Source organism: Azospirillum sp. Marseille-Q6669 (assembly GCF_965111635.1).
In genome coordinates this window covers 1,429,465-1,484,189 of record NZ_CBCOOP010000001.1, presented here as the reverse complement: position 1 = coordinate 1,484,189, position 54,725 = coordinate 1,429,465, and the positions used below count along the sequence as shown (strand labels likewise).

General features: G+C 68.3%; 54 protein-coding genes (2 of these 54 only partly in view). 31 read left to right on the top strand and 23 right to left on the bottom strand.

Annotation, left to right across the window (positions count from 1 at the left end; translation table 11 throughout):
• Window positions 1-822, top strand: partial view of a ParA family protein gene (locus ACWPXE_RS06490; protein ID WP_454017146.1) — the 3' portion only. Its footprint begins 258 nt before the window's first position; only the last 822 of its 1,080 coding nucleotides appear in the window; its start codon lies off the left edge, out of view; its stop codon occupies window positions 820-822.
• Between the two features lie 204 nt (window positions 823-1,026).
• Here ACWPXE_RS06490 and ACWPXE_RS06485 read toward each other — a convergent pair whose 3' ends face one another.
• Entirely contained in the window at window positions 1,027-1,455 is a 429-nt protein-coding gene (locus ACWPXE_RS06485) for an Lrp/AsnC family transcriptional regulator (RefSeq protein WP_454017145.1), read from the bottom strand.
• 130 nt (window positions 1,456-1,585) lie between these two features.
• Between ACWPXE_RS06485 and rocF the strand changes: the two genes are divergently transcribed.
• The 8 genes from rocF (at window position 1,586) to ACWPXE_RS06445 (ending at window position 9,415) form a co-directional block, all read left to right on the top strand.
• Entirely contained in the window at window positions 1,586-2,551 is a 966-nt protein-coding gene (gene rocF, locus ACWPXE_RS06480; protein WP_454017144.1) for an arginase, read from the top strand.
• 26 nt (window positions 2,552-2,577) lie between these two features.
• Window positions 2,578-3,795 (top strand): ornithine--oxo-acid transaminase, encoded by a 1,218-nt coding sequence (gene rocD / locus ACWPXE_RS06475; RefSeq protein WP_454017143.1) that lies wholly within the window; start codon window positions 2,578-2,580, stop codon window positions 3,793-3,795.
• Between the two features lie 89 nt (window positions 3,796-3,884).
• Window positions 3,885-5,000, top strand: a complete 1,116-nt coding sequence (locus ACWPXE_RS06470; RefSeq protein ID WP_454017142.1) for a M14 family metallopeptidase — start codon at window positions 3,885-3,887, stop codon at window positions 4,998-5,000.
• A gap of 277 nt (window positions 5,001-5,277) precedes the next feature.
• Window positions 5,278-7,305 (top strand): ATP-binding protein, encoded by a 2,028-nt coding sequence (locus ACWPXE_RS06465; protein WP_454017141.1) that lies wholly within the window; start codon window positions 5,278-5,280, stop codon window positions 7,303-7,305.
• Between the two features lie 132 nt (window positions 7,306-7,437).
• Entirely contained in the window at window positions 7,438-8,088 is a 651-nt protein-coding gene (locus tag ACWPXE_RS06460; RefSeq protein ID WP_454017140.1) for a TetR/AcrR family transcriptional regulator, read from the top strand.
• Window positions 8,075-8,539, top strand: coding sequence for an SRPBCC family protein (locus tag ACWPXE_RS06455; RefSeq protein ID WP_454017139.1), 465 nt, complete (start codon window positions 8,075-8,077; stop codon window positions 8,537-8,539). The genes ACWPXE_RS06460 and ACWPXE_RS06455 overlap by 14 nt, the downstream gene beginning before the upstream one ends.
• 34 nt (window positions 8,540-8,573) lie before the next feature.
• Window positions 8,574-9,008 carry a VOC family protein gene (locus tag ACWPXE_RS06450; protein WP_454017138.1) on the top strand — a complete coding sequence of 145 codons (435 nt, stop codon included), beginning with the start codon at window positions 8,574-8,576 and terminating at the stop codon, window positions 9,006-9,008.
• A gap of 41 nt (window positions 9,009-9,049) precedes the next feature.
• On the top strand, window positions 9,050-9,415 hold the full coding sequence (locus ACWPXE_RS06445) for a DUF1428 domain-containing protein (RefSeq protein ID WP_454017137.1): 366 nt from the start codon (window positions 9,050-9,052) through the stop codon (window positions 9,413-9,415).
• A 9-nt stretch (window positions 9,416-9,424) separates the two neighbouring features.
• On the opposite strand, the gene ACWPXE_RS06440 is transcribed toward ACWPXE_RS06445, so the two are convergent.
• The 3 genes from ACWPXE_RS06440 to gabD all read right to left on the bottom strand — a co-directional run bounded on the left by ACWPXE_RS06440 (window position 9,425) and on the right by gabD (window position 13,230).
• Entirely contained in the window at window positions 9,425-10,309 is an 885-nt protein-coding gene (locus ACWPXE_RS06440; RefSeq protein ID WP_454017136.1) for a hypothetical protein, read from the bottom strand.
• 145 nt (window positions 10,310-10,454) lie between these two features.
• Complete coding sequence (gabT, locus tag ACWPXE_RS06435) at window positions 10,455-11,741, bottom strand: 4-aminobutyrate--2-oxoglutarate transaminase (protein WP_454017135.1); 1,287 nt, start codon at window positions 11,739-11,741, stop codon at window positions 10,455-10,457.
• A 28-nt stretch (window positions 11,742-11,769) separates the two neighbouring features.
• Window positions 11,770-13,230, bottom strand: a complete 1,461-nt coding sequence (gabD, locus tag ACWPXE_RS06430; RefSeq protein ID WP_454017134.1) for an NADP-dependent succinate-semialdehyde dehydrogenase — start codon at window positions 13,228-13,230, stop codon at window positions 11,770-11,772.
• 140 nt (window positions 13,231-13,370) lie between these two features.
• On the opposite strand from gabD, the gene ACWPXE_RS06425 reads away from it, so the two are divergent.
• Window positions 13,371-13,955, top strand: a complete 585-nt coding sequence (locus tag ACWPXE_RS06425; RefSeq protein ID WP_183180380.1) for a cupin domain-containing protein — start codon at window positions 13,371-13,373, stop codon at window positions 13,953-13,955.
• A gap of 158 nt (window positions 13,956-14,113) precedes the next feature.
• Here ACWPXE_RS06425 and ACWPXE_RS06420 read toward each other — a convergent pair whose 3' ends face one another.
• The 5 genes from ACWPXE_RS06420 to ACWPXE_RS06400 form a co-directional block, all read right to left on the bottom strand.
• The gene (locus tag ACWPXE_RS06420; protein WP_186453036.1) at window positions 14,114-14,944 is read right to left on the bottom strand and encodes an ABC transporter permease; all 831 of its coding nucleotides are present in this window, start codon (window positions 14,942-14,944) and stop codon (window positions 14,114-14,116) included.
• On the bottom strand, window positions 14,941-16,203 hold the full coding sequence (locus tag ACWPXE_RS06415; protein ID WP_237905277.1) for an ABC transporter permease: 1,263 nt from the start codon (window positions 16,201-16,203) through the stop codon (window positions 14,941-14,943). Before ACWPXE_RS06415 ends, ACWPXE_RS06420 begins: the two co-directional genes overlap by 4 nt.
• A 149-nt stretch (window positions 16,204-16,352) precedes the next feature.
• Window positions 16,353-17,399 carry an ABC transporter substrate-binding protein gene (locus tag ACWPXE_RS06410; protein ID WP_237905276.1) on the bottom strand — a complete coding sequence of 349 codons (1,047 nt, stop codon included), beginning with the start codon at window positions 17,397-17,399 and terminating at the stop codon, window positions 16,353-16,355.
• A 95-nt stretch (window positions 17,400-17,494) separates the two neighbouring features.
• Window positions 17,495-18,592: an ABC transporter ATP-binding protein gene (locus ACWPXE_RS06405; RefSeq protein ID WP_454017133.1), complete on the bottom strand. Its 1,098-nt coding sequence runs from the start codon at window positions 18,590-18,592 to the stop codon at window positions 17,495-17,497.
• A 301-nt stretch (window positions 18,593-18,893) separates the two neighbouring features.
• Entirely contained in the window at window positions 18,894-19,811 is a 918-nt protein-coding gene (locus tag ACWPXE_RS06400; RefSeq protein WP_454017132.1) for a LysR substrate-binding domain-containing protein, read from the bottom strand.
• Between the two features lie 108 nt (window positions 19,812-19,919).
• Between ACWPXE_RS06400 and ACWPXE_RS06395 the strand changes: the two genes are divergently transcribed.
• The 3 genes from ACWPXE_RS06395 (at window position 19,920) to ACWPXE_RS06385 (ending at window position 23,562) form a co-directional block, all read left to right on the top strand.
• Window positions 19,920-21,122 carry an acyl-CoA dehydrogenase gene (locus tag ACWPXE_RS06395; RefSeq protein ID WP_454017131.1) on the top strand — a complete coding sequence of 401 codons (1,203 nt, stop codon included), beginning with the start codon at window positions 19,920-19,922 and terminating at the stop codon, window positions 21,120-21,122.
• A 225-nt stretch (window positions 21,123-21,347) separates the two neighbouring features.
• On the top strand, window positions 21,348-22,550 hold the full coding sequence (locus ACWPXE_RS06390; protein ID WP_454017130.1) for a CaiB/BaiF CoA transferase family protein: 1,203 nt from the start codon (window positions 21,348-21,350) through the stop codon (window positions 22,548-22,550).
• A gap of 85 nt (window positions 22,551-22,635) precedes the next feature.
• The gene (locus ACWPXE_RS06385; protein WP_454017129.1) at window positions 22,636-23,562 is read left to right on the top strand and encodes a DMT family transporter; all 927 of its coding nucleotides are present in this window, start codon (window positions 22,636-22,638) and stop codon (window positions 23,560-23,562) included.
• Between the two features lie 10 nt (window positions 23,563-23,572).
• Here the strand turns inward: ACWPXE_RS06385 and ACWPXE_RS06380 are convergent, their stop codons facing one another.
• Genes ACWPXE_RS06380 through ACWPXE_RS06370 form a run of 3 tightly spaced genes read right to left on the bottom strand, consistent with a single transcriptional unit; the run spans window position 23,573 to window position 26,388 of the window.
• Window positions 23,573-23,953 carry a hypothetical protein gene (locus ACWPXE_RS06380; RefSeq protein WP_454017128.1) on the bottom strand — a complete coding sequence of 127 codons (381 nt, stop codon included), beginning with the start codon at window positions 23,951-23,953 and terminating at the stop codon, window positions 23,573-23,575.
• Between the two features lie 18 nt (window positions 23,954-23,971).
• The gene (locus tag ACWPXE_RS06375; RefSeq protein WP_454017127.1) at window positions 23,972-25,282 is read right to left on the bottom strand and encodes a hypothetical protein; all 1,311 of its coding nucleotides are present in this window, start codon (window positions 25,280-25,282) and stop codon (window positions 23,972-23,974) included.
• Between the two features lie 2 nt (window positions 25,283-25,284).
• Window positions 25,285-26,388: a hypothetical protein gene (locus tag ACWPXE_RS06370; RefSeq protein WP_454017126.1), complete on the bottom strand. Its 1,104-nt coding sequence runs from the start codon at window positions 26,386-26,388 to the stop codon at window positions 25,285-25,287.
• Window positions 26,389-26,578: 190 nt separating this feature from the next.
• Between ACWPXE_RS06370 and ACWPXE_RS06365 the strand changes: the two genes are divergently transcribed.
• Entirely contained in the window at window positions 26,579-28,597 is a 2,019-nt protein-coding gene (locus ACWPXE_RS06365) for an AsmA family protein (RefSeq protein WP_454017125.1), read from the top strand.
• Between the two features lie 33 nt (window positions 28,598-28,630).
• Entirely contained in the window at window positions 28,631-30,412 is a 1,782-nt protein-coding gene (locus tag ACWPXE_RS06360; RefSeq protein WP_454017124.1) for an SLC13 family permease, read from the top strand.
• Window positions 30,413-30,421: 9 nt separating this feature from the next.
• Here ACWPXE_RS06360 and ACWPXE_RS06355 read toward each other — a convergent pair whose 3' ends face one another.
• Window positions 30,422-31,246 (bottom strand): aldo/keto reductase, encoded by an 825-nt coding sequence (locus ACWPXE_RS06355; RefSeq protein WP_454017123.1) that lies wholly within the window; start codon window positions 31,244-31,246, stop codon window positions 30,422-30,424.
• Between the two features lie 55 nt (window positions 31,247-31,301).
• Window positions 31,302-32,495, bottom strand: coding sequence for an MFS transporter (locus tag ACWPXE_RS06350; RefSeq protein ID WP_454017122.1), 1,194 nt, complete (start codon window positions 32,493-32,495; stop codon window positions 31,302-31,304).
• 129 nt (window positions 32,496-32,624) lie between these two features.
• On the opposite strand from ACWPXE_RS06350, the gene ACWPXE_RS06345 reads away from it, so the two are divergent.
• The 6 genes from ACWPXE_RS06345 to ACWPXE_RS06320 all read left to right on the top strand — a co-directional run bounded on the left by ACWPXE_RS06345 (window position 32,625) and on the right by ACWPXE_RS06320 (window position 37,841).
• Entirely contained in the window at window positions 32,625-33,524 is a 900-nt protein-coding gene (locus ACWPXE_RS06345) for a LysR family transcriptional regulator (RefSeq protein WP_454017121.1), read from the top strand.
• Between the two features lie 57 nt (window positions 33,525-33,581).
• The gene (locus ACWPXE_RS06340; RefSeq protein ID WP_454017120.1) at window positions 33,582-34,046 is read left to right on the top strand and encodes a MarR family winged helix-turn-helix transcriptional regulator; all 465 of its coding nucleotides are present in this window, start codon (window positions 33,582-33,584) and stop codon (window positions 34,044-34,046) included.
• Window positions 34,047-34,136: 90 nt separating this feature from the next.
• Complete coding sequence (locus ACWPXE_RS06335; RefSeq protein ID WP_454017119.1) at window positions 34,137-35,042, top strand: efflux RND transporter periplasmic adaptor subunit; 906 nt, start codon at window positions 34,137-34,139, stop codon at window positions 35,040-35,042.
• Complete coding sequence (locus ACWPXE_RS06330) at window positions 35,039-37,111, top strand: FUSC family protein (protein WP_454017118.1); 2,073 nt, start codon at window positions 35,039-35,041, stop codon at window positions 37,109-37,111. Before ACWPXE_RS06335 ends, ACWPXE_RS06330 begins: the two co-directional genes overlap by 4 nt.
• Entirely contained in the window at window positions 37,108-37,314 is a 207-nt protein-coding gene (locus tag ACWPXE_RS06325) for a DUF1656 domain-containing protein (protein WP_014198238.1), read from the top strand. The genes ACWPXE_RS06330 and ACWPXE_RS06325 overlap by 4 nt, the downstream gene beginning before the upstream one ends.
• A 293-nt stretch (window positions 37,315-37,607) precedes the next feature.
• Window positions 37,608-37,841 carry a hypothetical protein gene (locus tag ACWPXE_RS06320; RefSeq protein WP_035678364.1) on the top strand — a complete coding sequence of 78 codons (234 nt, stop codon included), beginning with the start codon at window positions 37,608-37,610 and terminating at the stop codon, window positions 37,839-37,841.
• Here ACWPXE_RS06320 and ACWPXE_RS06315 read toward each other — a convergent pair.
• On the bottom strand, window positions 37,832-38,596 hold the full coding sequence (locus ACWPXE_RS06315; protein WP_454017117.1) for a glycosyltransferase family 2 protein: 765 nt from the start codon (window positions 38,594-38,596) through the stop codon (window positions 37,832-37,834). The two genes, ACWPXE_RS06320 and ACWPXE_RS06315, sit on opposite strands and share 10 nt — an antisense overlap.
• Window positions 38,597-38,677: 81 nt before the next feature.
• Here ACWPXE_RS06315 and ACWPXE_RS06310 point away from each other — a divergent pair, with 81 nt between their 5' ends.
• Complete coding sequence (locus ACWPXE_RS06310; protein ID WP_454017116.1) at window positions 38,678-40,351, top strand: tetratricopeptide repeat protein; 1,674 nt, start codon at window positions 38,678-38,680, stop codon at window positions 40,349-40,351.
• Between the two features lies 1 nt (window position 40,352).
• Here ACWPXE_RS06310 and ACWPXE_RS06305 read toward each other — a convergent pair whose 3' ends face one another.
• The 3 genes from ACWPXE_RS06305 to ACWPXE_RS06295 form a co-directional block, all read right to left on the bottom strand.
• A complete protein-coding gene (locus tag ACWPXE_RS06305) occupies window positions 40,353-40,598 on the bottom strand; it encodes a hypothetical protein (RefSeq protein WP_035678382.1) in 246 nt (81 codons plus the stop codon).
• Window positions 40,599-40,712: 114 nt separating this feature from the next.
• Window positions 40,713-42,875: an O-linked N-acetylglucosamine transferase, SPINDLY family protein gene (locus ACWPXE_RS06300; RefSeq protein WP_454017115.1), complete on the bottom strand. Its 2,163-nt coding sequence runs from the start codon at window positions 42,873-42,875 to the stop codon at window positions 40,713-40,715.
• A gap of 45 nt (window positions 42,876-42,920) precedes the next feature.
• Window positions 42,921-43,478, bottom strand: coding sequence for an RT0821/Lpp0805 family surface protein (locus ACWPXE_RS06295; RefSeq protein ID WP_454017114.1), 558 nt, complete (start codon window positions 43,476-43,478; stop codon window positions 42,921-42,923).
• Window positions 43,479-43,615: 137 nt separating this feature from the next.
• On the opposite strand from ACWPXE_RS06295, the gene ACWPXE_RS06290 reads away from it, so the two are divergent.
• The 5 genes from ACWPXE_RS06290 to ACWPXE_RS06270 all read left to right on the top strand — a co-directional run bounded on the left by ACWPXE_RS06290 (window position 43,616) and on the right by ACWPXE_RS06270 (window position 47,764).
• On the top strand, window positions 43,616-45,232 hold the full coding sequence (locus ACWPXE_RS06290; protein WP_454017113.1) for an acyl-CoA synthetase: 1,617 nt from the start codon (window positions 43,616-43,618) through the stop codon (window positions 45,230-45,232).
• 119 nt (window positions 45,233-45,351) lie between these two features.
• Window positions 45,352-46,095 (top strand): sulfite exporter TauE/SafE family protein, encoded by a 744-nt coding sequence (locus ACWPXE_RS06285; RefSeq protein ID WP_454017112.1) that lies wholly within the window; start codon window positions 45,352-45,354, stop codon window positions 46,093-46,095.
• Between the two features lie 76 nt (window positions 46,096-46,171).
• Entirely contained in the window at window positions 46,172-46,876 is a 705-nt protein-coding gene (locus ACWPXE_RS06280; RefSeq protein WP_174439638.1) for an ABC transporter ATP-binding protein, read from the top strand.
• A gap of 86 nt (window positions 46,877-46,962) precedes the next feature.
• Window positions 46,963-47,385, top strand: a complete 423-nt coding sequence (locus ACWPXE_RS06275) for a MerR family transcriptional regulator (protein ID WP_454017111.1) — start codon at window positions 46,963-46,965, stop codon at window positions 47,383-47,385.
• The gene (locus ACWPXE_RS06270) at window positions 47,333-47,764 is read left to right on the top strand and encodes a carboxymuconolactone decarboxylase family protein (protein WP_454017110.1); all 432 of its coding nucleotides are present in this window, start codon (window positions 47,333-47,335) and stop codon (window positions 47,762-47,764) included. The genes ACWPXE_RS06275 and ACWPXE_RS06270 overlap by 53 nt, the downstream gene beginning before the upstream one ends.
• A gap of 3 nt (window positions 47,765-47,767) precedes the next feature.
• On the opposite strand, the gene ACWPXE_RS06265 is transcribed toward ACWPXE_RS06270, so the two are convergent.
• Window positions 47,768-48,046 (bottom strand): GNAT family N-acetyltransferase, encoded by a 279-nt coding sequence (locus ACWPXE_RS06265; protein ID WP_035678432.1) that lies wholly within the window; start codon window positions 48,044-48,046, stop codon window positions 47,768-47,770.
• Window positions 48,047-48,089: 43 nt separating this feature from the next.
• Window positions 48,090-48,722, bottom strand: coding sequence for a trimeric intracellular cation channel family protein (locus tag ACWPXE_RS06260; protein ID WP_454017109.1), 633 nt, complete (start codon window positions 48,720-48,722; stop codon window positions 48,090-48,092).
• Window positions 48,723-48,891: 169 nt separating this feature from the next.
• Here ACWPXE_RS06260 and ACWPXE_RS06255 point away from each other — a divergent pair, with 169 nt between their 5' ends.
• On the top strand, window positions 48,892-49,590 hold the full coding sequence (locus ACWPXE_RS06255; protein WP_454017108.1) for a pirin family protein: 699 nt from the start codon (window positions 48,892-48,894) through the stop codon (window positions 49,588-49,590).
• 45 nt (window positions 49,591-49,635) lie between these two features.
• Here the strand turns inward: ACWPXE_RS06255 and ACWPXE_RS06250 are convergent, their stop codons facing one another.
• Genes ACWPXE_RS06250 through ACWPXE_RS06240 form a run of 3 tightly spaced genes read right to left on the bottom strand, consistent with a single transcriptional unit; the run spans window position 49,636 to window position 51,535 of the window.
• On the bottom strand, window positions 49,636-50,196 hold the full coding sequence (locus tag ACWPXE_RS06250) for a hypothetical protein (RefSeq protein ID WP_040134496.1): 561 nt from the start codon (window positions 50,194-50,196) through the stop codon (window positions 49,636-49,638).
• Between the two features lie 59 nt (window positions 50,197-50,255).
• On the bottom strand, window positions 50,256-50,681 hold the full coding sequence (locus tag ACWPXE_RS06245) for a hypothetical protein (protein ID WP_454017107.1): 426 nt from the start codon (window positions 50,679-50,681) through the stop codon (window positions 50,256-50,258).
• Between the two features lie 14 nt (window positions 50,682-50,695).
• Window positions 50,696-51,535 carry a TIGR02587 family membrane protein gene (locus tag ACWPXE_RS06240; RefSeq protein ID WP_454017106.1) on the bottom strand — a complete coding sequence of 280 codons (840 nt, stop codon included), beginning with the start codon at window positions 51,533-51,535 and terminating at the stop codon, window positions 50,696-50,698.
• 174 nt (window positions 51,536-51,709) lie between these two features.
• Here ACWPXE_RS06240 and ACWPXE_RS06235 point away from each other — a divergent pair, with 174 nt between their 5' ends.
• The 3 genes from ACWPXE_RS06235 to cueR all read left to right on the top strand — a co-directional run.
• Complete coding sequence (locus tag ACWPXE_RS06235; protein ID WP_454017105.1) at window positions 51,710-51,916, top strand: heavy-metal-associated domain-containing protein; 207 nt, start codon at window positions 51,710-51,712, stop codon at window positions 51,914-51,916.
• Between the two features lie 79 nt (window positions 51,917-51,995).
• On the top strand, window positions 51,996-54,392 hold the full coding sequence (locus ACWPXE_RS06230) for a heavy metal translocating P-type ATPase (protein WP_454017104.1): 2,397 nt from the start codon (window positions 51,996-51,998) through the stop codon (window positions 54,390-54,392).
• On the top strand, window positions 54,389-54,725 hold the 5' portion of the coding sequence (gene cueR / locus ACWPXE_RS06225; RefSeq protein WP_454017103.1) for a Cu(I)-responsive transcriptional regulator. It continues 101 nt past the right edge of the window; 337 of the gene's 438 nt are visible here — the first part of the coding sequence; it begins with the start codon at window positions 54,389-54,391; its stop codon lies off the right edge, out of view. The genes ACWPXE_RS06230 and cueR overlap by 4 nt, the downstream gene beginning before the upstream one ends.

Genomic DNA, 54,725 nt, shown 5'->3' with positions numbered 1-54,725 from the left:
ATCACCCCGACCAGCTTCGACGGTCTGTCCATGATCGTCGGGGCGCGGAAGCTCTATTCGCTGGAACACGCGCTGGACGCCCGCGGCGGCTCGCAGCGCGGCCTGCGCAAGGCGCTGCACTTCTCGCGCAACCCGCCGGATTACGTGGTGATCGATTGCCCGCCGGCGCTCGGCCATCTGGCCGCGGGCGCGCTGGCGGCGTCGGACCGGCTGGTGCTTCCGGTCTTTCCGGGGCGCTACGCGCTGGACGGGCTGAAGCGCACACTGTCGGTGGTCGAGCACATCCAGAAGGGCATGAACCCCAACCTGTCGGTGGCCGGCATCCTGATGCTGTCGATCACCAACGACGAGGTCGGGCGCGAATCGCTGACCCTGCTGCGCTCCGAATTCCCGGAGCTGATGTTCCGCACGGCGATCCCCTACGACGTGGACGTGGTGAAGGCGACCTACCGCCGGATGCCCGCCGCGATCTTCAGCCCGGAGGGGCGGACGACCACGCGCTTCCTGGCGCTGGGCTGGGAAATCGTCCACGGTCGCGGCTCCTCCCCAACGGACGAGCAGCTGAAGCCGGCGCAGGACCGCATCCGCGCGTGGCACGCCGACACCGACTCCTCCTACAGCGCCCGCCGCGCGGCGGCGCCGGACGAGGGCGACGAGTCCACGGGCGGCGGCAACGGGCGCGGTGCGGGAGCGGAGGCGCCCAAGGGCGGTGGCGGCCGGGCGCTGCTCGCGGCGGCGGTCGGACTGATCGTCGGCTTCGCGCTGGGCGCGCTGTTCGGCCAGCCGCTTCTGGGCGGCGTGCTGGCGGGGCTCGGCGGCTGACCAAGTTCATCGTCTGAACGCGACGCGCAGGACAAGCGGGCAATATTCGACACGGATTTCACGGATTCAGACACGGATTGCGCGGATTTTTTCAATCCGAGCGCACGTCTGCCCTAACTGCGCCGCGCCGAAGGACTCCGTGAAATCCGGTTCAATCCGTGAAATCCGTGTCGGGTCTTGTCGACCAACGGGGCGACACGAAGCCTACAGCACCGCCTTGCGGGCGGAGAGCAGGATGCTGGTCTCGGTGGAGGCGATGCCGGCGATCTGCCGGACGCGGCGCAGCGTGTCGTCGAAGGCCTCCAGCGACTCCGTTTCGATTTCAGCGACGACGTCCCAGCGTCCGTTGGTCGTGTAGACCGTCCGCACCTCCGGAAAGCCATGCAGGCGGGCGATGACCGCCTCGGCGGCGCGGCCCTCCACCTCGATCATCGTGATGGCCCGGACCATGGCGGGCCGCAGATCCTTGCGCAGCAGCACCGTGAAGCCGGCGATGACCCCGCTCTCGACCAGACGGTCAATGCGGGCGCGCACGGTGGCGCGCGACACCTTCAGCGCGGCGGCGAGGCCGGCAACGGGCTGGCGCGCGTCGGCGCGCAGCAGGCCCAGCAGGCGGTGGTCCAGGTCGTCCATGCCAAAATGATAAGCCGGGCTTGGCAAACTGTCAAAAATGCCGCCGTTCGTTGGCACTTTTCCGTCTTTCTGCCGCCTGCTCCGCCCCCGATAGTCATGGGAGGCACGATCGCACAGGGAGAGGGGCGGCATGGCGTCGGGGGATTGGGACGATCAGCGCTTCGTGGAGATCATCGGCGTTCCCATCGAGGCGGGGGCCGGCCATCCCGGCGCCCTGATGGGGCCGGCGGCGCTGCGCACGGCGGGGCTGGTCCGCGCCCTGCGCGAGCTGGGGCACGAGGTGCGCGACCTGGGTGACCTCACCCCCGACCCCTGGAGCGATGGCGACGCCGCCACGGCCCGTATGGCGGAGATCACCGCCTGGTCGCGGGCGCTGGCCGACCGCTCCTACGCCATGATGCGGGCGGGCGGCGTGCCGGTCTTCCTGGGCGGCGACCACAGCCTGTCCATGGGCTCGGTCACCGGGGTGGCCCGCCATTGCCGGGAGGCCGGCACGCCGCTGTTCGTTCTGTGGCTGGACGCGCACGGCGACTTCAACACGCCCCACACCTCGCCGTCCGGCAACATGCACGGGATGCCGGTGGCCCTGCTGTGCGGGGAGGACGGCTTCGACGACGTGTTTCCGCCGGAGCAGCGGGCCACCGTGAACCCGGCGCACGTCCATCTGTTCGGCATCCGCTCCCTCGACTCCGGCGAACGGCGCCTGCTGCGCGCCCGCGGGGTGGACGTGGTGGACATGCGGCTGATCGACGAGCACGGGGTCGGTGTCCACATGCGCCGCATCATCGAGCGGGTGCGGCAGGCCGGCGGCCATCTGCATGTCAGCCTGGACGTGGATTTCCTCGACCCCGCCATCGCGCCGGCGGTGGGCACGGCGGTGCTGGGCGGCGCGACCTACCGCGAGGCGCACCTCATCATGGAGATGCTGCACGACGCGGGCGTCGTCGGCTCGCTGGACGTGGTGGAGCTGAACCCCTTCCTCGACGAGCGGGGCAAGAGCGCCTTGCTGCTGGTCGATCTGGTGGCGAGCCTGTTCGGGCGCCGCATCATCGACCCCGCCGTCACCCAATCGCAGATCGGCGGCCAAGCCGTTTAAAAAACACCCAGACCGGAGAGAACGCCATGCTTCAGCACGCCGCCGACCTGATCGGGACCGAACACCGCCTGGGCGCCCACAATTACAAGCCGCTCGACGTCGTGCTGGCGCGCGGCGAGGGCGTGTATGTCTGGGACACCGACGGCAACCGCTATCTCGACTGCCTGTCGGCCTACTCCGCCGTCAACCAGGGCCATTGCCACCCGAAAATCCTGGAAGCGATGGTGCAACAGGCGTCGAAGCTGACCCTGACCTCCCGCGCCTTCCGCAACGACCAACTGGCGCTGTTCTACGAGGAACTGGCGGCGCTGACCGGCTCGCACAAGATCCTGCCGATGAACAGCGGGGCGGAGGCGGTGGAAACGGCGATCAAGACGGTGCGCAAGTGGGGCTACGAGGTGCGCGGCGTGCCGGAGAACCAGGCGGAGATCATCGTCTGCTCGGATAATTTTCACGGCCGCACCATCACCATCGTCAGCTTCAGCACCGACCCGGACGCCCGCGGCGGCTTCGGCCCCTTCACGCCGGGCTTCCGCACCGTGCCCTTCGGCGACGCGGCGGCGCTGGAGGCGGCGATGACCCCCAACACGGTGGCCGTTCTGCTGGAGCCGATCCAGGGCGAGGCCGGGGTGGTCATCCCGCCCGCCGGCTATCTGCGCCGGGTGCGCGACCTGTGCACGGAGCGCAACGTCGTGATGATCCTGGACGAGATCCAGACCGGGCTGGGCCGCACCGGCAAGCTGCTGGCCGAGGAGCATGAGGGGGTGGAGGCCGACGTCACCCTGATCGGCAAGGCGCTGTCCGGCGGCTTCTACCCGGTGTCGGCGGTGCTGTCGAACTCCGAGGTGCTGGGCGTGCTGAAGCCCGGCCAGCACGGCAGCACCTTCGGCGGCAACCCGCTGGCCTGCGCCGTCGCCCGCGCCGCCATGCGGGTGCTGGTGGAGGAGGGCATGATCGACAACGCCGCCGCCCAGGGCGCCTATTTCCTGGAGCAGCTCGGCGCCATCCGCAGCAACGTGATCCGCGCGGTACGCGGGCGCGGCCTGATGCTGGCGGTGGAGCTTCACCCGGAGGCGGGCGGGGCGCGCCGCTATTGCGAGGATCTCCGGGCGCGCGGCGTCCTGGCGAAGGACACCCACGACCACACCATCCGCATCGCCCCGCCGCTGGTCATCACCCGCGAGCAGGTCAATTGGGCGCTGGAGCAATTCGACGCCGTGCTGACGGGCACCGCCCTTTCGTAAAAGCAGCTTGGCGCAAAAGGCGCTTGCGGCCCGCCCCGGCCTTCGCCACGGTGGGGGCGGGCTTATCATTTATCCGGCAGCGATCCGCCATGCACAGCGCCATCATCGACCTCCCGTCCGCCACCCCCGGCACCCGGCGGACCCTGACCGTTCAGCGCTTCGGCACGGCGGGCGCGCGGCCCTGCGCCTACATCCAGGCGTCGCTGCACGCCGACGAGATCCCGGCGATGCTGGTGGCCGACAAGCTGCGCCGCATCCTGACCGCGCTGGAGGCCGAGGGGCGGATCGCCGGCGAGGTCATCCTCGTCCCGGTCGCCAACCCGGTGGGGCTGGGCCAGTCGCTGATGGACCATCATCTGGGCCGCTTCGACCAGGACGACGGCAAGAACTTCAACCGCGACTACCCCCACCTGACCGAGGCGGTGGCCGAGCGCGTGGCCGACCGCCTGACCGACGACGGCGAGGCCAACAAGGCCGCCATCCGCGCCGCCCTGGCCGACGCCCTGGCCGAGCGCACCCCGCGCACCGAGACGGAGCATATGAAGCACCGTCTTCTGGGCCTCGCGCTCCAGGCCGATTGGGTGCTGGACCTGCATTGCGACCTGGAAGCGGTGATGCACCTCTACACCCTGACGCCCTCGGCGGAGGCCTTCGCCCCGTTGCAGCGGCTTCTCGGCGCGCAGGCCGTCTTCCTGGCCGAGGAATCCGGCGGCGACCCCTTCGACGAGGCGGTCAGCCGCCCCTGGAACGAGCTTGCCAAGCGCTGGCCCGACCGCCCGATCCCCTTCGGCTGCCATTCCGTGACCGTGGAGCTGCGCGGCCAGGCCGACGTGGAGCACGCCCAGGGCGAAGCGGACGCCCAGGCCATCGCCGGCTTCCTCACCCATGCCGGCGTCCTGTCCGGCGAACCGCCGGCCCTGCCGGAGCCGCTGTGCGCCCCGACCCCGCTGGAATCCTCCGAACCGCTGACCGCCCCGGTGGGCGGCGTGGTGGTCTTCCACCACAAAGCGGGCGACCGAGTGGAGGCCGGCGCCGTGGTCGCCGACATCCTCGACCCGCTGACCGGCGAGGTGACCCCGGTGCGCTGCGAGTCGGCGGGCGTGCTCTACGCCCACAGCGCGACCCGCTTCACCCTGGCGGGCAAGCGGATCGCCAAGGTGGCGGGAACGACGCTGCGGCGGACAGGGCCGTTGTTGAGTGCATAATAATCTATTTCAGCTCCCAAGGGGACTTCAGAGACTTGTCGGCTTTAGCATACTGAACAGTCGCATTTCATTTTACATTGAACGGATGTGTACGAATTATTGAGGATTATTCATGGATTTTGACTCCATTTTGGAGAGGATGAAATCTGGTGATCATTAGGAGAAAGTGGTTGGCCAGAATTCTGCGATATATACAAGCCAATGGATGTGTTTTGTAACGTTGCCCATTGGCTGAGGCGTGTAAGGGCGTAACATTCATGCGCTAAAGTGTAGCGCAATGGTCGATAAGCTCTCGTTTTCAGAATTTTCCCATAGAGTCTTCAACCGCAATAAGGTATTTAAAGAGCGGCTGGAGCGTAGCCTTAAGGGGTCAACTCCCAGGCCATGGTTGCCAATGGGGGAAAATATGCGGCTCCGTCAGCTTGCAATCACCAATTTCCGTGGCTATAGCACTCGGACTGAATTAGAGATTGGCGATTTCACGTCAATCATCGGTCGGAATGATGTTGGCAAGAGCACCTTGCTCGAAGCTCTTGAGATATTTTTCAATAACTCAACGGTTAAAGTTGATTCTTCAGACGTTTGTGTAAAAAATACAAACAAAGTTATTGAAATAGAGTGTGCATTTGATGATCTTCCTGAGGAAATTATTATCGATTCTAAATCGAAAACAACGGTGGCGGATGAGCACCTTCTTGGTCAAGGTGGGCTTTTGCGCATCGTCAAGCAAATCGATTGCACGCCTAGAACGCCAAAAGTGAGTGTGTTTGCCTCCGCTTTATTTCCTGCGGCTGATGGAGTTCGAGACCTCCTCAGCTTAAAGCAAGCTGATCTAAAGAAAAGAGCTGAAAGCCTTGGTGCCGACCTGCAAGCGGTTGATAAGCGCTCAAATGTTGAACTCCGGAGAGCTATATACACGCATGTTAAAGAACTCTTTCCGGAGCCTCAATTGGTGCCGATGGATGCGGAAGAAGGAAAGAAAGTTTGGGAACAGTTGCAGAAATTTTTGCCTTCGTTCGCTTTATTTCAAGCTGACCGACCCAACAAAGTTGACGATAGTGAAGTTCAAGATCCCATGAAGCTGGCAGTGCAAGAGGCAATCAAGTCAGTTGAAGAGGAGTTAGAAAGTATCCGTGAGAAGGTACGCGCGCAAGCGACTGAAGTGGCTGAGCGAACACTAGAAAAGCTCAAGGATATGGCTCCAGAGCTTGCGGCTGAACTCCAGCCAAATTTCAAGGCAGAGCCGAAATGGGATGGCTTTAAGCTAACATTAGCTGACGATAACGGAATCCCAATCGATAAGCGTGGAAGCGGTGTCCGTCGGTTGATCCTGCTGAATTTTTTCCGAGCTGAGGCTGAGCGCCGTCAAGAGAGCAGTGGGTCGCCAAATATTATTTACGCTGTGGAAGAGCCAGAAAACTCTCAACACCCTTCTAATCAAGTTATGTTGATCAAAGCTCTGCGAAATTTAGTAGATCAAGGTGATGCTCAGGTCATTGTAACAACCCATGTTCCGGCTATCGCCAGACTGTTGCCGATTGAAGCTATACGATATATTTCGCGGTCTAAAAATAGTTTGGTGCCTACGGTTCGGCATGGGAGCGATGAGGTGCTTGCGGAGGTGGCGAAGACATTGGGTGTTTTGCCTGATGGACGAGTGCGCGTCCTTTTGTGTGTGGAAGGGCCAACTGATGTTGATTTTCTTTCAAACATTGCCGACGTGCTGAGGCCAAATTTTCCTATTATTCCGCATATTGAAGATGATCCTCGAATCGGTATCATTATGTTGAGTGGTGGAAATCTAAAGCATTGGGTGGATCGCCGTTACCTCGAGAGGCTCTCTACTCCACAAATGCATATTTATGACCGCGATGATAATCAGCCGCCTCAGTATGAAGCTCATATTCAAAAAGTTATTAATGATGGACATTGGGGTTGTTTAACTAAGAAGCGTGAGATCGAAAATTATCTTCACCCACAAGCAATTCGAGATGCAATGAATGTCGAAGTTGAATTCGGTGACTTAGACGACGTTCCTGCCTTGGTGGCCGAGCAGGTGCACGCCGCTTCCGAATCGACAAAAGCCTGGGTGGATGTGAGCGAACATGATAAAAAGCAAAAAGTCAGTAAAGTGAAAAGGAGACTGAATAGCGAAGCGGCGAAAAAAATGACGCCTGAACTTCTTGATATTCGCGATCCCGATGGGGAAATTCTAGGATGGTTTGCGGATCTTGTAGACCGTTTGGCCGACGTGGCTGAGCAGTTTCCCGACACGTCGGCGCTGCGACGTGTCGGGAATAAATAAACTGTTGACTTCAAGTTAAGTGAACGAACGTGGAGAGTTGGAAATTCTCCACGTTCGAATGCCATGCCGGATGTCGTGGCGGCGACTGTTCACCCTTGACGTACATACCAACCGTTCGGTATGCTTCCGCCCATGCCGAGACCAGCCAAACATCACCCCGAACGCGGCGATGCCCGCACCCGGCTTCTCGAAGCGGCGCGGGACGTCATCCGCGCCAAGGGATTCGCGGCGACCTCCGTCGATGATCTCTGCAAGGCGGCGGGGGTAACCAAGGGCGCGTTCTTCCATCACTTCGAGACCAAGGAAGCGCTCGGCGTCGCCGCTGCCGCCTATTGGACGGAAACCACCTCGGCCTTCTTCGCGAACGCGCCGTACCACCGGCTCGAAGACCCGCTCGACCGCCTGTTCGGCTATGTCGACTTCCGCAAGGCGATCATCGACGGCGATCCCGCCGAATTCACCTGCCTCGTCGGGACCATGACGCAGGAAGTCTACGGGTCGCATCCGGCGATCCGCGATGCCTGCGCGGCCAGCATCTTCGGCCACGCGGCGACGCTCGAACCGGACATCGCGGCGGCCATGGCGGCGCACGGTATCGAGGCCGACTGGACCCCGGCGAGCCTCGCGCGGCACACACAGGCCGTGCTCCAGGGCGCCTTCATCCTCGCCAAGGCGATGGGCGGGCGCGAGGAGGCGCTGGACAGCGTCGACCACCTGAAACGCTACCTCATGTTGCTCTTTTCACAGCCCCGTTCGAAAGGGACTCCCCATGACGGATGTTGAGCGCGACCTCGTTCTGACCCGCAGCCTCGACGCGCCGCGCGGCGCGCTGTGGCGCTGCTGGACCGAACCCGAGCTGCTGAAGCAGTGGTTCTGCCCCAAGCCCTGGTGGGTGTCCAAGGCGCGGATCGACTTGCGGGCGGGCGGCGAGTTCTTCACGCTGATGAACGGCCCGGACGGCGAGTCCTTCGGTGAACCCGGCGTCTTCCTCGACGTGGAGGAGGGTCGGCGTCTGGTCTTCACCGACGCGTTCCGCCCCGGCTGGCGGCCGTCGGGCCGGGCCTTCATGACCGCCGAGGTTCGGTTCGAGGACGCGGGCGCCGGCAATACCCTCTACATCGCGCGCGCCATGCATTGGAGCGCCGAGGCGCGCGACGAGCACGAGAAGATGGGCTTCCACGAAGGCTGGGGCAAAGCGACCGACCAGCTCGAAGCCCTGGCTAAAACGCTCTGACCCAAGAACAGCCTGACCGGGAGGAAACGACACCATGGAACCGACGATCTACCTGTTCTTCAACGGGACCTGCCTGGAGGCGATGACCCACTACGCCGAGACCCTCGGCGGCGAGGTCGTCTATGTGTTCCGCAACGGCGATGCCCCGGACGCGGACAGCCGGATGCCCGGTGGCGATCACCTCGTGATGAACATGATGGTGAAGCTGGGGGCGACCACGATGATGGCGTCCGACTCGCCGGACAGCATGTACAGCAAGCCACAGGGATTCCGGGTGCAGATCGCCCCGCCGTCGCTCGCCGAGTTCGACCGTATTTTCGCGGTGCTGGCGAAGGACGCCCGGTCCGTGGAGATGCCGCCGGGCGAGACCTTCTGGGCCGAGCGCTTCGCCATGGTCACCGACCGCTTCGGCACGCCCTGGATGCTGAACCACACCGGCGCGAAATGCCCGGACGCGGCGGCGTCCTGACGGACGGGGGCGAAGCTTCAAACAAACAAGGGAGGAAAGACATGGCGTACATCGACGGGTTCGTCATCGCGGTTCCGACCGCCAACAAGCAGGCTTTCATCGACCACGCGAACAAGGCCGACAGCGTGTTCAAGGAGCTTGGCGCGACGCGCGTCCTCGAATGCTGGGGCGACGATGTGCCCAACGGCAAGCTCACCGATTTCCGTCGGGCGGTGCAGGCGACGGACGACGAGACGGTCGTCTTCTCCTGGATCGAATGGCCGGACAAGGCGACGCGGGACGCCGCCATGAAGCGGATGGAAGAGCTGATGAAGACCGACGAGCGGTTCAGCGCGGAGAAAAATCCGATGCCCTTCGATGGGAAGCGGCTGATCTTCGGCGGGTTCGCTCCGGTCGTCGAGCTGTGAGCGGGCGCTTCAGGAGCCGGTGAGCGCGCCGGCCTCGCCGTGTGAAAGACCGAGGTCCGCGGCGGCGCCGCGCATCAGCGCCACCGCGTCCCGGTCCCTCATGCGCCGGTACCCCGCCTCGGCCAGCGCCGCCCGCCGCGCACCGTCGGCGACCAGCGCGCAGGCGGCCTCGACCAGCCCGTCGTAGGGGGCAAAGGCCATGGCGTCCAGCAGGTCGGGGTCGATCTCGGTGTCGGGGTGGCGCTCGGCCAGCACCGCCTTGCGGTTCGACAGCAGGTGCGAGACGCGGACGATCTCGAAGATGCCCGCCTCGTAGTGATGCAGGTTCAGCACCAGCTTCGCGTCGGCGACGAAGCGGTCGCGCAGCGCCCCGTAATAATGCTGGAGGCTGACCACGGTCAGCCCGCGCTCGCCCAGCGCGTCGAGGACGGCGCGGCGGCGCGGGTTCACGGCGCCGTAGAACAGCACGTCGATGCCGGGGGAGGGGCTGTTCGGGATGCGGGTCATCTCGTCGACATGCCCGATGGGGACGAGGCGCGCCCGGATGCCCTGGCCGGCCAGATCGGCGATGTTGCGCGGGCTGTAGTCCCACACCCGGCAGCGGCGCAGCAGGTCCAGGTAATGGGCGTTGCGCGGGTGCAGCGTGGCGATCTGCTCCAGATTGTACAGGATGGTGCCGCTGGGCAGCCGGTCGCCTTCCTCCGCCGTCAGGTCGTGCCCGCCCAGGACGATGGCGCGGCGTCGCCGGCCGACGCGGTTCCACACGATGTCCGCGTCGAAGCCCAGGCGGCGCAGCGCGAAGCACAGGGTTTCCGCGACCTCGGCGAAGACGCTGGCCCCGGCGTCGCCCAGCCCGTTCTTCTTGATGATGACGATGTCGATCCCGCCGGCCATGAGCCCGTCCCCTCGATCCGCGCCCTCATCCTAAAGCGTGGGCGGGCGGGCGCACAAAAAGAAACCCTCCTTCCCTTGCGGGAAGGAGGGCGTGCAGTCTGGGGACTTCACTGAAAAATCGGGACTGACGGATCAGGTCGCGGCTTCAGGCCGAAACCAGCTCCTCCAGGGAGCGCTCGATGATGTCCAGGCCCTCGTCCACCAGCGCGTCCGACGCGGTCAGCGGAACCAGGATGCGGATCACGTTGCCGTAGGTGCCGCAGGACAGCAGAACGAGGCCCTTCTCCGCCGCCTTGGCGACCAGCGCCTTGGTCAGCTCCGGCGCCGGTTCCTTGGTGCCGCGGTCCTTCACCAGCTCCATGGCGATCATGCCGCCCAGGTTGCGCACGTCGCCGATCACCGACAGCGTGTTGCGCTGGGCCATGGTGCGGAAGCGGCCGGCGATGCGCTCGCCCAGGTCGTTGGAGCGCTGGATCAGCTTCTCCTCCTCGATGACGTCCAGCACGGCCAGCGCCGCGGTGGTCGCCAGCGGGCTGCCAGCGTAGGTGCCGCCGATGCCGCCGGGGATCGGGGCGTCCATGATCTCCGCCTTGCCGGTGACCGCCGACAGCGGGAAACCGCCGGCCAGGCTCTTCGCCATGGTCATCAGGTCGGGCTCGACGCCGGAATGCTCGATGGCGAACATCTTGCCGGTGCGAGCGAAGCCGGTCTGGATCTCGTCGATGATCAGCAGGATGCCGTTGTCGTCGCAGATCTTGCGCAGGGCCTGCAGGAACTCCGTCGGGGCGATGTTGAAGCCGCCCTCACCCTGCACCGGCTCCACGATGATCGCGGCGACGCGGGTGGCGTCCACGTCCGACTTGAACAGCTGCTCCAGCGCTTTCAGGCTGTCCTGGACGCTGACCCCGCGGTAGGCGTTGGGGAAGGGCGCGTGGTAGACCTCGGCCGGGAAGGGACCGAAGCCGACCTTGTAAGGCACGACCTTGCCGGTCAGCGCCATCGCCAGCAGCGTGCGGCCGTGGAAGGCGCCGCTGAAGGCGATCACGCCCGGACGGCCCGTGTGGGCACGGGCGATCTTCACCGCGTTCTCGACGGCTTCGGCACCCGTGGTGAAGAAGGCGGTCTTCTTCGGCGTGGAACCCGGAACCAGCGCGTTCAGCCGCTCCGCCAGGGTCACGAAGGACTCGTAGGGCGTGACCATCGCGCAGGTGTGGGTGAAGCGGTCGAGCTGGGCCTTCACCGCCTCGATGATCTTCGGATGGCGGTGGCCGGTGTTCAGCACCGCGATGCCACCGGCGAAGTCGATGAAGCGGTTGCCCTCGACGTCCCACAGCTCGGCGTTCTCGGCGCGGTCGACATAGACCGGCATGGCGTTGGCGAGGCCGCGCGGAACGGCGGCGTTGCGACGATCCTGGAAGGACTGGTTGCTCATCTCAAACCCCCGATTGGAAAGGATGGCGTCAGGCGCCCAGGCCGACGCACAGGTACTTGATCTCCAGGAAGTCCTCCACACCGTACTTGGAGCCTTCCCGCCCGATGCCCGACTGCTTGATGCCGCCGAACGGCGCGACCTCGGTCGACAGGATGCCTTCGTTGATGCCGACCATCCCATATTCGAGCCGCTCGGCCACGCGCCACACCCGGCCGATGTCCCGGCTGTAGAAATAGGCGGCCAGTCCGAACTCGGTATCGTTGGCCATGCGGATGGCGTCGGCCTCCGTCTCGAACTTGAACAGCGGGGCCACCGGACCGAAGATCTCCTCGCGGGCCACGCGCATCTCGGTGGTGACGCCGGTCAGGATCGTCGGCTCGAAGAAGGTGCCGCCCAGGCCGTGGCGCTTGCCGCCGAGCGCGACCTTGGCGCCCTTGGCCAGAGCGTCGCCCATCAACTCCTCGACCTTCTCGACGGCTTGGCCGTTGATCATCGGGCCCTGGGTGACGCCGGCCTCCATGCCGTTGCCGACGCGGATCTGCTTCACCGCCTCGGCCAGCTTGGCGGCGAAGGCGTCGTAGACGCCGGCCTGGACCAGCAGGCGGTTCGCGCAGACGCAGGTCTGGCCGGAGTTGCGGTACTTGGACGCGAGCGCGCCCTTGACCGCCTCGTCCAGGTCGGCGTCGTCGAACACGATGAAGGGCGCGTTGCCGCCCAACTCCAGCGACACCTTCTTCACCGTGTCGGCGGACTGCCGCATCAGGATCTTGCCGACTTCGGTCGAGCCGGTGAAGGACAGCTTGCGCACGATCGGGCTGGCGGTCAGCTCGCCGCCGATGGCGACGGGGTCGGACCCGGTGACGATGTTAAACACCCCGGCCGGAACGCCCGCGCGCTCGGCCAGTTCGGCCAGCGCCAGGGCGGACAGCGGGGTGTCCTCCGCCGGCTTGACGACGATGGTGCAGCCGGCGGCCAGCGCCGGGCCGACCTTGCGGGTGATCATCGCGTTGGGGAAATTCCACGGGGTGATCGCGGCGACGACGCCGATCGGCTCCTTCAGGACGACGATGCGCTTGTTGCCGGCGAAGCTGGGGATCACGTCGCCGTAGACCCGCTTGCCCTCCTCGGCGAACCACTCGATGAAGCTGGCGCCGTAGGCGACCTCGCCGCGGGCCTCGGCCAGCGGCTTGCCCTGCTCCAGGGTCATCAGAACGGCCAGATCCTCCTGCGCCGCCATGATCAGCTCGAACCAGCGGCGCAGGATGGCCGCGCGCTCCTTCGCGGTCTTGGCGCGCCACGCCGGCAGGGCGGCGTCGGCGGCGTTGATGGCCTGCCGCGTCTCTTCCGCGCCGACGTCGGCGACCTGGGCCAGCTCCTCGCCCGTCGCCGGGTTGGTGACCGCGAAGGTCTTGCCGGAGAAGGCGTCGCGCCACGCGCCGTTCACATAGGCTTGTGTCCGAAGAAGGCTCTGGTCGTTCAGCGACAGCATGGGAATCAGCCTCGATTTGCGATGTGAAGGGAGCGTACCCATGTTTAATAAATTAAACAACCCTAATCGGGTGTTGAGTTTTTGATGACGCACACACGCGAATCCGGTATGCCTTCCGGTCAGGAGCGAGGAACCGATCCATGGATGTGGACGCTGTCGATTTCAACGTGGGCGCGCGCCTGAAGCAGGTTCGCGAAGCGCACGCCCTGTCCCAGCGCCAGTTGGCGCAACGGGCGGGCGTGACCAACGGCACCATCTCGCTGATCGAGCAGAACCGGTGCAGCCCCTCCGTCTCCTCGCTGCGCAAGGTGCTCCAGGGCATTCCGATGACCCTGGCGGAGTTCTTCTCCTCCGACGACCTGCCGCCGCGCGAGCAGATCTTCTTCAAGGGCAGCGATCTGGTCGAACTGACCGGATTGGTGAAGAGCCGGGTCGGCTTCATGTCCTTCCGGCAGGTCGGCGACCTGCACGGCCGCAACCTCCAGGTCTTGCACGAGCGATACGCCCCCGGCGCCGACACCGGCGGGCGTACCATGCTCCAGCATGAATCGGAGGAGGGCGGCGTCGTCATCAAGGGCCGGATCGAGCTGACCGTCGGCGACCGCAAGGAGATCCTCGGTCCCGGCGACGCCTATCTGTTCGACAGCCGCATTCCGCACCGCTTCCGCAACGTCGGCGACGAGGAATGCGAAATCATCAGCGCCTGCACCCCGCCGTACCTGTAATTCCCTCTTCATAGTCCGTCCCCTCTCCCCTCTGGGGAGAGGGGTAGGGTGAGGGGGGTGCGCGTGGCGGTGTGTCCGGCACAAGCGCAACCCCCTCACCGGCCCTTCGGGCCACCCTCTCCCCAGAGGGGAGAGGGTTGAATTCCTCAGAATGAGGCTCAGCGCAGGTTGCCCTTCAGCCGCTCGTTGCGGCGGCGCAGCGCCTCCAGCGTGGCGAGCAGGATGACCGAGATGGTCGTCAGGATCACCGCCGCCGCCGTGATGGTCGGGCTGATGTTCTCGCGGATGCCGCTGAACATCTCACGGGGCAGGGTGCGCTGCTCCGGACCGGCCATGAACAGCACCACCACCACCTCGTCGAAGCTGGTGGCGAAGGCGAACAGGGCGCCCGAGGCCAGACCCGGCAGGATCAGCGGCAGGATCACCCGGCGAAAGGCGTAGATCGGCGAGGCGCCGAGCGAGGCCGCGGCCCGCGCCAGATTCATGTCGAAGCTCTGCAGCGTCGCGCTGACCGTGATGACCACGAAGGGCGTGGACAGCGCGGTGTGCGCCAGGATCAGGCCGGCGTAGCTGCCGGTCAGACCCAGCGGCGCGAAGAAGAAGTACAGGCCGACCGCGGTGATGACGCCCGGCACGACGACCGGCGACAGCACGATGGCCAGCACCAGCGGCTTGAACTTGCTCTTCCACTGGGCGAGGCCGAGCGAGGCGAGCGTGCCCAGCACCATCGACAGGATGGTCGAGGCCACCCCGATGATGACGCTGTTCTTCAGCGACGACACCCAGCGCGGGGAATTCAGGAAGTCCTCGTACCAGCGCAGCGACAGGCCCGGCAGCGGGTAGGTCAGGTAGGAGCCGGAACTGAAGGACAGCGGCATGATCGCCAGGATCGGCGCCATCAGGAAAACCAGCACCAGCGAGGCGACGACCACGGTGGTGATCCAGGCGACGCGCTGGCTTGTGGTGCGGGGGGAGTGGTTCTGGCTCAATTCTTCATCCCTCCCGTGACCTGCTGGCCGTGGACCAGCTTTCCATAGACGACGGCGAGCAGCAGCGTGGCGAGCAGAAGCACCGCGCCCAGCGCCGAGGCCAGACCCCAGTTGACGGTTTCCGTCGTGTAGAAGGCGATGAAGTAGCTGATCATCTGGTCGGCGGCGCCGCCCACCAGGGCTGGCGTGATGTAGTAGCCGATGGCCAGAATGAAGACGAGCAGGCTGCCCGCCCCGATGCCGGGCACGGTCTGCGGCAGGTAGATGCGCAGGAAGGCGGTGACCGGCGAGGCGCCGAGCGACGCCGCGGCCCGCATGTAGGCCGGGGAGATCGACCGCATGCTGCTGTAGAGCGGCAGGATCATGAAGGGCAGCAGCACGTGCGTCATCGCCACATAGACGCCGAAGCGGTTGTAGATCAGCCGCAGCGGCTCGTCGATCAGGCCGATCCAGCGCAGGCTGTCGTTGACGATGCCCTCGCTCTGCAGCACGACGATCCAGGCGCAGGTGCGCACCAGAAGCGAGGTCCAGAAGGGCAGCAGCACGAAGATCATCAGGACGTTCGACTGGCCCGTGGGCAGCGTTGCCAGCATGTAGGCGACCGGGAAGCCCAGGATCAGGCAGAGGACCGTCACGCCCAAGCTGATGGTGAAGGTGCGCCCGAAGACGTCGCGGTAGATCGCCTGCTCCTCGGGGGCGGCGACGATGGCGCCGTCCAGGTTGCGCGTCAGGTCCAGCGCCCCCAGCAGGTAGAAGCTGGTGAGCGGCCCGCTGGCGCCCTTGATCGCCGCCCAGGTGGCGCGTTCGCCCCAGGCCGGGTTGATGCCGATCAGGGTGTCCTTGGCGGTGCCGGGTTCGGGCAGGGTCTTCAGGTTGCGCGCCGTGCCCGACATGATGGTGCGGAAGCCGTTCAGCGCGTAGTTCAGCCGTTTGGACGCGATGGCGACGGTGCCGGCGTCGCGCGCCGTGCGGATGTCGCCCGCCAGCGCGGCGAAGGCCGGCTCGCCCGGAACGTCCTTGCCGTCCCAGTCGGCCAGGGCCGCGACGGTGTGGGGCATGACCTGACGCACCTCCCAGTCGTCGACCGACCGCCAGAGCATGCCGGCGATGGGACCGAGGAAGGTGAAGAGCAGGAAGAGGAGGAGCGGCAGGATCAGCGCCAGGGCCTTGAGCCGGCGCGTCCGCTCCGCCCGTTTCAGGCGGCGCTTGAGAGGCACCTCGGACGACGCATCGGCGCCGGCGACGAACGCGGCTGTCATGGGCGGCCTATTTCGAAAATGCGGTAGAGACGTGTGTGGTGGTCGAGGTGGGCCCCCACCCCGGCCCTCCCCCGCTTCGCAGGGGAGGGAGATTGATCCCCTCCCCTGCGAAGCGGGGGAGGGTTAGGGTGGGGGCACTGCTCAGCGGCTTACTTCGCCGCCCACTTGTTGAAGCGCTCGGTCAGGCGGTCGATGTTCTCCAGCCAGAAGGGAACGCTGATCTCGACCGCGTTCTTCATGTTGTCCGGAGCGGTCGGCAGGTCCTTCAGGACGGCGGGCGCCAGCTTGGACGGGGCGTCCTTGTTGGAGGTGCCGTAGGCGATGTTCTCGGACAGCTTGGCCTGGTTCTCCGCCTTGCCGACGAAGTCGAGGAACTTGTAGGCGGCTTCCTTGTTCGGGCTGCCCTTCAGGATCACCCAGCTGTCGATGGTGTAGAGCGCGCCGTTCCACACCATGCCGAAGTTCTTCTTCTCGGCCTTGTTTGCGGCGTCGATGCGGCCGTTGTAGACGGACGTCATCGCCACCTCGCCCGAGGCCAGCAACTGTGGCGGCTGCGCGCCGGCCTTCCACCAGACGATGTCGTTCTTGATGGTGTCCAGCTTCTTGAAGGCGCGCTCCAGGCCCTCTTCGGTGCCCAGAACCTTGTAGACGTCCTTCGGCGCGACGCCGTCGGCCATCAGGGCGATTTCCAGCGTGGTCTTGGCGCCCTGGCGCAGGCCGCGCTTGCCCGGATACTTGGTGGTGTCGAAGAAGTCGGCCCAGCTCTTCGGCGCGTCCTTCAGCTTGTCCTTGTCGTAGCCGAGCACGAAGTCGTACACGATCGCGCCGACGCCGCAGGCATCGACGGTCTGCGGCAGGTAGGCCTGCTCGCCGCCGATCCGGTTGAACTCCATCGTCTCGAACAGGCCCTCTTCGCAACCGACGGCCAGTTCCTCGCTCTCCACCTGCACGACGTCCCAGGTCGCCGCACCGCCCTGGACCTTGGCGCGCAGCACACCGATGCCGCCGTCCCAGGACTCGTCGTTCATCGGGGTGCCGGCCTTCTTGAACGGCTCGAAATAGACCTTCTTCTGGGCTTCCTGATAGGCGCCGCCCCAGGACACGACCGTCAGGTCGCGGGCCTGCGCGGCGGTGGCCAGCGCCACACCGGCGGTGAACGTCGCAAGGAACCCAACTGCCACCTTAAGCTTCGACATCGTCCCCGTTCCTTCATTATGTGTGGTTGCGTCAGGAGGTGTTGCGCGCCCCCGGTCCCCCCTCCCGGAGAGACCGGACGGACGGGTGCGGCCGATCACACGGGATCGAGCGCCCGGCAGTCCTCGGGGCGGAAGCCGATGGACACGCTCTGGCCGTGGCTGAGGCCCGCGTGGGCGCCCGGCGGCAGCTTGACCATGAATTCCCCGTTGCCGGCGACCTTCAGCACGGCCAGCGCGTGGTCGCCGAGATAGATGGTGTCCTGGACATGGGCGGGCAGGGCGTTCATGCCGTCCGGGGCCTGCCCGTCGGTCAGGATGCTGATGCGCTCCGGCCGGACCGAAAGCGCCGTGGCGGCACCCGTACCGGCGACGTTGATCGCCTGGGCCACGACCGAGCCGCCCGACGCCAGCGCCACCCGGCAGAAGCCCTGTTCGATATTCTCGACGGTGCCGCTCAGCACGTTGTTCTCGCCGATGAAGTTGGCGACGAAGCTGTTGACCGGGCGTTCGTACAGCGCGTCCGGCTTGTCGATCTGCTGCACGATGCCGTCATTGAACACAGCGATGCGGTCCGACATGGTCAGCGCCTCGCTCTGGTCGTGCGTGACGTAGACGACGGTGATGCCCATCGTCTCGTGCAGCTGCTTGATCTCGAGCTGCATGTGCTCGCGCAGCCGCTTGTCCAGCGCGCCCAGCGGTTCGTCCATGAGGACGAGCTGCGGGTTGAAGACCAGCGCGCGGGCCAACGCCACGCGCTGCTGCTGGCCGCCCGACAGCTGGCCGGGATGGCGGTGCGCCAGGTTCTCCAGCTTGATCATGCGCAGCGCCGAGCGCACCCGCTCCTTCACCTCGGACCGCGGCATCTTGCGCACGGTCAGCGGGAAGGCGACGTTCTCCTCGATCGTCAGGTGGGGGAACAGCGCGTAGTTCTGGAAGACCATGCCGATGTCGCGCTTGTGCGGCGGCATGTTCTTGATCGGCCGGTCGGCGAGGTAGATCTCGCCGTGGGTGGGGACCTCGAAGCCGGCCAGCATCATCAGCGTGGTCGTCTTGCCCGAGCCCGAAGGGCCGAGCAGGGTGACGAACTCGCCCTTCTTGATGTCGAGGTCGAGGTTCTTCACCACGAGGTGTTCGCCGTCATAGGTCTTCTGGACCCCGACGAAGCGCACCAGTGCCTGTGCGGTCGTGACCATGCCGCCGTCCATCATCCTCCCCCCGTCCGAGGTGTCCCGAGCGAGGTCCCAGGTCAGGGTTGCGTTCCCGACACAGGACCTATGCAATGGGCCAGACGGTATACCCGTTTAATAAATTCGACAAGCCCGATGCTCGCATTGTGATCAATTCAACGGTTCGGCATCGGTCTGACGAAATTTTGTGCATCTGCGAAGGCCGTGCACGCGGTTTGAACGGGAGTTTGCTCCTTCCTTGACCGCTTGAAAACCCAGACTTTGGGAGGCTCGGGGTTTGGACGGGCGATTTTTCCCGAGTCGTCGGTTAGACGCCGGAGATGGGTGGAACAAACGGAACGATCCGTTCGACGAGGCCGGTGAATTTTTTCACCAGGGGCGAACTTTCGTTACTCCGTTGGGCCAGTTGCAGGGTGGTGACGGCGTCCGGCGTGTCGAGCGGCCGGTACACCACCCCCTCCAGCGCCACCTGCCGAAGCTGGCCGGGCAGAATCGACACGCCCAGCCCGGCGGCGATCAGCCCGATGATGGTGAAGGCCTCGCGCGCGTCCTGGGTCACGTTGGGACGGAATCCGGCGGCGGCGCACAGCGCGAAAACCTGCTCGTGCGTGCTGGTGCCGAAATCGGCGGGGTAGAAGACGAAGGGCTCGTCGCGCAGCGCGGCCAGCGGCACGACCTCCCGCCCGGCCAGCGGATGGTCGGCGCGCATCACCGCCAGCAGCGGTTCCCGCACCACGTCGTGGAAGCGGAAGGACTCGGGCTCGGGGACGAAGCGCGGCTCCCGGATGAAGCCGACGTCGAGCCGGCGGTCGGCCAGCGCCGTCAACTGCTGCTTGGACGGCAGCTCGACCAGTGTCAGATGCACGTCGGGGTGGGCGCGGCGGTAGGCGTCGATGATCCGCGGCACCATCGGCAGGAAGGGGGCCGCCGCGGTGAAGCCGACGCGCAGTTCACCGACCTCGCCTTTGGCGGCGCGGCGGGTCAGCACGGCGGCGCGCTCCGCCCGCGCCAGGATCTCCCGCGCCTCGCCGAGAAGGAGTTGCCCCGGCTCGGTCAGCTCGACCCGGCGTTTGGTGCGCTCGAACAGGCGGGCGCCCAGCTCGGCCTCCAATGCTTGGATCGACTGGCTGAGCGGCGGCTGCCCGATGCCCAGCCGGGCGGCGGCACGGCTGAAATGCAGCTCCTCGGCGACGGCGACGAAATGGCGGAGATGGCGCAGGTCCATGCCAGTATCTTATATGGGAATCATATTAAAGTCCTCTGATAAATGTATTTGAACCATGAAAGCGGCCGCGCCATGTTGGGGCGCATCGGACCTAGGGAGATTTCAAACATGGCCGCCAAGACCGGAGCCGCCTCCGCCAAGCTCGCTTCCTTCGCCTGGGAAGACCCGCTGCTCCTCGACGAGCAGCTGACCGAGGACGAGCGGATGATCCGCGACGCCGCGCGCAGCTATTGCCAGGACAAGCTGCTGCCGCGCGTGACCGAGGCCAACCGGCACGAGATCTTCCATCGCGAGATCATGAACGAGATGGGCGAGCTGGGCTTCCTCGGCTCCACCATCGACGGCTACGGCTGCGCCGGCGTCAACTACGTCTCCTACGGTCTGGTCGCCCGCGAAGTCGAGCGGGTGGACAGCGGCTACCGCTCCGCCATGTCGGTGCAGTCCTCGCTGGTCATGCACCCGATCTACGCCTACGGCAGCGAGGCCCAGCGCGAGAAGTACCTGCCCAAGCTCGCCACCGGCGAGTGGATCGGCTGCTTCGGCCTGACCGAGCCGGACGCCGGCTCCGACCCCGCCGGCATGAAGACCCGCGCGAGGAAGGTCGCGGACGGCTACATCGTCAGCGGCGCGAAGATGTGGATCACCAACTCGCCGGTCGCCGACGTCTTCGTCGTCTGGGCGAAGAACGACGAGGGCAAGATCAACGGCTTCGTGCTCGAAAAGGGCATGAAGGGCCTGTCGGCGCCGAAGATCGAGGGCAAGTTCTCGCTGCGCGCCTCGGCCACCGGCGAGATCGTCATGGACGAGGTCTTCGTGCCGGAGGAGAACCGCCTGCCGAACATCGAGGGCATCGTCGGCCCGTTCGGCTGCCTGAACCGCGCCCGCTACGGCATCGCCTGGGGCGCCATGGGCGCCGCGGAGTTCTGCTTCCACGCTGCCCGCCAGTACCAGATCGACCGCAAGCAGTTCGGCCGCCCGCTGGCCGCGAACCAGATCCCGCAGCTCAAGCTCGCCAACATGCAGACGGAGATCGCGCTCGGCCTGCAGGCCGCGCTGCAGGTCGGCCGCCTGCTCGACGCGGGCAAGGCGGCGCCGGAGATGATCTCGCTCATCAAGCGCAACAACTGCGGCAAGGCCCTGGAGATCGCCCGCGTCGCCCGTGACATGCACGGCGGCAACGGCATCGCCGACGAGTTCCACGTCATCCGCCACGTGATGAACCTGGAGGCGGTGAACACCTACGAGGGCACGCACGACATCCACGCCCTGATCCTGGGCCGCGCCATCACCGGCATCCAGGCCTTCGCGTGAGGTGAGTAAAGAGCCTTCTCCCCTCCCTTTCGCGCCCGCTCGCGGGCGCTGTCGGCGACAGGCGGCCTTTGGCCGCCGAGAGCGGGGAGAAGGTTGGATGAGGGGGCGGCCGAAGGCCGGACACGCGCTGCAATGAGACTGCGTGGACGCCCCGCGGGCGCCCCCTCACCCTGGCCCTCTCCCCAGAGGGGAGAGGGGATTTCAGATTTTGTGAAGGACCCCACCATGCCCGGCCCGCTTTCCCATGTCCGTGTCCTGGAACTCTCCCGCGTGCTCGCCGGGCCGTGGGCAGCGCAGACGCTGGCCGATCTCGGCGCGGACGTCATCAAGGTCGAACGGCCCGGCGCCGGGGACGACACGCGCGCCTGGGGTCCCCCCTGGGCGGGCGAGGAGTCCGCTTATTTCCTCTCCACAAACCGCGGCAAGCGGTCGATCACCATCGACTTCGAGCGTCCCGAAGGCCAGGAACTGGTGCGCAAGCTGGCCGCCCAGGCCGATGTCGTGATCGAAAACTTCAAGGTCGGAGGGCTGGTCAAGTACGGGCTGGACTATGACAGCCTGAAGGCGATCAACCCGGGCCTCGTCTACTGCTCGATCACCGGATTCGGGCAGGACGGCCCCTACGCCAAGCGCGCCGGCTACGACTTCATGATCCAGGGCATGGGCGGGCTGATGAGCATCACCGGCCAACCCGATGCCGAGGCGGGCGGCGGGCCGGTCAAGGTCGGCGTCGCGGTCACTGACGTCTTCACCGGTCTCTACGCGACCATCGGCGTGCTCGGCGCGCTGTCCCACCGCGACCGGACGGGGGAGGGGCAGTGGGTGAACCTCGCCCTGCTCGACGTGCAGGTGGCGGTGCTGGCGAACCAGGCCATGAACTATCTGGTCGGCGGCAAGGCGCCGCAGCGGCTGGGCAACGCACACCCGAACATCGTGCCCTACCAAGCCTTCGCCACGCTGGACGGCCACATCATCCTGGCGGTCGGCAACGACGGGCAGTTCGCCAAATTCTGTCAGGTCGCCGGACGTCCGGAGCTGGCGCAGGACCCGCGCTACGCCACCAACCCGGCCCGCGTCGCCAACCGCAAGGAGCTGGTGCCGATCCTGGAGCTGCTGCTGGAGCAGCGGACCAGCCGCGACTGGCTGTCGGCTCTGGAGGCGGTGGGCGTGCCCTGCGGCCCGATCAACGACGTGTCGCAGGTCTTCGCCGACCCCCACGTCCAGGCCCGCCACATCCACCAGGACCTGCCGCACCCGACCGCCGGGACCGTGCCGACGGTGGCGAGCCCGATCCGCTACTCCGCGACCCCCATCGAGCACACGGTGGCCCCGCCGACGCTCGGCCAGCACACCGACGCCGTGCTGGAGCAGGCGCTGGGCCTATGCGCGGCGGACATCGCGGCTCTGCGGGAGAAGGGCGTGGTCTGAACCGCGCGCACCCGTCATTTTGCCGCCCCGATCCCATCCTTTCCCCCGCCGCTCGCGGGGGGAGGGATTTTTTGCGTGAACCGAGATGATCGCCTCCAGCACCCCGTCCTCCGCCGCCACCGACACCCGCCTGGGCATTCTGCTGATGCTGCTGGGCATGTCGCTTTTCACCGTCAACGACGCGCTCGGTAAGTGGCTGGTCGCCGACTATCCGGTGGCGATGCTGCTGGCCATCCGCAGCCTGTTCGGCGCGATGCTGCTGGCCCCGCTGATCCTGCGCGAGGGGCTGCGGTCGGTCTTCGCGGTGAAGCGGCTGCCGTTGCATCTTCTGCGCGTCGGCTGCGTGGCGGGGGAGGTCGCCTGCTTCTACTGGGCGGTGCGGTCGCTGCCGCTGGCCAACGTCATGACCATCTACATGGCCGCCCCGCTGATCGTCACCGCCCTGTCGGTGCCGCTGCTCGGCGAAAAGGTGGGCTGGCGCCGCTGGGCCGCGGTGGTGGTCGGCTTCGCCGGGGTGGTGATCGTGCTGAACCCGACGGGGCAGTTCGACGCGGTGCCGTCGCTGGTCGCCCTGTTCGGCACGCTGGTCTTCTCCACGGGCCTGATCTCCACCCGGCTGCTGCGCGATTCGAGCAACCTGTCGCTGGTCAGCTTCCAGACCTTCGGCACCGGCCTGCTCGGCAGTGCGGCGCTGCCGCTGGTCTGGGTGCCGCCGCCGGGGCTGGATTTCCTGCTGCTGGGGGCGCTGGGCGTCACGGCTCTGGCCGGGCACGCGGCGATGAACCGCTCGCTCCAGCTCAGCCCGGCGGCGGTCGTGGTGCCGTTCCAGTATGTGTCGATCATCTGGGCGGTGGTGCTGGACCTGCTGGTCTGGGGAACGGCGCCGACCCTGCGCATCATCGTGGGCGCGCTGCTCATCATCGGCAGCGGCCTGTTCGTCTTCCACCGCGAGCAGGCGCTGAATCGCGGTGCGGCGGCGGAGGCCAACGCCAGCGGCGGTCCCGGCGCCTAGAAAGGGACGCCTAGAAAGGGAAGAAACGCGGCTCCAGCCGGACGGCGACGGGCTCCGCCGGGGTCCAGCCGAGGCGCGCGATCACCGCATTCGACTCCATCGCACGGCGCCCCGGCCCCAGCGACCATGTGACGTGGTAGGTGCCGCCGCCGGGCCGGTCGGTCGTCCCGGCGATGGCGACGACGAGCGCCTGCAAGCCCTCTCCATCGTCGGCCAGCCCGAGGATGGTCCCCTCGCGCGCCGTCGGCAGCGGGTGCCCCGCCCCGACGCCGTAGACCAGCGTGACATGATGGGCGACGGTGCGGGCGTAGCGCGCCGGGAACCGCGCCAGCAGACGGGCGCGCTCCGCCTCCGGCAGCGCCCAGCCGACGTAGCCTCCGCGACGCGTCATGCGATCTCCCCGGTGCCCTCAGCGGCGTCCACCTCTCAGGATGTCGTCCATGATCTGGTTGGCCTCCGCCGGTCCGGCAATCAGTTCGATCATGCGGATGGCGGTATACCCGGTCCGCGCGTCGCCGATCCCGTCCGCCAGCGACTGCCGCGCCGTGCCCGTCAGCGAGGCGGTGGCCTGCTGGGTCACGCTCTTCAGCTCGCCGCGCAGGCCCAGCGTGTCGGCGATGGTCGAGCATTTGCGCAGGGCGCGGGCTTGGTTCTCCGCCTGCACCATCCGCGCGGTGTCGGTGCCGGGAACCAGGGTCTCCACCGCGGTGAGGATTTCGGTCTCCGCCCCGTCCAGCACCTGGGTGCGCACCAGCTCGTGGACGGAGTTCCGGATGATCTTCAGCCGCTGGTCGAAGTCCTTGTTGCGGCTGTGCTCCATGGCGTTGCGCGTGGCCTCCAGGCTGGCCACCAGATCGACCGCGAGGGTGGCGGCGGCCATGCGGTCCACCGTGCCGCCCGAGGCCGAGGTGACGCCGCGCGACCGTTCCTCGATCTGCGCCACCACCGTGCCGCTGAGGTCCAGGAACAGGGCTGCGCGCTCGCTCGACTTCTGGCCCAGATCCATGTCCCACAGGCTGCCCAGCAGGATCGACGGGTCGGACAGGCGGGCCGCGGCCAGCAGGATGAACAGCTTCAGCGCGTCCGGCCGCCCGCGCGCGACCTGCCGCCCGATGGCCTGGATGCCGTCCAGATGGTCCTTGTGCAGCTTCTGGATTGGTTTGGGCGACAGGACGGCCTTCAGTTCGGCCGCCGGCTGGGCGATTGTCAGGATGCGGGCGATGTCCTCGATGGTGCGGAGGCGGTCAGGATTCAGCCGCAGCCCCAGGTCGTCCGCGAAGCGCCCGGTTTCCGTCTGCTCCAGAATGTCGGCCACGGCGGCGGAGGCCATGGACCAGAAGGCGCGGGCCGGCTCCGCCCGCGACGCTCCGTCGCCCAGCGCGCCGGCGACGCCGCGCAGCCGCTCCTTGCCGATCTGACCCTCCACCAGCGGCCACAGGGCGTTGACGGCGTCGCGGTCCACCTTGTTCAGCGGAGCCGGCTGGTTACCGGTGGGAAGCTGGAACAGGTCCTCGAACGGTTCGCAGAACAGCCGCTTGAAGGTCGCGCGCCGCCTGGGCCGCACCTCCGCCAGACGGGGGCGGATCAGCGAGAAGGTGTGCCGGACCTCGGGATGGTCGCCGATCTGCTGCAGCAGATCGACCACCTGCCGGAATCGGGCCTCGTCGATGTCCAGCAGCTTGGTGCCGAGGCTGAGAAGGGCCTTGGGGTCCGTGGTCATGGTCAGGCCGCCTTCCCCTTGATCGCCTCGATCCGCATCACGAGGTCCGTGTCGAGCTGGCCGCTGCGCCAATCCACATAGGCCCGCACCGTGCGGCGGTTCGCGGCCAGCAGCCCGTCGGCCAGCAGCGCGTGATCGGATTTCTCCTCGTCCCTGGGCAGCAGCGGCAGGACGCGGAACAGCTCGTGCACGGCCATGTCCTGCTCGTGCTTGCTCCGGGTCTGGGCCTCCGCCCAGCTCGTGATGATGAAGTCCCAGCCGTCGAGCAGCCAGGACAGCCGGGTGGTCGACCTGCGCACCAGCGTGCGTTTGGTCTCCCATTGGCGCAGCAGCAGTTCGAAGGCCGCCACCGACTGGTCGAGCTGGTTCACCACGTTGCGGACCTGGTTGAGCGTGTGCTCCGCCACCTCCGCGCAGAAGGTGCCGATGGGGGCGGCCTCCGACACGTTGCCGGTCGACCATTCCGTCATGCTGTCGCGGAACTGCAGCAGGTCGCGCGCCAGACGGCGCAGCCGGGCCGGCCTGGGCGAGGTGGCGATGCCCACCGGCTCCATGAAGGTCGCCAGCTCGGCCACCCGCGCGTAAAGCTCGGTCGGTTCCAGGGCGAGGCTCTGGGCCGCCTTGGTCATGTAGCTGCGGGTCAGCTGCTCGCCCTTCTCGGAGCCGAGACCGGCGCGCAGGAGGTCCGTGGATTCCAGCCCGACCGCCTTCAGCACCTCGACGATGAGCTGGTAGTTGATGAGGAGGCGCTGCTCGTCCTCGTCGCGCAGGACGGCCTCGGCCGCCTCCACGGCCAGCGGCCCGGCGAGGCCGCAGCGCGCCGCCTGGAGCACCGCCTTGCGGATGTCGTCCGGCGAGCAGCCGTCGGCCTTGCGGATCAGGTCCTGCAACATGCGGTCATGGACGGTCATTGGGAAGGCGACCGGCAGGCCCTTCCACGGCACCACATAGACACCGTGCCCGTCCGACAGGTTGGGGATCAGAACCTCCAGCTTATCCCGGTCGTCCTTGCGCACCCGCGTCTGCGCCAGTACCGGGGTGGTGAAGGCCACGGCGGCGCCGCGCTCCTCGAAGGTGGAGGGAGCAAAATTTGTAAGTGAACGCATGGTTCTCGGGTGGGGAGGGAAGTGGAAAGCCGTGCGGTACCACCCATAGCCAGATTCGCTCAATTTTTCGTTAAATCCGTACAAGATCGTTCTTTCCTCAGCCCTTTGGAGGTAAGGCGCCACACCGCCGGGCATTTGCCCGTTATTCAGCCAGAGGGTGCGGTGCAGGCAGGCAGGGGGGGCGCGGCGGATGGCCGTGGTGAAATGGATCGGCTACGGCCTGTTGGGGCTGGCGGTGACCGTCGCGGCGGGCATCGGCATCGCCCTGGCCGTCTTCGACTGGAACGACGCCCGCGGCTTCATCGCCCGGCAGGCGTCCAAGGCGCTGAACCGCGAGGTCGTCATCGACGGCGATCTCAATGTCCGGTTGGGGGACCCGCTGCGCATCCGCGTCGAAGGGCTTCGGGTCGCCAACGCGGAGTGGAGCGACGACAAGACGATGGCGGAACTGCGGGTGCTGGACCTTCAGCTTCGCCTCTGGCCGCTGCTGCGCGGCGATTTCGAGTTTCCGGAGATCCGGCTTACCGGTCCCAAGCTGCTCCTGGAGAAGAACCGGGAGGGTGCCGCCAACTGGGCCTTCGGCGGGCCGGACCCGCGCAAGGAGGCGGCGAAGGAGACGGTCAAGCCGGAAGACCGCACCGATCTGCCGATCATCGAAACGCTCGTGGTCGAGGAGGGGCGGCTGCGCTTCCGCGACCCCATCCGCAAGATCGACATCGACAGCGGCGTCAACACGGCGGTCGGCGGCAACGGCGACCAGGAGGTCCGGCTGGAGGGCAAGGGCGACTTCGCCGGAAAGCCCTTCACCCTGACGGCGGCCGGCGGCTCGCTGGAGTATCTGCGCGACGATCCCAAGCCCTATCCCCTGCGCGTCGAGACCGCCATCGGCAAGACTCGCGGCAAGATCGAGGGCTCCATCGCCGAGCCGGTGCTGCTCCAGGGCGTCGACCTGTCGGTGGAACTGCGCGGCGACGACCTGGCCGACGTCTTCCCGATCCTGGGCATTCCCGTGCCGACGACGCGGCCCTACGCCATTTCCGGCCATCTCGGGCGCGAGGGCGACGTCTGGCGGTTCAAGGGGATGAACGGCAAGGTCGGCGAGAGCGACCTGTCCGGGCAGGTGGCGGTGGACTTGGGCGGCGAGCGGCCGCGGATCACCGGCGACCTGACCTCGCGCAAGCTGGCGGCGATCGATCTGGCGGGCTTCATCGGTGCCTCGCCGAAAGGCCGCGACGACTACCCGACCAAGGGGCGGGAGCGGGTCATCCCGGCCACCGAGGTCCCGCTGGAGAAGCTGCGCACCGCCGACATGGACGTGAAGTTCCGCGGCGAGCATGTGGAGGCGCCCTTCTCCACGCTGGATGCCCTCGACGCGCGGGCGAAGCTGGAGAACGGGCGGCTGGTGCTCGACCCGCTGTCGCTCGGCGTCGGCGGCGGGCGGGTGGCCGGAACGGCGGTGCTCGACGGCGGGCGCAAGACCCCGGCGCTGGACGTGAATCTGGACGTCCGTCAGATCAAGCTGGCCCGCCTGTTCCGCGAGACGGCCTTCGCGCAGGAGATGGGCGGCACGGCCAGCGGGCGCATCCAGCTCAAGGGGCAGGGCACCACGGTCGCCAACATCCTGGGGTCCTCCGACGGCAAGCTGGGCGTTGCGGTGGACGGCGGCCGGATCACCAGCTACGCGGTCAAGGGGCTGAAGACCAACATCCTGGAAACGCTGGGCGTCGTCCTGTCCGGCGACAAGCCCTTGCCCTTCAACTGTCTGGTCGCCGACGTGACGGTGAAGGACGGGCTGGTGGAAAGCCGCGCGCTGGTGCTCGACACGCCGGAGACGCTGGTGACGGCGGACGGCACGATCAACCTGCGCAGCGAGGCGATGGACATGACCGTTCTGGGACGCGCCAAGAGCCCCCAGATCTTCGCCACCCATGTTCCGGTCCATGTCCGCGGCACCCTGGGGTCGCCGGACATCGGGGTGAACGCGGCGGAGTCGGCGGCGCGCGGCGCCGCGGCGGTGGCGCTGGGCGTCCTGCTGACTCCGCTCGCCAGCGTCCTGCCTTTTCTTGACCCAGGCAGCGACGAGCAGCCACACTGCGGCGAACTTGTCCGGAACGCCCGGTCGCCGTCGAACGCCAACACCGGCTCCAGCGGGGCCGGGAAGGGGCGCGACGCGGCGCCATCAGGCTCATCCTCCGGCAAATCCCAGTAACGACGCACCAACAATTCCCCAAAAAAGGGCTGCATGACGCTCGACCAGGGACTCGCCTTCGGCATCATCGGCGCGGTGATCGCGCTGCTGATCTGGGACAAGCTGCGCTACGATCTCGTCGCCATGCTGGCGCTGCTGGCGGCGGTGGCCGTCGGGATCGTCAAGCCAAAGGACGCCTTCAGCGGCTTCTCCGACGACATCGTCATCATCGTCGGCTCGGCGCTGGTGGTCAGCGCCGCGGTCGGCCGTTCCGGGATCATCGAGGAGGTGATGCGCCCCCTCGGCGCCCGCATGAAGACCGTGCCGGCGCAGATCATCGTATTGACGGGGGCGGTGACGCTGCTGTCCGCGGTGGTCAAGAACATCGGGGCGCTCGCCATCTTCATGCCCATCGCCATGCAGGTGGCGCGGCGCAACGGGACGAAGGTGTCGTTGCTGCTGATGCCGATGGCCTTCGGCTCGCTGCTCGGCGGGCTGATGACGCTGGTCGGCACCTCACCCAACATCATCGTCAGCCGCCTGCGCAACGAGATGGTCGGCGAACCCTTCGGCATGTTCGACTTCACGCCGGTCGGGCTGACCATCGCGGTGGCGGGGGTGGCCTTCCTGACGGTCGGCTACCGCCTTCTGCCCACCGGCCGGCAGGCGGCGTCGGGCAGCGCCGGGGGCTTCTCCATCGACGACTACACGGCGGAGGCGCTGCTCCCGGAGAAGTCGCCCTTCGTCGGCAAGACGGTCGCCGACCTGGAGGCCTACGGCGAGGGTGACGTGACGGTCGCGGCGATCATCCGCGGGCGGCACCGCCGCCACATCCCGTCCGGCCACTGGGTGCTGCTCGCGGGCGACGTGCTGGTGCTGGAGGCCGACACCCAGGCGCTGGGCGACCTCGTGAAGCACGCCGGCCTGGAGCTGATGCACGAGAAGGAACTGGAGGGGGTGGAAAGCGACGAGGATCTGGCGGTCCTCGAAGCGGTGGTGGAGCCGCGCTCTCCCCTGATCGGCAGCAACGTCGAGGATGTCGAACTGCGCGAGCGCTACGGCGCCAACCTGCTGGCGCTCAGCCGGCGCGGCCGGCCGATCCGCCAGCGGCTGCGCCGCGTCCGCTTCCAGCCGGGCGATCTGGTCGTTCTACAGGCGCGGGCGGCGGGGTTGTCGGACACGCTGAACGAACTGGGCTGCCTGCCGCTGGCGGAGCGCAACCTGTCCATCGGGCGGCGGCGCAAGCGGCGGATCGCGCTGGCCGTGATGGCGGTGACCATCGGGCTGGTGGCGACCAGCCTCGTCCCGGTGACGCTGGCCTTCTTCGGCGCCGCGGTCGCCATGACGGCGCTGCGCGTGGTGACTCTGAAGGAGGCCTACGAATCGATCGAGTGGCCGATCCTGGTGCTGCTGGGCGCCCTGATTCCGGTCAGCGAGGCGTTGCGCACCACCGGCGGGACGGAGCTGATCGCCGGCTGGCTGTCCGTCGCCGCGCAGGGGCTGCCGCCCGTCGGGGCGCTGGCCCTGATGCTGGTGGCGGCGATGGCCGTGACGCCCTTCCTGAACAACGCCGCCACCGTGCTGGTGATGGCCCCCATCGCGGCCAGCCTCGCCAACCATTTGGGCCTGCGGCCCGACGCCTTCCTGATGGCGGTGGCCGTGGGGGCGGGCTGCGACTTCCTCACCCCCATCGGCCACCAGTGCAACACGCTGGTCATGGGGCCGGGCGGCTATCGCTTCAGCGACTACGCGCGCCTCGGCCTGCCGCTGTCGCTGATCGTCATCGTGCTGGGCACGACGGCGATCGCGCTGTTCTGGCCCCTGATGCCGCATTAGCTCAAGACGTCAGTCCCAGGCGGGCGCCAGACCGTCCGGGCTGACGATCCGACCGTCGGGGCGGGCGAGGCCATGGATGGCCGCCATGTCCGCCTCCGACAGCGCGAAGTCGAAGACGGCAAGGTTCTCTGCGGCGCGCTTTTCGCCGACCGTCTTCGACAGGGCGATCACCCCCTCCTGCTGGACCAGCCAGCGCAGGACCACCTGGGCGGCGCTCCTGCCCAGCCGGGCGGCGATGTCGGTCAGCACCGGGTCCTTGAAGACCTTGCCGTCGGCCATGGCGTAATAGGCGGTGACCGACTGGCCGTGGCGGCGCGCCGCCTCCAGCATCACCGACTGGTCGAGATAGGGGTGGTACTCGATCTGGTTGGTCACGATGGGCGCCTTGCTGAGGCGCACGGACTCGTCCAGCAGCTTGCGGTTGAAGTTGCTGACGCCGATGTGGCGGGTCTTGCCGGCGGCCCGGACGGCGTTCAGCGCCTCGATCTGCTCGGCGAGCGGAACGGCCTCGTTCGGCCAGTGGAGCAGCAGCAGGTCGACGTAGTCGGTCCGCAGCTTTGCCAGACTCTCGTCCACCGAGCGGCGGAAGTCGTCGGCCTTGTAGCTGCTGACCCAGACCTTGGTGGTCAGGAAGACCTCTCCGCGCGGCAGGCCGGACGCCTTGATGGCCTCGCCGACCTCGCTCTCGTTGCCGTAGATCTGCGCGGTGTCGATGTGGCGGAAGCCGAGTTTCAGGACTTCCGGCACCATGCGCAGCACGTCGGGGCCGCTCATGCGGAAGGTGCCGAAGCCGAGGGCGGGGATGGAGGCGCCGTTGGCGGTCACGGTGTGCATTGGTCTCGATCCTCTCGAATGCCGGTTTTTGTCAGTGTATCAGGCCGGCCGGGTATCACGCAGGCTGGGCGAAAGCCTCGCCGCGGCGCCCGTCCTTGCGGTCGAGCGCGCCGCTGAGCAGGGTCAGCGCCAGCCCACCCAGGACGAACAGCCCACCCACCCACGGTGTTGCCGCGAGGCCGAGCGCGCTGTCCACCACCCGCCCGCCGAAGAAGGCGCCGGCGGCGATGCCCAGGTTGAAGGCGGCGATGTTCAGGGCCGAGGCCACGTCCACCGCGCCCGGCGCGTGGCGCTGCGCCAGTTGCACGACGTAGAGCTGGAGCCCCGGCACGTTGGCGAAGGCCAGCGCGCCCATGCCGGCCAGCGTGATCAGCGCCGGAACCGGGCTGGAGGCGGTGAAGGTGAAGACGATCAGCACGACCGCCTGAAGGGCGAACAGCCACGCCAGCGCGCGGACCGGGTTGCGGTTGGCGAGCTTGCCGCCCACCATGTTGCCGACCGCGATGGCCGCCCCGTAGAGCACCAGGACGAGGCTGACCGTGCCGCTGGAGAAACCGGTGATCGTCTCCAGGATCGGCGCCAGATAGGTGAAGGCGACGAAGGTCCCGCCATAGCCCAGCGCCGTGATGGCGAAGGCCAGCAGCAGGCGCGGCTTGGCCAGCACGCGGACCTGGGTGCCGAGACCGGCGGCGGGTGGCTGGCTGAGCTTCGCCGGGACCAGCGCCGCGACGCCCAGCGCGCCGATCACGCCCAGAGCGGAGACCGCCAGGAAGGTGGCGCGCCAGCCGAAATGCTGGCCGATCCAGGTGCCCATCGGCACGCCGGTGACGATGGCAATGGTCAGGCCAGAGAACATCATGGCGATGGCCGAGGCCCGCTTGTCCTCGGGCACGAGGTCGGCGGCGATGGTCGCGCCGACCGAGAAGAAGACGCCGTGCGCGAAGGCGCTGAGCACGCGGGCGGCCAGCAGCGTCTCGTAGTTGGGGCTGACCCCGGCCAGCAGGTTGCCGGCGATGAAGAGGCCCATCAGGCCGAGCAGCAGGGGCTTGCGCCGCAGCCGGCCGGTCAGCGCGGTCAGGACCGGGGCGCCGACGGTGACCCCCAGGGCGTAGACGCTGACCACCATGCCGGCCATCGGCAGGCTGACGTTCAGATCGGTGGCGACGGTCGGCAGCAGGCCGACGATGACGAATTCCGTCGTCCCGATGGCGTAGGCGCTGATCGCCAGCGCCAGCAGTGCGAGTGGCATGACTGAAGGCTCCATCCATGCGAGCTGTGCAGGACGCATCAGATGAGCCAAAAATCCGGGATGCGGAATGCCGTCCGTTTTCGCATGATCGTGTCATTCAATGACAAAATCGGCGAAAGGGCACACCCGATGAGCGATAGCCGCGCCTGGGACATGAGGGTCTTCCTGCGCGTCGCGGCGCTGGGCAGCTTCAGCGCCGCCGGGCGGGAGGTCGGCATGACCCCGTCCTCCACCGCCAAGCTGGTGACCCGGCTGGAGGAGCGGCTCGGCGTGCGGCTGGTCGAACGCTCCACCCGCCGGCTGCGCCTGACCGCGGAGGGCGAGCTGTACCGTGAGCGGGCCGAGAGCCTGCTGGGCGACCTCGACGCCATGGAGGCGGAGGTGGCGGGCGGCGCCCGCTCGCCCACCGGCCTGATCCGCATCAGCGTGTCGGTGCCCTTCGGGCGGCATTGCCTGCTGCCGCTGCTGCCCGACTTCACGCGGGCCTATCCCGGCATTCGTCTGGACCTGACCCTGACCGACGAGGTGGTGGACCTCTACGCGGCGCGGACCGATGTGGCCTTCCGCGCCGGGCGGCTGTCCGACTCGGCGCTGCTGGCAATGCGGCTGGGCGACGTGCGGCGGCGCATCGTGGCGTCGCCGGATTATCTGGAGCGCAAGGGCAGGCCGGAGAGAGCCGCCGATCTGGTGCGTCACGACTGCCTGGGCTTCAACTTCCGCCGCGCCGCCGCGGTCTGGCCGCTGAAGTCCGGCGGGCGGTTGGTCGATCGCGAGATCGACACGTGCATCGTCGCCAACAACGGCGAGACGGTGCGCCACATGGCCCTGCTCGGCCTCGGTCTGGCCCGGCTGGCCGAGTATCACATCCGCTCCGACCTCGCCGCCGGGCGGCTGGTCAGCGTCCTCGACGATGTGCTGGTGGATCGCGAGGAGATCCACGCCGTCTACACCGGGCGGGAACGGGTGCCGCACCGGGTCCGCGCCTTCCTCGATCACATGACGCCGCGGATGCGCGCATGTCTGCAATGACCGAGCGGCGGGGTGGGGCGTCTTGCCGAAAATAGATAGCAAAGCTATTAAATAGGCATGCAATCGAATATCCCGTCCACCCCCGCCCCGGACTTTCCGTCCAACTTCGGCATCCACCTGTTCCGCGCCGCCCATCTGTGGCGGCGGGAAGCGAACAAGGTGCTGGCGGAGAGCGGCTTTTCCTCCTCCGTCATCTCGCCGCTGATGCTTCTGAACGAACTTGGCGACGGAATGCGCCAGCGCGAGTTGGCCGAGGAGATGGGGGTGGAGGGGCCGTCGCTGGTCCGGCTGCTCGACAGCCTGGAGGCCGCGAAGCTGGTCGAGCGGCGGGAGGCCCCGGACGACCGTCGGGCCAAGACGCTGCACCTGACGGACCAGGGCCGCGACCTTCTGGCCCGCGTGAACGCCGCGCTGAACGATGTGCGCCGCCGCCTGCTCCAGGGCGCCTCCGGCGCGGAGATCGCCGGCGCGGTGCGCGTCATGGCGGCGATTGAGTCGAACGCCCGAGCCATGAAGGGCTGACGGCGGTTCTACACAGCAGCGCGTCCCGCAGCGGCGGGACACGGAACGATCGCTCCCGGCCGCGCCGGTCGAGCGCAAGGACGAACCACGGTGAAACTCTTCTCCCTCCTCATTCGGATCACGGTCACGCTGGCCGTCACGCTGGGCGCCGTCGGCGGCGGCTGGTGGCTGTGGGACTACTACATGAACCAGCCCTGGACCCGCGACGGGCGGGTGCGGGCCGACGTGGTGCAAGTGTCCTCCGACGTCGCCGGTCTGGTGACCGAGGTGCGGGTCATCGACAACCAAGCGGTCCGCAAGGGCGACGTCCTGTTCGTCGTCGACCCCAGCCGCTACCGCCTCGCCGTCGATCAGGCCGCCGCCAACCTGGAAAGCGCGCGCGCCGAGCTGTCCTTCCGCAAGGCCGAGGCCGACCGCTACGCGCAGCTCGGCAACAACGTCGTCTCCACCGCCCAGCGGCAGGAAGTCGCCTCCGCCCAGGCCAAGGCCGCCGCCGCCGCCCGGCAGATGGAGGCGGCGCTCGACCTCGCCCGTTTCAACCTGGAGCGGACGGAGGTGCGGGCGACGGTGGACGGCTTCGTCACCAACCTCCAGCTCAAGGCCGGCAACTACGTGACGGCCGGCCAGCCGGTGGTCGCGGTGATCGACCGCCATTCCTTCTACGTCGTCGGCTATTTCGAAGAGACCAAGCTGCCGCGCATCCGCGTCGGCGACCCGGTCCGCGTCACCATCATGGGCGAGCCGGAGCGGCTGACCGGGCGGGTGGACAGCGTGACCCACGCCATCGTGGACCGCGACCGCACCGAAGGCACCGGCCTGCTGCCCAACGTGAACCCGACCTTCAACTGGGTCCGTCTGGCCCAGCGCATCCCCGTGCGCGTCGCGCTGGAGCAGATCCCCGATCCCCGCGACCTCGTTGCCGGGCGCACCGTGACCGTCGAGGTGGTGCGGGAGACGGAGCAGGGGGCGCCCGCCGAGCGGGTGGCCAAGCAATGAAGGCGCCCGCCCTGAAACTGGTCTCGCTGAGCGAGGCGCTGTTCTCGGTCAAGGCCTTCGCGGCGGCCATGGCGGCGCTTTACATCGCCTTCTCCATGGGGCTGCCGCGCCCCTTCTGGGCGATGGCGACCGCCTATATCGTCTCCGGCCCATTATCGGGCGCGGTGCGGTCGAAGGCGGTCTTCCGCGTCGCCGGAACGGCGCTGGGTTGCGCCGGGGCCATCGCCCTGGTGCCGGCGCTCGCCGATTCGCCGGAGCTGCTGACCCTGGCGCTGGGGCTGTGGGTGGCGGTCTGCCTGTTCATCTCGCTGCTCGACCGCACGCCGCGCAGCTATCTGTTCATGCTGGCCGGCTACACCATCGGCCTGATCGGCTTCCCCGCGGTGACCGACCCCTCGACCATCTTCGACACCGGTCTGGCCCGCGTCGAGGAGATCCTGATCGGCATCCTCTGCGCCACGGTGGTGCACAGCGTGGTCTTTCCGCAGAGCGTCGGGCCGGCGCTGCTCGGCCGGCTGGACGCCACGCTGCGCGACGCCGAGCGCTGGACCCGCGAGGCCCTGTCCGGCAAAGCCGAATCCGGCGGCGACCGGCAGAAGCTGGCTCGCGACATCACCGAACTGCGCGTCATGGCGACCCATCTGCCCTACGACACATCGGAGGTGCGCTGGATGACGCGGGCGGTGCGGGCGATGCAGGACCGCATGGCCTATCTGCTGCCGCTGACCGCGGGTATCGAGGACCGGCTGGACGCCCTGCGCGGCCACCTGCCCGCCGAGGTCTCGGCCCTGCTGGCCGATCTCGACCGCTGGGTGGGTGGTGACCCAGTTGGGGGCGATGATGAGGAGGGCGGCGCCGACCGCCTGCGCGCGGAGATCGCCCGGCTGTCCCCGGCCATCGGCGCAGACACCGGCTGGAAGGAGGCGACGCTTCTCAATCTGTTGACCCGGCTGCGCTCACTGGTGGACATCCACCAGGACTGCCGCGACCTGCGGGCGCACATCCGCGACGGCAAGAGCAGCCTGCCGGAGCGTCTCGACCCGCTGACCCGCCGCCGCTCGCGCGACGTCTTCCATCTGGACGCCGGCATGGCGCTGTGGTCGGGCTTCGCGGCGCTGCTCGGGATCACGGTGGTCTGCGCCTTCTGGATCGGCACGGGCTGGTCGTCGGGATCGGCGGCGGCGATGATGACCGCGGTTTTCTGCTGCTTCTTCGCCTCGCTGGACGATCCGGCGCCGGGCATCCGCCTGTTCCTGGTCTTCACCCTGCTGTCGGTGCCGCTGGCGGCCTTCTACCTGCTGGTGGTGCTGCCGTCCTTCGACAGCTTCCCCATGCTGGTGCTGGGCCTCGCACCGACCTTCCTGGTGTTGGGCGTCTTCGTGGCGCGGCCGGCGACCATGGGCAAGGCAATGGCCCTGCTGATGGGGGTGGTCGGCTCGCTCAGCCTGCTCGACCTCGGGACAGGGGATTTCGCCTCCTTCCTCAACAGCACCGTCGCGCAGGTGGTGGGCATCGCCACGGCACTGCTGGTCACCCAGCTCTGCCGCTCGGTCGGCGCGGCGTGGAGCGCCCGGCGCCTGCTCCGCGCGGGCTGGAGCGAGATCGCGGCGATGACCGCCGCCCGTTCCGGCATTCCGGTGGGCAGCTTCGAGAACCGGATGCTCGACCGGGTGGGGCTGCTCTCCTCCCGTCTGGCGCTGGCCGGTCCGCAGCAGGATCTGGCGGCGGCGGACGCGGTGAACGACCTGCGCGTCGGTCTGAACGTGGCGGAGCTTCAGCGCGCCCGCCGCGCGCTGGGCGGCCCGGCGGCGCCCCATGTGGCGCGGCTCCTGGGCGCGGTGGGGCAGCATTTCCGCGGCCTGTCCAGCCGCCGCCTCGGCACGCCCCCGGCGGAGGTTCTGCCGATGATGGACGCCGCCCTGTCCAACCTGTCGGCCGAGCCGCGGTCGGCGGAGCGCGACCGGGCGGTGATCGCGCTGGCCGGGCTGCGCCGCGCCCTGTTCCCGCACCTGACCTTCGCCGCCCCCGAATCCTCCAGCGAATCGCTCCGCGAGCCGGTGACCGCATGATCGGCGAAATCGACATCTATGGGCTGTTCATCCCGCCGCTGCTGATCCTGGCCATCGCGGCCTGGTTCGTCTCGGGCCTGCTGCGGCGCGGCCTGCGGGCGGTGGGGTTCTATGGCTGGGTCTGGCACCCGCCGCTGTTCGATCTGGCGCTCTATGTGCTGGTGCTGAGCGCGCTGACGGCGCTGACCGCTTGGCTGCGGTGAAGGGGAAAAGGCGGATCGGGGCGCTTATTGTTATGGACTTCCCTCCGACGCTCCGAACCGCCTATACCCATCCAAACCGTAAGGTTTAGAGACGTATCGGTTACCGCTGATATAACAGTTTGTCAAGCGATGGGACGGTTGAGTCCAGTTCCCTCTCCCCAGGGGGGAGAGGGTTATGAACGTCGAGTGCTTGAGCTGGGGCTGGAACGGAGCCATCGCCTCCGCGCGACAACGGATGGACCGCGCCGCCTCCGCCTTGCCGGTGGGGCGGCCTTTGCGGTACCATTTCGGCCATGGTTGAAACGCGACGCACCGGTGACCGCTCCAACGAACCGATCCGCTCCGAGGTCGGGGGCGGGCGCGTCGCGTCGCCCGGCGCGGTCGGCGTCCGCAACCGGGCGGAGCAGGTCGGCGGCGGGCGCCAGCGCATCCCCAGCGTCCGCGAACTGGCCAGCCTTCTGGTCAACGGCATCCTGACGCTGCCGCGCAATTACCGCCGCGGCATGTATCTCGACGTTCAGGTCTGACCCACCCCAACCCCCGTGTAAACCGTGATCTCCGTTCCGAACAAACGCTCCAGCAGCAGGGGCGGCAATTCGTATTGGGGCAGGCACAGGCTGGTGCTGCGGGTGTGCAGGGTGTGCAGGCACAGCCCCTCGGCGTCCGGAAAGGCGGCGACCCGGAAGCGCTCCCGCGCCGCCTTCATGAAGGGCGCGTCCTCGCAGGCGTTGACCGGCGGGAAGCGCACCGCCTCCCACACCGACCGCCGGTAGGCGTAGGAGAAGCCGTAGCCCAGCACATTGTCGTCGGACGGCGGCGTCTCCGGCGCCTCCACATAGGACCGGGTCGTCCGCCCCCAGCGGTGATGCGAGCCGCCGCGCGCCGTGTCCCAATAGCCGAAGGTCCGGTGCACCGCGCTGTGCAGGAACCAGCCGGACAGGGTCACCGCGTCGTGCCCCGCCTCCAGCCAGCCGAGCATCCGCTCCACATAGGTGGGCGCGTAGAAGTCGTCGTCGTCGAAATGGACGATGATCGCGCCGCGCGCGTGCTCGGCCAGGATGTTGCGCTTCTCCCCGATGGCGTAGCGGCGCGGCGAATAGAAATACTTCAGCCGCGGCCCGGCGAGCGGCTGGAGATAGGCGGACGGGCGCGGGCTGTCGTCGAACACCAGCCACTCGATGTCGGGGACGGTCTGCGACAGCACGCGGGCGTGGCACAGCGGCAGGAAGGCTTCCCGTCCCCAGCTTGGCGTGATGACGCTGACGAGCGGCCGGTCGGCCATGGTCTCTCCTTCGCAACAAACCAGCGCCGCCGTTGCGGCACCGCATGGACTCCGGCGCGGCGGCGCGTGTAGACAGGCGGCATGGTGACTCTTCGGGATGCCCTGGCCGCCGCGGTCGGCCATCATCAGGCGGGCCGGCTGGACGCGGCCCGGCCGCTCTATCATAGCATCCTGCGCAGCCAGCCGGGCCATTCCGACGCGCTTCACCTGCTGGGCGTCCTGGAAAGCCAGAGCGGCCGCCTTAGCGCGGCGCTGCCGCTGCTGCGCCGCGCCGTGGCATTGCTGCCCGGCGACGCGGATTTCCTCGGCAATCTGGCGCGGACCCTGCGCGCGGCGGGGCAGTCCGACGCGGCGGAGCGCGTCTTCGCCCGCACGGCGGCGCTCGACCCGGCGGACGTCCAAGTCACCTTCACGCTGGGCTCGCTGCGGCTGGAGCGCGGGGACGCGGCGGGTGCGGCGGCGGCCTTCGCCCAGGCGCTGGCTCGGCGCCCGGACTTCGCGGAAGCGCGCATCAACCGCGCCAACGCCTTGGCCGCGCTGGGCCGGCCGGAGGACGCGGCGCGGCTGCGCCGGCAGGCGGTGGCCCTGGCGCCCGCTCATCCCGATGCGCTGCACAACGCCGCGGTGAGCGCGCTGGCCGACGCCGGGCTGGACCGCCCGCTGTCGCACGCCCGGCGCCTCGACCCGGAACGGGTGGAGCGCGCGGTCGGCGCCCTGATTTGCGCCCTGGCCGCCGATCCGCAGCACGGGGCGGCGGCGGACGCGCTGATTGGGACGGCGCTGGCGCTCGTCCAGGCTGGGCAGGCGCCGGAATGGCTGCTGGACCGCACCGCCCGCACCGCCCTGACGGTCCTGCGCCGGAACCCGCGCGACACGCGGGCGGCGGCCGTGGTCGCCTACCGCTTCTACCGGCGGGGGCGGACGGATCTCGCCAGCCGCTTCATGCGGCGCGTTTCCCGGCGCTTCACGGCGGCGGAGGTGGCGGCGGATTTCGAGCTGCGCCTGTGGTCGATGGTGCGGGCCGGGCGCCGCGCGCTGGAGGGTCTGCCCGACGCCGACGCCCTGCTCGGCGCCTTCCCGCCGCTGGAACTGCCGGCCGAGCCGCCCGCTGGGAGCGGGCCGCTGCTGGTGGTGTCCTGCGACGACGGCTATTACCGGCGCTTTGCCACCGGCCTGCTTGATTCGGTGGAGGCGCAAGCGGAGAGCGTGGCGGTCCATGTCCATGTGGTGAATCCCTCGCCGGAGACTCTGGCCGACCTCGCCCGGCGGCGGGAACGCCTGCCGTTGGGCTACAGCTGGGAAGAGGTGGACTTCACCGGCTGGGACGACCACCGGCGGACCACCTACTACGCCTGCATCCGCTTCCTGCGCTGGCACCAGCTCATGGCGCGCTGGGGACGGCCCCTGCTGCATCTGGATGCCGACTGCGCGCTGGCCGGGGGGCTGAATGATCTGGCGGCGCTGCTGGAGGGGGCCGACGTCGGGCTGTTGCGCGACGCCCGCTGGCGCGGCCCGACGCGGGAGATCACCGTCTGCTTCGCTGGGTTCCAGCCGACCCCGCGGGGCCGTGCCTTCCTCGCCTTGACCGCGGCCTACATTGGGGCCTTTCTGCGGGAGGGGCGTGGATTCTGGATGCTGGATCAGGCCGCGCCCTTCGCGGTGCTCGACGCGCTGGAATGGTGGGGGGAAGGGCCGCGGGTGCGCTGGTTCGACGTTCTGGATTTCCCCTGGGTCCGCTTCATCGGGGACAAGTGAGTCAGCAGGGAAGCCGGGCGCAGCGTCCATCCGGGCAGTCGCGGCAGCATTGACCGCAGATGTCGTCCAGATCCACGGCGATGCCGTGCCGCTTGAGAACGCCCTGGGCATAGGCGGTGTAAAGGCGCGCCAGCGCCCGCCGGTTGGTGGCGACCGTCTTGGCGGCCAGCGTTTCCGGCGCCAGCATCGCGGCGATGGCTTGCTCCACGTCCTCGATGGCCGTGCGGACAGCCGAAAGGTTCAGCATCCAGGACCCCCTGGGCGTCACGACCCTTGATGAATCTGATATACAACATGTGACGAAAATTCGGAGGGCAAACAACCCCTAATTTAGGAGTTGGGGGCGTCCTATCCAGAAAGGCTAGGTGCGTTGCGGCAGGTCCCGCAGCGCCTTTGCCAGGGCTTCGGCAAGGCGCCGCCCGTCGCAGAGCGGTCCGGCCGCCATGCGCGGGCGCAGGGTCCGGCGCAAGTCCGCCAGCCGCGCCGGGTCGGCGGCCCAGCCGGCGGCGCGATCCACATAGTCCGCCGGGTTGCGGGCGACGCAGCCTTCGACCCCCGCCACGCTCAGAAAAGCCAGGGAATGGCGGCTGGAGAAGATCTCGCCGGGCAGGGTGACGACCGGCACGCCCATCCACAGCGTCTCCAGCGTCGTCGTGCTGCCGGCGAAGGGGAAGGGGTCAAGCGCCACGTCGACGCGGGCGCACCAGCCCATATGCTCCCGGCTGCCGGTGGCTCCGGCCAGGATCAGCCGCTCCGGCGCGATGCCCGCCGCGGCCAGCCGCCCGCGCCACTGGGCGGCGGTTTCCGGGCAGGACAGCGCCTTGGTCTTCAGCAGCAGGCGCGACTCGGGCACGCGGGCGAGCAGGGCGGCCCATGTGGTGAGGACCTCGTCGGTCAGCTTGGTCAGGATGTTGAAGACGCCGAAGGTGACCGGCTCGCCGGACAGGCAGGGCGGCGGTCCGGGCTCCGGCGCGTCCGGCGGCGGGTCGTAGGCGATGAAGGCGCCGGGCATGCGCAGGATGCGCTCGCTGTAGAAGCGCTCCGCCCCCTCCGGCACATGGTGGGCGTCGGCGACCAGCGCGTCCATGGCGGCGAGCCCGGTGGTCGCCATGTAGCCGGACCACGCCACCTGGACCGGCGCCGGCTTGCGCGCGAAGACGCCCAGCCGACCGCGGGCGTTGTGCCCGGCGAGGTCGATCAGCGCGTCCAGCCGGTCGTCGCGGATCACTGTTGCAAGTTCAGCGTCGGTCCGGTCGGCGACCGGCACCCAGCGCGCTGCTGCGGCGCGGAAGCGATCGGTGAGGTCGTCCGCCTCCATCTGGTTGGCGTAGAGGGTCAGCTCGACGCCGAACTCCGGCAGCGCTTCGACCGCCCGCACCGCGAACTGGCCCGCCGGGTGGCGGCGGAAGTCGCCGGACAGGATGCCGACGCGCAGAGGCCGGGTGCCGTCCCTCCCCGCGGGGGCGCGCGGCGCCCATTCGGGCCGCAACGGTGCGCCGTGCACAGCGTCCCAGCCGCGGTGCGCCTCCAGCACGCGGGCCAGCGTCACGCCGGGCCGGAACAGCTCCAGATAGGCGAGGTTGGAGCGCACCTCGGCCAGATCGGGCCGCAGGGCCAGGGCGCGGCGGTAGCCGGCCTCAGCAGCATCCAGATCGCCCTGCGTCTGGCGTACCAGCGCGAGATTCGCGTAAGCCTCCGCCAGATCGGGGCACAGGGCGGCGGCCCGGGCGTAGGCGCGGCCGGCCTCGGCCAGACGGTTGTGCTTTTGCAGCGCGTCGCCCCGGCGCAGCGCGGCCTCCGCGAAGTCCGGGCGCGCGGATTCGGCGCGGCGGGCCGCCCGCTCGGCGTCGGCGGGGGCGTCGAGGGCCAGCAAGGCGGCCGACAGGTTGGCGAGCGCCGTGGCGTGGTCGGGGCGCAAGGCCAACGCCCGGCGCAAGGCCCGCTCCGCCTCCGCCGCCCGGCCGCGTTGCAACATCAGCGAGGCCCGGTTGGCGTGCGCCTCCCCGAATCCGGGATCGTCGGTCAGGGCGGCGCGGAAGGCGTCGTCCGCCTCGGCCAGCCGGCCGAGCGCCGTCAGCGTGTTGCCGAGGTTGAAGCGCGCCCGCGCGTAGCCGGGGCGCAACGCGGCGGCCTGCCGGTAGGCGTCCGCCGCCTCCTCCAGCCGACCCAGCCGGTCCAGCGCGTTGCCGAGGTTGTAATGGGCCTGGGCGAAGGCCGGGCGCAGGCGGATCGCCGCGCGGTGGGCATCGGCCGCCTCCGCGACGCGGTCCAGGGCGCGCAGCGCGCTGCCCAGATTGTCGTGATAGTCGGCCACGGTCACGTCGGCGCGGATGGCGGCGCGGATGCGCGGCGCGGCCTCCGCCGGATGTCCGGCCTGGAGGTAGACGACGCCCAGCAGATGCAGCGCGTCGGGATGGTCGGGCAGCGTGTCGAGGACGGCCTGATAGCCGGCGGCGGCCTGCGCCAGCCGCCCGGCCTGATGATGGGCCAGCGCCGCGGCCAGCACGTCCTTGATCGTCGCCATGCTGGCTTGTGTAGAGCATTTCACCGCATGGCTGAAGAGCGCGCGTCAGCTCACCATGCGCCAGCTTCCGTCCGACTGGCGGCAGGCGGTGCCATAGCCCTGCTGAAGCTGCCCGCCGACCACGATGCTGGTCTGGAACTCCCGGCACAGCTCGCCATAGGGGCCGGTGCCGTCGCGGGTCGGGGTGTAGGTGCCCCAGTTGCCGGTCTGCGGGTTGTTCCACTGCACGGTGGCGCCGGTTGGCGCCATGTAGGCTTGCCCCGCCGCCTGCTGCGCGTACATCAGGTCGGCGCGGTCCATCGACTGGCCGGCGGCGTTGCCCAGCGCGGCGCCGAGCAACGTGCCGATGCCGACCGCCACCAGCTTGCCCGTGCCGCCGCCGAAGCGCGACCCGGCGAGGCCGCCGGCCACGCCGCCGAGCAATGTGCCCGCCGTCGCCTTGTTGCCGTAACCGGGGGCGTAGCCGCCGCCATAGTTGGCTCCGTACCCGCCACCACCATACCCGGCGCCATACCCATAGCCATAGGGGCTGGCGCAGCCGGCCAGCAGGCCCACGGACAACACAACCGCAACGATCCCCTTGGCCTTCATCTCGAACCCCACGGAACGGAACCTGTGCTGATGAACATGGCAGCCCCGCAAACTATTCCGTCCGCGTGACGGACCGCCGCCGTTGCCCCTATGATGAAACCAAATGGCCGCGTCCAAGCGGCCGGCAAGAACCTGACGGGAGGAAAAGCATGCTGCCGGAAGCGGACAGCTACGAGGGCCTGCGCGACCGATTCGTCTGGTCGGTGCCGGAGCGTTACAACATCGGCGTGGACGTCTGCGACAAGTGGGCGGAGCGCGATCCGGACCGCACCGCCCTGATCCACAAGCGCCGCGATGGCGGGGTGGAGACCTACAGCTTCGCCGACATCCGCCGCCTGTCGAACCGCCTGGCCAACGCGCTGGCCGCCCATGGGGTGGCGCGCGGCGACCGGGTGGGCATCCTGCTGCCCCAGGCACCGGAGACCGCGGTCAGCCACGTCGCCGTCTACAAGATGGGCGGGGTCGCCGTTCCCCTCTTCTCGCTGTTCGGGGTGGAGGCGCTGGAATACCGGCTCGGCAATTGCGGGGCGCGGGCGGTGGTGACCGACGCCGTGGGTGCGGCCAAGATCTCCCAGATCCGCGATCGCCTGCCCGAACTGAAACTCGTCCTGCGCATCGACGAGGCCGGGGAGGGCGAGTTGGACTGGCACGCGCTGGTCAATGCGGCGCCGGAGGATTTCACGCCGGTGGACACCGCGGCGGACGACCCGGCGGTGATCATCTACACCTCCGGCACAACCGGCCAGCCCAAGGGCGCGCTGCACGCGCATCGGGTGCTGCTCGGCCATCTGCCGGGGGTGGAGATTTCCCACGACCTGTTCCCGCAGCCGGGCGACCGCATCTGGACCCCGGCGGACTGGGCGTGGATCGGTGGGTTGCTCGATGTGCTGATGCCCGCCTGGCACCACGGCGTGACCGTGGTCTCCCACCGCTTCGAGAAGTTCGACGCGGAGGAGGCCTTCCGTCTGATCGCCGACTTCCAGGTGCGCAACGCCTTCCTGCCGCCGACCGCGCTGAAGATGATGCGCGCGGTCAAGGACCCGCAGACGCGCTGGAATTACAGCATGCGCTCCGTCGCCAGCGGCGGCGAGACGCTGGGGGCCGAGCTTCTCGACTGGGGCCGCCAGACCTTCGGGCTGACCATCAACGAGTTCTACGGCCAGACCGAGTGCAACATGATCGTGTCCTCCTGCGCCAAGGTCATGCCGCCCAAGCCCGGCGTCATGGGTCGCCCGGCGCCCGGCCACGACGTGGCGGTGATCGACGGGCAGGGCAACCGCCTCGCCCCCGGTGAATTGGGGCTGATCGCCGTGCACCGCCCGGACCCGGTGATGTTCCTGCAATACTGGAACAACCCGGAGGCCACCGCCGCGAAGTTCATCGGCGACTGGCTGGTCACCGGCGACCAGGGCGAGCTGGACGCCGACGGCTACATCCGCTTCGTCGGGCGGGACGACGACGTGATCACGTCGGCGGGCTACCGCATCGGCCCCGGCGAGATCGAGGATTGCCTGATCGGCCACCCCGCCGTCCGCATGGCCGCCGTGGTCGGCGTGCCCGACCCCCTGCGCACCGAGATCGTGAAGGCCTTCATCGTCCTCCAGGACGGCGTCCGCCCCAGCGACGAACTGGCGGCGGAGATCCAGGCCCATGTGAAGACCCGCCTCGCCGCCCACGAGTACCCGCGCGCCGTGGAGTTCGTGGACAGCCTGCCGATGACGACCACGGGCAAGATCATCCGGCGCGAGCTGCGGGGGCGGGGGTAGTCCGATAACGCTTCCTCATTGCAGTGCTTGGACGCCCTACGGGCGCCCCCTCACCCTAACCCTCTCCCCAGAGGGGCGAGGGGAGAAACAAACAACAAGAAAAGACAACGACCTGAACGATGGTGACGACATCCCTGCTCCTGCTCGCCGCGGCCTTCCTGGCCGGGGCGATGAACGCGGTCGCCGGCGGCGGCAGCTTTCTCACTCTTCCCGCGCTGATCTACGCCGGGGTGCCGCCGGTGGCGGCGAACGCCACCGGTACGGTGGCGCTGCTGCCCGGCTACGCCAGCGGCGTCTACGGCTACCGCCACGACCTGGAGCCGGTGGGCGGGGTCGGGCTGGTCACGCTGTCGGTGGTCAGCCTGACCGGCGGGCTGATCGGGGCGGCGCTGCTGCTGGTGACCCCGGATTCGGTGTTCCGCAGCATCGTGCCCTGGCTGCTGCTGGTCGCCACTGCGCTGTTCGCCTTCGGCGGCATGCTGGCGGCCCGGCTGCGGGCGGTGGGGCTGCATGGGACCGGGGCGATGCTCGCCACGCTGTTCGTGGTGTCGGTCTATGGCGGCTATTTCAACGGCGGCCTCGGCATCCTGCTGCTGGCGCAGTTGAGCCTGTTCGGGATGACCAACCTGAACGCCATGAACGCGCTGAAGAACCTGTTCTCCGCCGTGCTGACCGCCATCGCGGTCGCCGCCTACGCGGTCGGCGGGGCGGTGGAGTGGTCCTACGCCGCGCTCATGACCATCGCGGCGGTGGCCGGCGGCTATGTCGGGGCGCGGGTTGGGCGCAAGATCCCGTCGCGCATCCTGCGCGCGGGCATCATCGCCGTGGGCTTGGCGATGAGCGTCCTGTTCTTCCTGAAGTAAAAGCCGTTCGGTTCCGGCGGCGCCTGCGCTAAGGTGGCGGCCCTTCTCCCAAGGCCGCCACGACGCAAGACCCCGCATGCTGACCGTATCCGACCTCGACCTCTTCTACGGCGACGCCCAGGCGCTCGACGGCGTGTCCATTGCGGTGGCGGAGGGCACGACGACCGCCATCGTCGGCGCCAACGGGGCGGGCAAGACCTCGCTGATCCGCACCATCTCCGGCATCCTGAAGCCGGCGCGCGGCACCATCCGCTTCCGCGGCAAGGACATCGCCGGCCTGCCCAGCCACGTCGTCTGCGACCTCGGCATCGGGCAGGTGGCGGAGGGGCGGCAGATCTTCCCGACGCTCAGCATCCGCGAGAATCTCGAAATGGGCGCCGTCATCCCGCGCGCCCGCGCCGGGGCGAAGGACACGTTCGAGCGCGTGCTGACCCTCTTCCCCCGCTTGAACGAGCGGTTGGAGCAGGCCGCTGGCACGCTGTCGGGCGGTGAGCAGCAGATGCTGGCCATCGGGCGCTGCCTGATGGGCAAGCCCGACCTGATCATGTTTGACGAGCCGTCGCTCGGCCTCTCCCCGACCATGGTGCAGGAGTTGTTCCGCACCATCCGCGCGCTGGCCGCCGAGGGCATGACGATCATCCTGGTGGAGCAGAACGTCGCCGCCTCGCTGAAGTTGGCACAACGCGCCTATGTGCTGGAGAACGGGCGCGTCGTTCTGGCCGGCACGGGCGAGGAGCTGCTGGCCGATCCCGCGGTCAAGCAGGCCTATCTCGGCCTGTGACGCCTCGGCGGCCGCGATGGCGGAATCCCTCTTGACTTAGAGCGCGCTCGAACCCGTAGCGTCCCGTGCATCGTGATGAGAAGCAGATGCGCATGAAGATCGGAGACCTTGCGAGACGTTCGGGGCTGACGGCCCACACCATCCGCTACTATGAGCGGATCGGACTGCTGCCCTACGCCGACCGGAACCAGTCCCGCCACCGCGATTACGACGCCTCGATCCTGACCTGGATCGAGTTTCTCGGCCGCCTGAAGACGACCGGTATGCCGATCCGCGACATGCTCCGCTACGCGGCGCTGCGCGAGGAGGGCGCAGGCACCGAAGCGGAACGGCGGGCCTTGCTGGAGCAGCACCGCGAGCGTGTGCGTGCCCAGGTCGATGACCTGAACGCCTGTCTTCTCGTCCTCGATACCAAGATCGACGGTTACGTCGAAACGGAACAGAGGAAGACTGACGATGACGCCACACCTGAACAACATCGCATCCGGGGTCGAAGAAAGCCGGCTTGAGCGCGGGCAACGGGCGCTCGCCGAAATCGACGGCGCGGCCGGCCACAAGGTGGTGGCGGCGCTTGCCGACATCGCGCCGGACTTCGCGACCTATGTGTTCGAGTTCCCCTTCGGCGACATCTATTCGCGGCCCGGGCTCGATCTGCGCTCCCGCGAGATCGCCACCATCGCGGCGCTCGCCGCCATGGGCAACGCGGCACCCCAGCTCAAGGTGCACATCGAGGCCGGATTGAACGTCGGGCTGACCCGCGACGAGATCGTCGAGGTCCTCATCCAGATGGCGGTCTATGCGGGGTTCCCGGCCGCTCTCAACGGGCTGTTCGCGGCCAAGGAGGTGTTCGCGATGAAGGACGGGCAACGGCCGCAGGGAGCGTCATGAGACCTACCGCGCCAGCAGGTCGTGATGCTCGCGGTGGCGGTGCATCCAGTTGGCGGCGTAGCCGCAGATCGGGACGATGGTCAGCCCCTCGGCGCGGGCGATGGCCATCACCCCCTCCAGCAGCCGCCCGGCCGCTCCGGTGCCACGCAGGGACGGCGGCGCCTCCACGTAGGGGATGTGCAGGATGGTGCCGCGGCGGCGGTAGGTCGCGAAGACCGTCTGGCCGTTCACGTCCAGTTCGAACCGGCTCATGGCCGGGTTGTCGGTCACGGTGTCGCTCATGCCCATTCCAACAGCCGAAGCCTTTGGTTGTTCACCGCAAATGTCAGGAACCGGGGGCACGCGGCGCGCTCCAGCCGCGCAGCACGCTGACCACCCGCAGCAGGAAGGCCGCCGCCGCCCCGGCGATGGCGACCGGCGCCTTCGGCAGGTCCAGCATGGCCCCGGCGATGACGATCGCCGCACCCAGCAGGGCCGCCACCGCGTAGATCTCCTCGCGCAGCACCCGCGGCACCTCGGCCACCAGCACGTCGCGCACCAGCCCGCCGCCGCAGGCGGTCAGCACGCCGAGCAGAACCGCGGGAAGCGGACCCAGCCCATAGGCCAGCGCCTTGCCGCAGCCGGCCACCGCGAAGATGCCCAGACCGGCCGCGTCCAGCACCATCACCGGCTTGACCAGACGGTTGATGAAGGGGTGGAAGAAGAAGGCGGACAGGCCGGAGGCCAGCGCCGTGATCAGGTACCGCTCGTCCTGCATGGTGGCCGGCGGGATCGCCCCGATCAGCAGGTCGCGCAGCACGCCGCCGGCCAGCGCCGTCACCAGCGCCAGCACCATCACACCGAAGATGTCCAGACGGTGCCGCACGGCCAGCGTCCCTCCCGTCAGCCCGAAGATGAAGATCCCGGTCAGGTCCATGGCAAGGAGGAGGGGCGAAACATCGGGTATGATGGCGGGCATGATGGCGGTCGGCGAAGCTGGTTGAAGGGAGCCGGCATGATAGCCGTTTGTTGCGTCTCATGGAACAGATAAGCCGCAACTCCGGCAATTGTTGTTTTGCGGAAACGGGAGCACATTCCTCTCCAGACGAGGGGCCACAGGGCCTCGCACAGGACGAGGAGGAGCAGTGATGATCACGATCCGCAACCGCGACGAACGGGGCGCCGTCAACATGGGCTGGCTGAACAGCAAGCACAGCTTCTCGTTCGGCCACTACTACGACCCGGCCCATATGGGCTTCCGCGCGCTGCGCGTCATCAATGACGACCGCGTGATCCCCGGCGCCGGCTTCCCCACCCACGGGCACGCCGACATGGAGATCGTGTCCTATGTTCTCGACGGCGCGCTGGAGCACAAGGACACGCTGGGCACCAGCTCGGTCATCCGCCCCGGCGACGTGCAGCGGATGAGCGCCGGGTCGGGCATCCGGCACAGCGAGTACAACGCGTCCAAGAAGGACCCGGTGCACTTCCTGCAGATCTGGATCCTGCCCAACGAGGAGGGCATGGTCCCCGGCTATGAGCAGAAGGCCTTCGAGCGGGAGGAGAAGCAGGGCCGCCTGCGCCTCGTCGGCTCCCAGGACGGGCGCGACGGCAGCGTGATCATCCACCAGGACGTGGACCTCTACGCCACGCTTCTGGACGAGGGCGACAGCGTGACACACGAGTTGCGTCCGGGCCGCCACGCCTGGGTGCAGGTCGCCCGTGGTCAGGTCCGGCTGAACGGCACGGTCCTGAAGGAAGGCGACGGCGCCGCGATCAGCAAGGAGGAATCGCTGACGCTGGACGGCGTGGTCAACGCCGAGGTGCTGCTGTTCGATCTGGCCTGACGTGTGATCCCCTCTCCCGGGGCGGGAGAGGGGATGTCGGATGCACTACATCCCCTCCGGGACAGCCAGGCGGATGCCCATGCGGCGGGCCTCCAGCATGAAGGCGCGGGTCATCTGCACGAGGTCCGTCCGCCAGTAGAGCTGCTCCAGCGGGTTGTCGAGGAAGTCCTCGGGCAGCATGGCGTAGCAGTAGGTCTCCACCACGCGGCGGTCAGGCTGCCAGGGGTCGGCGCCGTCGCGCCAGCCGATGGTCCAGCCGGCGTGGCCGGCGCCGATGGCCCAGCGCTCGAAATGCGGGGAGATGGTGGCGCTGGCCACCGGATCGGCGACCGGCACCTGATAGATCGCCACGAAGCGGCGGACGTTCAGTTGCAGCCGCATCACCAGCGATTCGTCGAAGGCGTCCACGCGGTACAGGCAGTCGGACGCTCCCTCGACATGGCTGAAGCGCACCGCGGCCCGCCTTGCGGCCTCCAGCGTCAGGCCGGACGGCTGGTCGGCCAGCGGTGGCGATTCATAGTCCACGGCGCGCAGCGCCTCCACCATGTCGCCGGTCAGGAAAAGGCGGATGCGCTGCTGCGCCTCGTCGATGGTCAGGCGGGTCATCGCGGGGTCGGTGTCCTCTGTTGCCGGTGCCAGGACAACAGGGCGGAGGCCCGCTTGGTTCAGGGCTCCACATAGCCCAGAACGCGCAGGCGCAGCGTGTGCGCCCGTGGGTCGCGGTCGAAGAACAGGCCGCCCTTCTGCTCGGACCCGGCGGGCACATAGTCGAACTCGGCCACGGACGTTTCCAAAGCCTCGTCGCCCGCCATCAGTTGGCCCTCCACCTGGACCTTCGCGCCGGTCTTGCCGCCGTCGTTGGTGACCTGGATGTGGGCGAGCCAGCGCGGGCCGGCGGGAACCACCGCCTCCACGACGGCGGTGATCGCCGGTGGGCCGTTGCCGCGGGTGATGCCCTCATATCCCAGCACCCCCACAGAGCCCAGGAACAGCAAGAGCCCCAGCCCCGACGAGATCCAGGCCAGCCGCGACACCGACGCGCTGCCGTCCTCGTCCCTCGAAGTGATGTTGTTTTCCCGGATGTCGGCCATCGGCGTCCCTACCGTCACACGATCAGGCGGGCGGTGGCGGCACCCAGCGCGCTGGGGAAGCCCAGCACCACCGTGGCGGTCACCAGCTCCATCATCGACAGGCCGGCGATCCGCTCGAAGGTCCACAGCAGATAGAGGCTGATCAGCAGGGCGATGCCGTAGCCGGCGACCGAGAAGCGCAGGAAGACGGACAGGAACCCGTCGTCCCCGGCGCTCTCCTGCCCGGCGAAGCCGACCGTGTAGACGAAGATGTGCAGCAGCCCCAGCGACAGCACCGCCAGCGCCACGGCGTGCCAGGGCGACATTTTGTAGGAGATCAGGATCATCTCCTCGGTCGGGGCGACGTTGAAGCCGACGAACAGCGCCCCCGCCCCCATTAGGAACAGTTCCCCCGGATAGCTGGAGCGGATGCGCCGCTCCTTGTCGCTGTCGTCCTGCTGGCCGAGCTGCTTGCGCGCCAGCATGGCGCCGATGCTGGCCGGCACGGACTGGAGCGCGATCTTGCCGATGATCTCCGGCAACGGCTGGTCCAGACGCACGATGGCGAAGACGGTCAGCAGCACCGCCGACATCAGGAAGCCGACGGCGAAGGCCGACAGCGCGTCGATCAGGTCGTCCTGCCAGCAGAATGTCTCCTCGAACCCGGCGAAGTAGGACAGGCCGAACAGCACCGGCAGGGTCACCAGGATGAACAGGGCCAGCCGGAAGCGGTCCATGTAGAAGCCCAGCTCCCACATCTCCATGGTCATCAGCAGGGGCAGGGCGAAGATGATCGCCCCGGCCGCTGCCCGGGCAAGCGCGCGGGCGAACTGCGCTTCGTCGTGGAGAAAGCTGCGCTGGCGGGTGATGTCCATGGCCCATGAATGCGCGAGCGGAGCGGTTGGTTCCGGCGGTACCACGGCAGTGATCGGGGCAGTGATCGGGGCAGTGATGGGGACCGTGATCGGGACGGCGAATTTCCTCTTGACCTTCCAATCGCTGGAAGGCGGAAGCTGACGGCAACACCACCCTCTGGGAAGGAGTTCGTCATGGTTGCGTTCAAGGTTCCCGGCATGACCTGCGGCGGCTGCGCCGCCTCCGTCCGCCGCGCGCTCGGCGCGGTCGCCGGGGTCGAGGATGTGCAGATCGACCTGGACTCGAAGGACGTCCGCGTCAGCGGGGCGCCCAGCGCCGACGCCCTGCGGACGGCTCTGGACAAGGCCGGCTTTGAAGCCGAAGGGCTTCCGGCCTCGTAACGGATTTCGGCGCCCTTGACCTTCCAATCATTGGAAGCCTTATCTGGGGTGCCGGTTGAAGACGAAGAAAGGACGGATCATGTCCGCCACCACCGACCTTGACATCGGCATTTCCGGCATGACCTGCGCCTCCTGCGTGGGGCGGGTGGAAAAGGCGCTGTCGCGCCTGCCGGGTGTCACCAACGTGTCGGTCAATCTCGCCACCGAGCGGGCGCGGGTCGCCTTCGCGGGCGATCCCGATCCGCGGGCGGTGGCGGAGGCCATCGAGAACGTCGGTTTCGAGCCGCAGAGGCAGGCGTTCGATCTGACCGTCGGCGGGATGACCTGCGCCTCCTGCGTCGCGCGTGTCGAGAAGGCGCTGCTGCGCGTGCCGGGGGTGGAGTCCGCCGCCGTGAACCTCGCGACGGAGCGGGCGCACGTCACCGCCTATACCGGGACGGTGGACGCCGTTCGGCTGGCCGAAGCGGTGGAGATGACCGGCTTCACCGCCGCCCCTGTCACCGACACCGATTCTACGGAGGCGACGGAGGATCCGGCGCAGGACCGCAACCGGCGGGACCTCCACCATGTGCTGATCGCGGCCGCTCTGTCGGCGCCGCTGGTTCTCGGCATGGCGGGGGATTTGCTCGGCCTGAACCTGATGCTGCCGCCCTGGGCGCAATTTCTACTGGCGACCCCGGTGCAGTTCTGGCTGGGCTGGCGTTTCTACCGGGCCGGCTTCATGGCGGCGCGCGCCGGGACCGGCAACATGGATCTTCTGGTCGCGCTCGGCACCTCCGCGGCCTGGGGGCTTAGCGTCTACGTGATGCTGACGGCGCATCCGGGCCACACGCCGCACCTCTATTTCGAGGCGTCGGCGGTGCTCATCACCTTCGTGCTGCTCGGCAAATGGCTGGAGGCCCGCGCCAAGGGCCGGACGGCGGCGGCGATCCGCGCGCTGATGCAGCTTCGCCCCGACACCGCCCGCGTCCGCCGCGACGGCGTTGAGGTGGAACTGCCCATCGCCCAGGTGCGCGTCGGCGACCGTGTGGCGGTCCGCCCCGGCGAGCGCATCCCGGTGGACGGGCGCGTGGCGGAGGGGGCGGGCAGCGTCGACGAATCCATGCTGACCGGCGAAAGCCTGCCGGTGGAGAAGGCGCCGGGCTCCCGCGTCACCGGCGGCTCCATCAACGTGGATGGGCTGCTGCTGGTCGAGACGGTGGCGGTGGGCGCCGAGACGATGCTCGCCAAGATCGTCCGCATGGTCGAGGGCGCGCAGGCGTCCAAGGCGCCGATCCAGCGGCTGGTCGACAAGGTGGCGGCGGTCTTCGTGCCGGTGGTGCTGGGCATCGCCGCGGTGACGCTGGTCGGCTGGTGGATCGGTACGGGGAACGTGGAAACGGCGATCATCACGGCGGTGTCGGTCCTGGTCATCGCCTGCCCCTGCGCGCTGGGCCTCGCCACGCCGACCGCAATCATGGTCGGCACCGGAGCGGCGGCCCGCCACGGCATCCTTATCAAGGACGCGGAGGCGCTGGAGCGCGCCCACGCTATCACCGCCGTGGCTTTCGACAAGACCGGCACGCTGACCGAAGGCAAGCCCCGCGTCACCGATCTGGTGCCCGCGGATGGCGTCGAGGAGGGGGAGCTGTTGCGGCTGGCCGCGGCGCTCCAGACCGGCAGCGAGCATCCGCTGGCCCGCGCTGTCCGCGATCGCGCGGCGGAGCGCGGCGTGGCCGGCGTTGCGCCGGAGGGCTTCAAGGCGCTGGCCGGGCGCGGCGTGTCGGCCAGCGTGGAGGGCCGCGCCCTTCTGCTGGGCAGCAAGCGGCTGGTCGCGGAAAGCGGCCTGTCCGACGCGGGCCTGGAGGCGCGGGCGGCGGCGCTGGAAGCCGCCGGGCGCACCGTGTCCTGGCTGGCCGAAACAGCGCCGGAGCGGCGCGTTCTGGGCCTCGTCGCGTTCGGCGACACGGTGAAGGAGAGCGCCCGCGTCGCCGTCCGCTCCCTGAAGGCGCAGGGGGTGGAGACGGTGATGGTCACCGGCGACGGCACCGGGGCCGCCCGCGCGGTGGCCGCCGACCTTGGCATCGACCGTTTCTTCGCCGAGGTTCTACCGGACGGCAAGGCCGACGTGGTGGCGACGTTGAAGGCGGAGGGCAAGGTCGTCGGCATGGTCGGCGACGGCATCAACGACGCGCCCGCCCTGGCTGCCGCCGATGTCGGCATCGCCATGGCGACCGGCACCGACGTGGCGATGCACACCGCCGGGGTCACGCTGATGCGCGGCGATCCGGCGTTGGTGGCCGGCGCCATCGACGTGTCGCGCCGCACCTATTCCAAGATCCGCCAGGGGCTGTTCTGGGCCTTCATCTACAATCTGGTGGGCATCCCGCTGGCGGCCTCGGGCCTGCTCAGCCCGGTGCTGGCCGGGGCGGCGATGGCGCTGAGTTCGGTCAGCGTCGTCCTGAACGCCCTGTCGCTGCGGGGGTGGAAGCCATGAGCGTCGGCGGCATGACCATCGGGGATGCGGCGAAGGCGTCCGGCATCAACGCCAAGCTGATCCGCTACTACGAATCCATCGGCCTGATCCCGGAGGCCGGGCGGACGGCGGCGGGCTACCGCGTCTATTCGTCCAGCGACGTGAACATCCTGCGCTTCGTCAAGCGGGCGCGGACGCTGGGCTTCAGCATCGAGCGCATCCAGATCCTGGTCGGGCTGTGGCAGGACCGCAGCCGCTCCAGCGCCGAGGTGAAGCGCGTGGCGCTCGATCATGTGGCGGAGCTGGAGGCCAAGATCGCCGAGCTGCGCGCGATGAGCGACACGCTCAAGCATC

Bases quoted from the DNA above. Each gene is read 5' to 3' on its own strand.
- ACWPXE_RS06485 (WP_454017145.1), bottom strand. From the start codon at position 1,455: ATGGACGACCTGGACCACCGCCTGCTGGGCCTGCTGCGCGCCGACGCG.
- rocF (WP_454017144.1), top strand. From the start codon at position 1,586: ATGGCGTCGGGGGATTGGGACGATCAGCGCTTCGTGGAGATCATCGGC.
- rocD (WP_454017143.1), top strand. From the start codon at position 2,578: ATGCTTCAGCACGCCGCCGACCTGATCGGGACCGAACACCGCCTGGGC.
- ACWPXE_RS06470 (WP_454017142.1), top strand. From the start codon at position 3,885: ATGCACAGCGCCATCATCGACCTCCCGTCCGCCACCCCCGGCACCCGG.
- ACWPXE_RS06465 (WP_454017141.1), top strand. From the start codon at position 5,278: ATGGTCGATAAGCTCTCGTTTTCAGAATTTTCCCATAGAGTCTTCAAC.
- ACWPXE_RS06460 (WP_454017140.1), top strand. From the start codon at position 7,438: ATGCCGAGACCAGCCAAACATCACCCCGAACGCGGCGATGCCCGCACC.
- ACWPXE_RS06455 (WP_454017139.1), top strand. From the start codon at position 8,075: ATGACGGATGTTGAGCGCGACCTCGTTCTGACCCGCAGCCTCGACGCG.
- ACWPXE_RS06450 (WP_454017138.1), top strand. From the start codon at position 8,574: ATGGAACCGACGATCTACCTGTTCTTCAACGGGACCTGCCTGGAGGCG.
- ACWPXE_RS06445 (WP_454017137.1), top strand. From the start codon at position 9,050: ATGGCGTACATCGACGGGTTCGTCATCGCGGTTCCGACCGCCAACAAG.
- ACWPXE_RS06440 (WP_454017136.1), bottom strand. From the start codon at position 10,309: ATGGCCGGCGGGATCGACATCGTCATCATCAAGAAGAACGGGCTGGGC.
- gabT (WP_454017135.1), bottom strand. From the start codon at position 11,741: ATGAGCAACCAGTCCTTCCAGGATCGTCGCAACGCCGCCGTTCCGCGC.
- gabD (WP_454017134.1), bottom strand. From the start codon at position 13,230: ATGCTGTCGCTGAACGACCAGAGCCTTCTTCGGACACAAGCCTATGTG.
- ACWPXE_RS06425 (WP_183180380.1), top strand. From the start codon at position 13,371: ATGGATGTGGACGCTGTCGATTTCAACGTGGGCGCGCGCCTGAAGCAG.
- ACWPXE_RS06415 (WP_237905277.1), bottom strand. From the start codon at position 16,203: ATGACAGCCGCGTTCGTCGCCGGCGCCGATGCGTCGTCCGAGGTGCCT.
- ACWPXE_RS06410 (WP_237905276.1), bottom strand. From the start codon at position 17,399: ATGTCGAAGCTTAAGGTGGCAGTTGGGTTCCTTGCGACGTTCACCGCC.
- ACWPXE_RS06405 (WP_454017133.1), bottom strand. From the start codon at position 18,592: ATGGTCACGACCGCACAGGCACTGGTGCGCTTCGTCGGGGTCCAGAAG.
- ACWPXE_RS06400 (WP_454017132.1), bottom strand. From the start codon at position 19,811: ATGGACCTGCGCCATCTCCGCCATTTCGTCGCCGTCGCCGAGGAGCTG.
- ACWPXE_RS06395 (WP_454017131.1), top strand. From the start codon at position 19,920: ATGGCCGCCAAGACCGGAGCCGCCTCCGCCAAGCTCGCTTCCTTCGCC.
- ACWPXE_RS06390 (WP_454017130.1), top strand. From the start codon at position 21,348: ATGCCCGGCCCGCTTTCCCATGTCCGTGTCCTGGAACTCTCCCGCGTG.
- ACWPXE_RS06385 (WP_454017129.1), top strand. From the start codon at position 22,636: ATGATCGCCTCCAGCACCCCGTCCTCCGCCGCCACCGACACCCGCCTG.
- ACWPXE_RS06380 (WP_454017128.1), bottom strand. From the start codon at position 23,953: ATGACGCGTCGCGGAGGCTACGTCGGCTGGGCGCTGCCGGAGGCGGAG.
- ACWPXE_RS06375 (WP_454017127.1), bottom strand. From the start codon at position 25,282: ATGACCACGGACCCCAAGGCCCTTCTCAGCCTCGGCACCAAGCTGCTG.
- ACWPXE_RS06370 (WP_454017126.1), bottom strand. From the start codon at position 26,388: ATGCGTTCACTTACAAATTTTGCTCCCTCCACCTTCGAGGAGCGCGGC.
- ACWPXE_RS06365 (WP_454017125.1), top strand. From the start codon at position 26,579: ATGGCCGTGGTGAAATGGATCGGCTACGGCCTGTTGGGGCTGGCGGTG.
- ACWPXE_RS06360 (WP_454017124.1), top strand. From the start codon at position 28,631: ATGACGCTCGACCAGGGACTCGCCTTCGGCATCATCGGCGCGGTGATC.
- ACWPXE_RS06355 (WP_454017123.1), bottom strand. From the start codon at position 31,246: ATGCACACCGTGACCGCCAACGGCGCCTCCATCCCCGCCCTCGGCTTC.
- ACWPXE_RS06350 (WP_454017122.1), bottom strand. From the start codon at position 32,495: ATGCCACTCGCACTGCTGGCGCTGGCGATCAGCGCCTACGCCATCGGG.
- ACWPXE_RS06345 (WP_454017121.1), top strand. From the start codon at position 32,625: ATGAGCGATAGCCGCGCCTGGGACATGAGGGTCTTCCTGCGCGTCGCG.
- ACWPXE_RS06340 (WP_454017120.1), top strand. From the start codon at position 33,582: ATGCAATCGAATATCCCGTCCACCCCCGCCCCGGACTTTCCGTCCAAC.
- ACWPXE_RS06330 (WP_454017118.1), top strand. From the start codon at position 35,039: ATGAAGGCGCCCGCCCTGAAACTGGTCTCGCTGAGCGAGGCGCTGTTC.
- ACWPXE_RS06325 (WP_014198238.1), top strand. From the start codon at position 37,108: ATGATCGGCGAAATCGACATCTATGGGCTGTTCATCCCGCCGCTGCTG.
- ACWPXE_RS06320 (WP_035678364.1), top strand. From the start codon at position 37,608: ATGGTTGAAACGCGACGCACCGGTGACCGCTCCAACGAACCGATCCGC.
- ACWPXE_RS06315 (WP_454017117.1), bottom strand. From the start codon at position 38,596: ATGGCCGACCGGCCGCTCGTCAGCGTCATCACGCCAAGCTGGGGACGG.
- ACWPXE_RS06310 (WP_454017116.1), top strand. From the start codon at position 38,678: ATGGTGACTCTTCGGGATGCCCTGGCCGCCGCGGTCGGCCATCATCAG.
- ACWPXE_RS06305 (WP_035678382.1), bottom strand. From the start codon at position 40,598: ATGCTGAACCTTTCGGCTGTCCGCACGGCCATCGAGGACGTGGAGCAA.
- ACWPXE_RS06300 (WP_454017115.1), bottom strand. From the start codon at position 42,875: ATGGCGACGATCAAGGACGTGCTGGCCGCGGCGCTGGCCCATCATCAG.
- ACWPXE_RS06290 (WP_454017113.1), top strand. From the start codon at position 43,616: ATGCTGCCGGAAGCGGACAGCTACGAGGGCCTGCGCGACCGATTCGTC.
- ACWPXE_RS06285 (WP_454017112.1), top strand. From the start codon at position 45,352: ATGGTGACGACATCCCTGCTCCTGCTCGCCGCGGCCTTCCTGGCCGGG.
- ACWPXE_RS06280 (WP_174439638.1), top strand. From the start codon at position 46,172: ATGCTGACCGTATCCGACCTCGACCTCTTCTACGGCGACGCCCAGGCG.
- ACWPXE_RS06275 (WP_454017111.1), top strand. From the start codon at position 46,963: ATGCGCATGAAGATCGGAGACCTTGCGAGACGTTCGGGGCTGACGGCC.
- ACWPXE_RS06270 (WP_454017110.1), top strand. From the start codon at position 47,333: ATGACGCCACACCTGAACAACATCGCATCCGGGGTCGAAGAAAGCCGG.
- ACWPXE_RS06265 (WP_035678432.1), bottom strand. From the start codon at position 48,046: ATGAGCGACACCGTGACCGACAACCCGGCCATGAGCCGGTTCGAACTG.
- ACWPXE_RS06260 (WP_454017109.1), bottom strand. From the start codon at position 48,722: ATGCCCGCCATCATACCCGATGTTTCGCCCCTCCTCCTTGCCATGGAC.
- ACWPXE_RS06255 (WP_454017108.1), top strand. From the start codon at position 48,892: ATGATCACGATCCGCAACCGCGACGAACGGGGCGCCGTCAACATGGGC.
- ACWPXE_RS06250 (WP_040134496.1), bottom strand. From the start codon at position 50,196: ATGACCCGCCTGACCATCGACGAGGCGCAGCAGCGCATCCGCCTTTTC.
- ACWPXE_RS06245 (WP_454017107.1), bottom strand. From the start codon at position 50,681: ATGGCCGACATCCGGGAAAACAACATCACTTCGAGGGACGAGGACGGC.
- ACWPXE_RS06240 (WP_454017106.1), bottom strand. From the start codon at position 51,535: ATGGACATCACCCGCCAGCGCAGCTTTCTCCACGACGAAGCGCAGTTC.
- ACWPXE_RS06235 (WP_454017105.1), top strand. From the start codon at position 51,710: ATGGTTGCGTTCAAGGTTCCCGGCATGACCTGCGGCGGCTGCGCCGCC.
- ACWPXE_RS06230 (WP_454017104.1), top strand. From the start codon at position 51,996: ATGTCCGCCACCACCGACCTTGACATCGGCATTTCCGGCATGACCTGC.